Here is a 53,251-nt window from a genome sequence, read left to right on the forward strand (position 1 = left end):
CGGTCCATGGATCGACGTGGATGGCCGATGTGGACGGAATCCCCTCACCCGAAATGGGGGCGACATAGCGGCTGGGTTGTTGAGCCAACGAAAGGCCAGACAGAAACAGGAGGCCCGTTAGCGTGGTCAGTGTTTTCTTCATAAATCACCTCAAATAGTACGTACTGGTAGGTATTGTTGCAATGAAAGGTCGGGATGGCTCGTGCTTTGTGCGCCATCGGTGGACAAACTTATATTCGAGATGCTTCTTGCTGCAGCGCGAGGTACTGGTGGATCGAAGCAATCACCACGCTGCCTTCGCCTACGGCACTGGCCACTCGTTTGATCGAGCCGTGGCGTACATCCCCTGCGCAAAACACGCCGGGAAGACTGGTTTCAAGCGGGAACGGCAGGCGGCTAAGATCGCTTCCAGATCGCGGCGTTACATCCCGGCCCGTCTGGATAAATCCGTCATCGTCCCGATTTAGGTTGGAAGGCAACCACTCGGTCGACGCGTCCGCGCCGATGAGAATGTACACCGCGTCCGCCTTCCGGCGCGGCGAGATCGTGCCACAGTGTGACGTGCAGATCGTTCTGAGCACACCGTGCCCCGCGACGGATTCCAGCTTCGAGTCCGTCTCGATCCGCACATTCGCCTTCGCTCGCAATTGCTCGATGAGATATTGCGACATCGTCGCTTCGAGCGTCGCGCCGCGCACCAACAGCGTCACCGAAGCGGCATAGTTGGCCAGGGCCACTGCCGCTTGACCTGCCGAGTTGCCGCCGCCGACAAGAAACACGCGCTTGCCGGCAAGGTTCACAGGTTCGATCCCAGCCACGCCATACGAGACACCGCGACCCACGAGTGCAGTAATTCCTTCGGCTTCGAGCGTCCGCCAGCGCACACCGGCCGTGATGAGCACGCTCGCTGCGATGAGACTGGTCCCGCCATCTAAGATGACACGATGGCCGCCAGAAGCGTCGGGTTGGAGACGAAGGACCCGACGGGTCAATACGAGCTCGGCCCCGAATTGCTGTGCCTGTCGAACTGCCCTTTCGGCGAGATCTTCTCCGGAGATGCCACTGGGGAAGCCGAGATAATTCTCGATCCGCGAGGAGGAGCCTGCTTGACCGCCCATCGCGTTCTGCTCCACAAGCAAGACCCTCAGACCTTCCGAAGCTCCATAGACCGCAGCTGCCAGGCCCGCAGGTCCGCCTCCCACGATCAGGAGATCGTAGCTGCGATGCTGCGGTGTCGTTGAGATTCCGAAAGCCTCCGCCACCACTCTTTCCGAGAGCGGCTTCGCAATCGCGACGCCATCGATCGTCAGCGATGGCAGTGCACAGGCGACGGAGGCCTCGCCGGTGTCAGGAGCATCGACCCACTCATAGGCGATACGGTTTGATTTGAGAAACTTCAGTATTTGCGTGAGGGACGGGTCGTTGCGCGAGCCCGACACATGCACTCGGGCGCTTGAGATTTCGATCGCGTGTCGAGGGCCATCTGCCAGACGCGTCTGTAAGACCTTGCGAATGAAGTCGCCGCATTGGGTTGAGCTTGCCATCAACTCCATCAGTTGTTGGCGGTCAAAGGCCGCAACGCGGCAGTGTGTCATGGCACACAAAGAAGAGGCGGCGGGAAGATCAAGGAGAGCGTTGACCTCACCGAAGAAGTCGCCGGTAGTCATGTCAGCAATGTGTAGCTCTTTGCCGTTGATCTGCTTTCGGACGGCGAGGCGCCCCTTTAGGATCACCAGGAACTCAAGTCGTTCTCCCTCACGGGCGAGCCAGGCACCGGGCGCCAAGCGAATGTCCGCGGCCTTCGACGCGAGTCGGGCGAGGTCTTCTCGATTCAGAGACGAAAAGAGTTCGAGTTTTGCCAGAAGTCCTGGAGTGATCATGGTGTGCACCAAAAAATGAAAATCTTGCGCTTTGTCGTACTCACGTATCGCTGTAAATAAATACCAACCAGTACGTACTTATATTCTAATCAGACGCGCGAGGTTTGAAAAGGGTGCTAACTTTTCTTTCGGTCGCGGGCTTCCTTTAGGGCCGGTCCGCTCAGACGTGGGATTTGTGAAGCATTTTCTGGACTTTCGCTCAACACGGGCTAGCCAGTCGGTGATGACGTGATCCTGGGCTGCTCATCCGCTAATTGAAGAAGTTCCATGAGGGAGGAAGTCTCCTCCCTGGCTCTGGCCGCGTCCTGAGCTACCCGCCTCAGCGGGACGTTCCTTCCCGCAACGCCCTCCCCAATAGATCTTGCGTGCGGACGGACGCACGCGCATATCGAAGACAGACCTCGCTAAGGGGCTCTGCCCCGATCGCGCGGCTTCAAGAGCGTCCGCCACTCTTCGCGCTTCGCTTAGAAACCTTTTCTCGATTTGTCTTGTCGTTTTTGAGTTGCTGAACCGTGGCAGACTTTAATGATGGAAAAGGCGTAAGCCAGTTCTTACTAGTCTTATGCCAAGCTCCTCGGCGGCTTCCTCAACGTCGGAACTCCTCACGGAACCACCTGGTTCGACGATTGTGGTGACACCGACCTCGCTTGCGTAGTCAACGTTATCGCGGAAGGGCAAGAATCCGTCAGAAGCCATCGTGATGGCTGTGAGTTCGCGCAGCCAGCGCTGGCGCCAGGAAGGATCGCCGAAGGATTCCACGGCATCATTCCCAAATGTTGCTGCAAACTCTCTCAGTTGGAGTGGCGTAATGAATCCTTCGGCGAACCGGATCTCCCAGTTCAGCCGATCCTGTCGCGACATCCCGTTCACCTGCCTCAACTCGTCAACCAATGGATGACGCCGCAGCCACCAAACACGAGCTTTCTGTGCTGCCAAACGAACACAGTCCACCCGATTCTGTTGGCCGGCTCCAATGCCGATGCACGTGCCATCTTTCGCAAGGGAAACGGAATTCGACTGCGTATAACGAAGGGTCACCAAGGCAAGAAGGGCATCCGACGTAGTTGATGCCGAGAGAAGCTGGTCGGCAAAGAGCGCCTGATCGATGGGCGTGGAGTCGCGCTGCTGGTCGAGGCGCATGCCGAGGACCTCGCGGCTTTCCCACTCCGGGGCAACATAGGCTGCATCGGCTTCGAACACTAGAAACCGCCCATTCTTTTTTGCTGCCAGCTTGGCTAGGACCCCTGGATCAAATCCCGGCGCAACAATAGCGTCCGCGACAACCCGGCTGACAAAATCAGCGAGTTCATAATCGACTACGTCGGATACCGCGATGACGTCACCAAACGACGATTTCGGGTCGGCGTCGCGGGCACGTACATAAGCCGAAAGGAGCGTATTCTCGCAGCCTTCCGACACTCCCCATGTTTTTCGCGCGGAGGCATCGAGACGACCCGCAATCGCCACCCCAGCCGGCGATACGTGCTTAAATGACGCCGCAACCGGAACAGCCACTGCCTCACGCGCCTCACGCACCAACTGCCATCCGTTAAGAGCATCCAGATAGTTGATAAAGGAAGGTTCGCCATTAACAACGGCTAGTGGTCGGGGGCCTTCCCCAACACGGGCAACCTGATGAGGATTCATGCCATACCGCATGCGCACTCCTGAACCGATAAAAATCGATCTGGAGCACCCAGGCGTTCGACGCGTTCCATTTTGCTTCCTGGTGGTTGTTCCCACCTTCGCCAGTCGCTTTGTTTATTTTAGCTGACATCGGTTGACTGAGTTTTGAATATAGCTTCGTACCGATATCCCTCTCGCACCGCCATCCGCTAAGTCGCCAAGCGGCCTGTGCAGAAACAGACCGAAGTTCGTGTGTAGGCCGGGGAGGAAGTCTCCTCCCTCACTCTGGACGCTTCGCGTCCGACGCTACCCACCTTGTATGTTGCGAATCAGGGCGTAACGATGAAGTTGCGCTTCGGCGGAAAGGCCGTACCCACCTGAGGCCCGGAGCGATCCTGAGCCTGACGCAGAGAACGGCCACCGTCCCTCTCTTCTTACGCCGTGGAGAATCGGAGGCATAAAGCCTGCATGTTCAAGGTCGGCGACAAGAGCGAGTCCATGACTGCGGACAGGGACGGGAGCCGAGGCGGAATCTTAACGCCGGAGGCTGTTCATGAGCAAGCGATCCATACTCGTCCAGGAAACAATGTACTGTGGCATTGATGTCAGTGCCAAGAGTCTCATCGTGGTGATTCAGCGCGGTCATCAGCGAGTCGAGCAGAAGAACTTCCCTAATAATTCTAATGGGCACAAGGCTCTCATCGTCTGGCTGCGGAAAGCCAAATCGCAGGTTCGAGTGTCGTTGGAAGCAACGGGGATTTACTCTTTGGATCTCGCGTTTGCACTTGATGCGGCGGAAGGGATCGAAGTCGCAGTCTTGAATCCCAAGGTCGCCAATCGATTCGACGGTCGAAAACTGATGCGGCAGACGCCGAGGTGTTAGCTGAATATGCTCGTCGGATGCCGTTCACCCCTTGGGTCGCCCCTAGTCTGGGGTCAATGCGGCTGCGCTCAATCGTCCGCCACGTCGAGAGTCTGTCTGTGCAATGCGCTCAGAATCAGAACCGTCTTCACGCGGCACAAGGCTCCACTTCCACACCCGGCTGCATTGTTCAAGATTTGAAGCGCTCCGTGGCATCCCTGGAGCTTCGTATCCACAGACTTCGGCATGAAGCAATGGCACTCGTCCGACAGGACGATTTGCTCCGCAAGCGATTTGAGCTGTTGGTAAGCATTCCGGGCATTGCACAGGTGAGCGCGATGCAATTGCTCGCGGAACTGGCCACCCTGCCGCCAGACCTTACGGTGCGAGAATGGGTCGCACATAGCGGCCTTGATCCTGCGCATGAAATATCAGGAAGCTCAGTCAGGAAGGCGTCTCGCATCAGCCGTGCGGGGAATCGTCACCTGAGAAGAGCGCTTTATATGCCGGCGCTGGTCGCATCCCGTTGCGATCCCCACGCAAAAGCCTTTTTCGAAAGCCTGCTGGCGCGAAAGAAAGCTCGTCTACAGGCGCTCATTGCTGTTGCGAGGAAGTTGCTGCACTCCATATATGGCATATTTCGGAGCGGCCTGAAGTACGAGGGAACAAAGCTATTTCCAAGGATCACCTTGTCCTGACACGATCTTCTTCAGAAGCGCGCGTCTTCCGGCACTGATCCACATCTGACCGATTCGCGGCTATAAACCGGAGTGGATGAGTGCATTGGCCTGAATGCAACAGTTGACAGTTCAGGCTATCGATGTTCATCGACGCTCGCCGAATTTTCGTTACACGTCGGCACAGGTGCCACTACTCCAGATCATCAGTTCAGGTCGGCTGAGGTGATTCTCGGCAGTTCCAGCAATTGAAGACAGCGCGGCGAATCCATTCGGCGGACCCGGTCCTGCACTTGTCAGACGTGAGCTATACCACCGCTGGGATGCCGAGCTTTTCCGCAAGCAGGCTGGTTTTCCGGCTCACTTCCCGATCGCGTTTGGCGCGAGCCTGGTCCGAATGTAGCGCATTGCCGTGACAACTCAGCGCGCTTACGGTCGCGCCATGATCGGCCAAGATCTTCTGAAACTCGGCGAGAGCCGAGCTGTCTTCGAGCATCGAGAGCTTGCAGTGCGCGTCTCCGGGATAGTTGCCCGTACCGAGTTCGACCGTGTCGATGCCGATTGTTTTCAATTTATCGAGAACAGCTGAAAGCGAAAGCTGCGATAGCAACGGGGTAAAAACTCCGACATGCATAGCTGGTTATCTCTCCTTGAAGCAAAACGGCGGTCATGTATGTCTTCACGCCCGATGAATTTTAAAGACTATTTTCGAGCGCAACTCGCCAGGCGCAGCAGACTTTCAGCAGCAAGGCTGCTGCCACCAAGCAAACGAACTCGGGTTACTTCGCCTGTTCTGGAATCTTCTCGTACTCGGTCCAAACAAATCTCTTCGAATCCGCCGACCAGCCGCTGGTATTGCCCGCGCCCTGCCCACCGTGGAAGGTCCTCACCGTCGTCAATTCGGCGCCTTTTTCACCAACTCCGTTCTTGAGGCGCAGCAGCTTGATCTTCATGCCGTCTCCAATGTACGAATGGTCCGGATGATCCATCGGGTAGGAGATGGTGTAGAGCCACTTGCCATCCCGAGAGATATGCGGAAACCAGTCCTGCGTGTCCGTGCCATTGGTGATCTTCTCGGCCAGTTTGTCGTCCGGCCCTGCGCCATCGGCCGGCATGCGCCAGGCATCCCACTTGCCTGAGCGCTTCGAGCAGAAGTAGACCCACTTGCCATCGGCTGAGTACTCGGGACCATCATCCTCTGCTTTGTTTGTGGTCATCCGCAACTCGTCGCTTCCGTCCGAGTCGATCCGGTAGACGTCGGCATTGTTGTCGACGATCCCCGTGTAAACGAGGTATTTACCATCGGGAGACCACCCATGCAACCAGCCCAGGTGAACTTCATGCGCTGTGCTCCCGTCCATATTCATGACCATGACCGGGTTGTGAATATCCGCTGCACTCCTCATATTCTTCGGCAGCGGCAGCGTGATACCCGTGACGGCGATCTGCTTGCCGTCCCATGAGAGGGCGTGATCGTTGGTGAGGATCGCCTTGGTGGGGTCCCCATAGATCTTCTCGGGTTTCCCCATATTGGCGCCGCTCACGGGAATGCGATATATGCTCCCGCCCATGTCGCAAACAAAGTACTTTCCATCGGCGGTCCAGTTCGGAGCATGCCACTCTCCCTCAACGGTGAAGACGGTCGTCGTGGTCTTCTTCTGTACGTCAAAGATCACAAAATTGGTGCGGTATTTAGCGCCGGACTGAAATGGATTCTGTGCTGAGAGCCCCGCGGAAGCAAAAAGCAGCCCCAGAAACGGGCCAGAAAGCAATATAAAACTCAAGCGTAGAGACCTCACGATGCTTCCTCCGGGAAACGAGCGAATCATAGGTTCCTTATCAATCTCAACCGGCGGTTTTTGTCATTTCGGAAATCGCGCCGAGCCACCCTAACTCAGAAGTGGTTTGAGATAGCGGTAATCGATTTCAGCAGCTTCCATCGCAGAAACTTCCTTGAACGGCCCTTCCTGCTCCACAAAGATGTGCTTCACCCCAGCCTTGAGCCCCGCTTCGACAATCGGCTTGTAATCAATGCTTCCACGGCCGAGTTCGGATGACGGCGGCCTGTCAGCGGAAAAGAGCGCGGTGACCGGCTTGGTAATGTTCTTGAAGTCCTTGGCATGCAGCATGGCAATGCGATTGCCATATCGCCTCAGATATTCAACCGGATCCTTACCGCCGACCTTCATCCATCCACAGTCCAATTCGAATTTCACAACCGATGCGTCGGTCTCCTCGAGCAGGATGTCGTAGCCTGTTTTACCGTCGCCCACATCCCGGAATTCAATATTGTGATTGTGATAGGCGTACTGCATCCCTGCTGCCTTTGTCTTCTGCCCAATTTCATTGGCGTGCGCGGCTACACTTCTGAAATCGTCTGCGGACATGCTGTTCAAGTTCTTGAAGAAGTCCGCAGCCCCCTCATTTTTGGGAGCAAGCATAGAGCTAACAGCGTATTCCGCTCCCAGTGTTTTGGCGTCATCCAGCAGTTTGTCGGTGTCATCCATCCCAAACCCGAGATGAGCGCTGGGTGCCCGTAGTCCGGCATCCCGTAGCAAGTCGCGGAATTGTGCGGCGGAGAGTTTTCCAAATCCCGCTGTCTCTACCTCGGAGTAGCCGATCTCTGCGAGCTTCTTGAGAGTACCGGCGGGGTCTTTGGTGAGGTCGGCATTCACCATGTAGAGCTGAATGCCGACCGGCAACCCGTGGGTTCTCCGCGTCTGCTGCGAGAAAGCGGCGGCTGCAAGCGCTCCTCCGGCCAAGGGAATAAAGCGGCGGCGAGAAATCTTCATATTGCTCCGCATGTGGTGATCTCCTTTATCAATCAGTTGGGTTTTGAGTAACGATTCATTTGCTCCGAAGTTCTGGAGATTCCGCACTGCGAGTTCCTTACGGCAGTTTCAAATGAGATGAGATCGACGACGACAGCTGTTATTTGGAAGGATCGGGAGCGGTGAACGGAGAGCAGCAGGGCTCCGAGGTGTGATGGAAGTTCATAAATTCCACGCGAATCCAATCTGGATCGAAGAGATTTAACTGCCCTTTGCCGTCCAGGCCCACCTGGGTGCCGTCCGACGCTGGCATGCCGGCGAGGCGGCCTGCTTTAGCCAGACGGCCGCTCTCCTTGAGCTTGGTTAGCGTGTCGTCAACAGAGTTTTCACCGATCGAGAAATGATCAAGCACGCCGAGATACATCTTGCTCATGTTCGCCGGAATGCCCGTCCCTGGGTCGGAAATCAGCATATATTCCAGCCAGTCAGTGCTGTCGGGAGACTGCTCGCTTACCCAGTCAACCTTGCCTTTATTTCTCCCGCCCCACCAGTAAGGACGGAAGTCGAGCAACGTGCGGTAGAACTTGTCTTCCGCATCTCGGGAGTGGACAAGAAAGCCGATGTGGATGATGTGATGGCCCATAACGTCCGGCGCCACTAACGGCTTGCTGTGAGGAGGAAGCTGCACGAACTGAACCTTGTTGCCCTCCGGATCCAGGACTTCGAACCAGTGGGAGCCGTCGGATCCTTTTTCCACCTTCTCTGGAGTCTTCCAGTTGTTGGCGGCTAGATAGCGACGAAGCTGCTCGGCATTTTCGGTGTTCCACGCGCTGTGGTCGAGGCGGTTGACGCCAGCTCCGGCCGGCAATGGCAGCACTTCGATAAACTGCGTGTCGCTCAGGGCATAACGCACGCCCAGCGGATTCTCAGGATCGGACAACTTCACTGCGCCTATGACCTCGCGGTAGAAGTGGTCGGTAGCTTCGGGATTCGAAGTGAATACGGTCAAATGCGAGAGCCCTGTAATCTTGGGCCGCTCTACCGCAAGGTACGCGCTCGCTGCGGCGTTCAGGGGCTTCAGCTCCACATGCGAGAAGACTGCCTTCTCCAACTGGCCGTCATGGTGCGAGGCAACTCCCAGGCCCACATAAAACGGCTCCCCAAAGTGCAGCTTGATCGAAGCGCCTGTCGGATGCAGCGGCTCGCCCTTCATACTCACGAATAGCGTGATCGTATCGCCACGCTTCTCCAGCCGCACGATCTTGGGAGCAGCAACGTGGTTACGGGGATCAGCCAAGCTGGCAGCGCGCGACGGTGTCGGATTGGTGTTGGGAGAGTCCGGGTCGAAAGCGATTTCCTGCGTCAAAGCGCCCTTGCCGGGTCGATACTGCAGCGCCGTGTAACCCGAGCCATGCACCGCCACATACGCTGTCGCCGAGTCAACATCCAGTGTCTGCCGGAACATTACGACCGCCTTGCGATGCGGATCCGACTTGCCCGGCGTTGGCGCGGCAAACTCGATATCCGACGTGAGGGAGGCGTCGCCCGATACCTTCTTCCAGATCATATGGAAAGCGTCGGTCTTGTTCCAAAGATTCATCCCAGCAGATTCGATTGTGTACACGCCGCTTTTCGCATCAAACGACGCCGTGCCGGCGGGATTCGCTTTGCCAACGTCCGCTTGGTTCTTAAAGATCCCGCCCGGACCCGCCTGCACTACGAGGAATTGCTCCGAGGCCACATCTCCTAAGCCAGATGGTCCTGCGGGTGCCGGGCCAGACTGCGAAGATGCTGAACTTGTGACAGCGGTAAAGTCGCCTGTGATGCCGAACTCCTTTACTTCGACAGTACCCGCAATCTTGCCCGAGTCACCCAGGGTTGCGGTGTAGATGAGGGTCAGCGGAGACCCGTTGTACTCGGATTGATATTGCCAGGTGACCTTATTTCCGTCGACGGTGCCCGTGACCGGGAGCTCCTTGTCTTGAGGTTTGCAGCTTCCAGTGATCTTGTTTCCGGCGGCGACCAGGTTGCATGGTTGGTCGCTTTCGTTTCCGGCGATGCTTTGATGGATGGTCCACTGGCCCGTCACCGCGCTCACCTGCCCTGAACCGGATTGTCCAGCAGCCGCCTGCCCAGGCTGCGAAGTTGCTGAGCTTGTGACAGCAGTAAAGTCGCCTGTGATGCCGAACTCCTTTACTTCGACAGTACCCGCAATCTTGCTCGAGTCACCCAGGGTTGCGGTGTAGACGAGGGTCAGCGGAGACCCGTTGTACTCGGATTGATATTGCCAGGTGACCTTATTTCCGTCGACGGTGCCCGTGACCGGGAGCTCCTTGTCTTGAGGTTTGCAGCTTCCAGTGATCTTGTTTCCGGCGGCGACCAGGTTGCATGGCTGGTCGCTTTCGTTTCCGGCGATGCTTTGATGGATGGTCCACTGCCCTGTGAGGTTCGGCGCTGCGTATGCAGACGAAGCTAACAGGAAAGCAGATATTGCGAGAAGTCTCTTCATCATGAGTCACCTTTTGAATTTCCGGTATGGAATGGATCAATTGCGATGCAAACTTCGCCGGGATGTCCGTTGAAGTTCGCATCGGAACGGGTTAGAACAGGAGCTTCAGCGCGAACTGAAACTGTCGCGGGTTGATGTTGGGGACGGTCGAGCTAATTGTGCCAAAGCCACCAGCGCTCGTGGGCGTGTCTCCCGGCAGCAATCCAACCGAAGTGCAACCCGAGGTCGTAGCGCTGCAGAAGCTTGGATTGTCTCCCGCTTGAATCGGGTACAGAAAACCATGTTGCTTTCCTTCCGTCCACCCGCTGATAGTCGAATTTGGAGGCAGGAAGTTTGGCGTGTTGGAAATGTTATAGGCCTCGGCCCGAAACTGTAGCGTCATCTTCTCGGGCAGCTCGAAGTTCTTGAAGATCGACAGATCCGCGCGCCGAGTATGCGGTCCGAAAAACTGATAACTCGCCTCATTGCCGGGAGTCCCGGCAGGCTGTGGCGTAAAAGCATTCAGGTTCAGCCAGTTCGAAAGGCTTGCATTAGAGGCCTTGTAGGCCTGGCCGGCGACCATGCTGGGCCGGTCGGTGGTGATGGTGGGCAGATTGATCTGCGCGGAACCGTTCGCATTGGTCCAGGCATTAAGCGCCTCGAATGGCTGTCCCGTCTGCCAAAAGAAGATCACGTTACTGGTCCAGCCCTTGGCGAGCAACGCTAGGGCACCCGTCGTTGTTTTGCCGAATGGGAGCACATAGGTCCAGGTGGTGGCAAAACGATGGCGGATGTCGATGCTTGCATTGCCGTAGTCGTAGTGTGGGTTCGTTGGAAGGAGGCCGATGCCACTTCCCCCGCTGTTGCCATCCGGAGATCCATTGCCCAGATCGTGCGCCCAGGTGTAGTTGACATTGAACTCGAGACCGCTGGTGAGCCGGCGGGCGAAGACCGCCTGCAGGCCGTAGTAGTTGTTGGTCGCACCGCCGCTTTGATACGCAATCGTGCTCACGTTCGGCAGCGAAGTCGCCGTCAAAAGCGGAGGAGGCGCCTGCGGTCCCGTGGTGGCGTTGTTGGCATACGGCCCGTTCGGGTAGGGAAGGTTGATGGTAGAGGAGAAAAGGGCGTGCCGGCCCAGTTCGCCAACGCCCCCCAGGGTGAAGACATTCGCGCCGAATTCCTGCTGCACCATCAGGTTGAACTGCTGCACCGACGATGTATTGTAGTTGCGAGACACAGCGGTGAGCGATCCGGAGAGATTCGTCGTAGACGATGCCGTGGGCACCGGCAGATTCGGCCACCAGCCAAAGCAAGGGACGCAGTTGCTTGAGTATGCGTAGGGAGGATTTTGATTGCCGGTTAGAGCGGTACTTATGGGGTAATAGCTGATTCCATAACCGCCGCGCACCACTGTCCCAGGACGCACAGAAGCTGAAAATCCAACTCGCGGCGCGAAGTTCGCGTGATTGGTGGCAACGCCGACATGCGGGTCCGTTGATCCTTGTATCAAGGTAAGCGTTGAGTAGTCGAAGTTATCTTGCCGGTTGTGCGCCTCGGTGAAGGGCGTGAAGATGTCGTAGCGGAGACCGAGGTTCAGGGTCAGCTTGCTGTTGATACGCCAGTCATCCTGCGCATAGTAACCTTCTTCCCATGCTCTGTATCCGGGATTGATAAGCAGATTTCCACGCTGATAGCCGAGCGGCAAGCCGGTCAACATGTCTTCCGCCGAATTTCCCGTCAGGCCCGCAAACAAGATAAAGCCCAGGGGAAAGGTGGCTTGGGCATAATTAAGCTGTCTGCGGGTAATCTGCGCACCAACTTTGAAGTTGTGCGCCCCATGCGTATAGATCAACGCCCCGTCGTAGATGAACGTATTGTTGGTGTTGATGATGGGCGTGAAGAACGAGTCGCCCAGATTCGCGTACCCGCCCGTGAGAAAGAAGGTTGGCGCAAGTCCCGTAGTATTCGGCGCCGCCGGCGTGTTGGCGTTCTCAAGGCCAATCGCTGATGAAACATTCTCGCCGTAGTTGAGGTTCTTCGAGAAGATATCGATCCGCGTAAGGCCTGCCTTGAGCTCCATTACTAGGTTGGGCGTGAACATGTGATCGTAGACGAACGCAACACCGTGAGCCTTGGTCGTCGAATCGCCTGAGAAACCGCCTAGATTGCCGCCAGGATAGACCGGGGCGCTGATGCCGGGTACGGTAACTGCCGGGAAATAGCCCGGAGCGTTGACGTTCACATTGTTGTAGGAGTAGCGACCGAAGAGCGTGTCGCCGTTCGAAAAGTGCTGGTCGATGCGTCCGTCAAGAGAGAGAGTCATGCTCGGCTGCTTAACAACGCTCGAGTAATTGTTGAAAGTCGCAGTCGAGGAGATATTCGGGCATGGGAACATCGAGAAGTAAGCCTTGCCAACTGGGTTGGCAAAGGCGGAGGGCACTACGGTGCCCCCGTTATCGCTGAAGTCGTAGTTGCCGGTGGTATTGCCAGGGCAGCCTGGGTTCTCCCGGACACTCGGGACAGTGAGCAAACCCGAGGAGAGCCCCTGAATCACGCGGTTGTCCTGAACATCGGCGAAAAAGAACGTCTTGTTTTTCACGATGGGGCCGCCGATGCTGCCACCAAACTGATTCTGGCGGTATTCGGGCTTGGGAGTCGTTCCGACCTTCGCAAACCAATCGCGTGCGTTCAAAATGTCGTTACGGAAATATTCGAAAGCCGATCCGTGGAAAGCGTTTGTGCCCGACTTAGTGATAACGTTGACCACTGCACCGGCGGCAAAGCCCACTTCAGCGCTCGAGTTGTTGGTCTGCACCTGCACTTCGGCGATGGCGTCAATCGAGGGAGAGACACCTATGAGCCCCTGCGCGCGCACGTTGTTGTCCATGCCGTCGATCAAATGGTTGTTGTACAGATCCGACTGACCATTGGCCGAAACCGTCGAGGTTGCGGCGCGGTCATTGGGGCGCTGCCCCGAGGAGATGGCGCTTGGCGAGCCCGCATTCACGCCCGGTTGCATCTGCACAAGATTGATAAAATTGCGGCCATTGAGAGGCAGGTTCTGCACCGATTGCTCGGTTACGGTACTCTGCACGGTCGAGCTGTCGGTCTGCAGAAGCGGTGCCGCAGCGGTAACCTCCACTGTCTCTGCCACGTTGCCGAGCTCCATCTTCTCGTTTTCGCGTAGACGGTCGCCGGCGGCGAGAGCGAAGCCAGGGATAACTAACTTCTTGAAACCCTTGGCCTCGATGGTCACCGTGTATTGGCCCGGATTGAGCAGATTGAACGTGTAATCCCCGGTATCGTTGGTCGTTGCGATAGCAGCAACCTTAGTTCCAGTGTTGGTGAGCGTCACTTTGGCGCCAGGGATCACAGCGCCGGTTGTATCGGTGACAGTACCAATAACGTCCCCGTTGGTGAGTTGAGCCTCGCCAGACCTGGCAGAGAAGCCAGCGCAGAGAGCCACCAGCCCGAAAGCGAAAACCCGCAGGAGCAGCCTACTTCGATTGAACATTCCTTGTTGCATCGTTGCTCTCCTAGTGATTCGTTGTTTCCTTTGAAACTCGGGAATTTGAGCAGAATAGAGAACGCTCCGAACGTTTGCTGGTTTTGTTGTCCCCTGCTACATTCCCGTGCGAACCATTCGCATCTCTGCGTGTGTTTGAGCTAACGTTCCGCCGAAGGTTCGCTTGCTTTGCCGTCGGCGTTGTAGGCGGTAACGCGATACTTGGGACCCATCAGGCCTTGGGGGCTGAGGTCAGGCCAGCCCATGTCGGAGTCGATGGCGCACTTGTCGCAGACGAGCTCCCACTTGCCTGCGGATGCGGCGCGTTCGACGCTGTAGTTGACCGCGCCGGCAGACCCGCGCCAGCGGATGATGCCCAGGCTCTTGGTGGTGATGACAGGCGCGGGCGGGATGGCGTGTGGGGGCACAGGCAGGCCCGCCATTTTGAAGGCGTGGGTGCGGAGCATCTCGGCGCGGGCGCGCATCTCATCGCGGGAGTTGACCAGGGTGTCGATGCCGCCGTAGTAGAGCGACCACCACTGGCCGGTGTCGCTGGCGACGGCTTTAGCATGCCGAATGTCGTTTGTGGGCATGACCATGGGCTGCCAGCCGTACTCGGGGGCGTGCGCGTAGAGAGCCCAGAATCCGTCGCCGGAGATATTGGGATCGGACTCCATCGCGGTCAGGGCAGGCCGGAAGTCGTCCTGGGTGGGCCAGTCGCTCACGTCCCAGCCGTATTCGCAGGCGGAGTAGGCTTTGCCATGCGATGTGATGAGTGCGGCGTCCTTGGAAAAGCTATCTGCAGTGTTCTTGATTCCGAACGCCATGCCGAAGAGCGGGTTGAAATGTGGATAGTACTCCGCGGTGACGAGGTCGGGAGTCTTGTCGTTGAGGACATCGGGATTCTTGAGGAACAGGCCGCTGTTGTCGGAGTAGACATGCTTCTTGTCGATGGACTTGACGAAAGCGCCGATGGTTTCGACCCACTTGATGAGAGCGGGGCCCTGTTTGGACCCGGACATCATGGCGACGATGCCGCACATGTTGCAGTTTTCCCAGGCCATGATCGTGGGATCGTCTTTGAGCGCGATGCCGGTGAGGGTGCTCTTGTGGTTGAGTAGCGCGGCGATGTGCTTCTCGAACATCGCGATCAGTTTGGGGTCACTGAAGAAGTCGTTTATGTTCTTGCTGCCGCCCCATTCGGTGTACTGGCCGATGCCGCCGTTGTCGCAGTAGGTGCAGTCACCTATAAGAGTGACTACGTAGCGCAGCCCGCGATCGTGCGCCGCCTTGACTGCGTAATCGATTGGCTTGAATGCCTCGGGATTGAACTCGCCCGGCTTGGGCTCGATGCAGAGATCGCAGCCCACGCTGTCGCCGAGGGTTTGCGCGCGGATGACGCGGGCGCCCATCATTTTGGCGGTGTCGAGGGCGTCGTCAACCTCAAAGTGAGTAGGATAGCGGGGGCCCATGTTCTCAGAGGGGCCGTAGGCCTCAATACCGAGCCACTCAATGTTGGGGCCACTGTAACGGAAGGGTTCGCCGCCGAGGGTCAGGCGGGTTCCGTCGTGCTGGACAAATTCATCGTTGGGCCCGGTTTGCGCCGAACTCCGAGCACACAATGACATCACAGCCAAAGCCAAAAGGGTCACAGAAGTGAACGTGCCCCTAAGTAAGTGAGTTTTCCCCGACATCATCGTCCTCCAACCACATCTGTCATCCACGCCCTGAACTGCAAGAATCTTGCATACGCTTCTAGCTATTCGCTTTCAGGGACGAAAAGGACGGGGTTGATCAGCGATCCGGATAATAATGATAGTAACTTTCATTTGTCAATGACTATCTTTTAAATGTAAATTCCATTTGACAGTCAACACCTCGATGCAAGAGCATGTAGGTTAAGATACTGCGGCGCAAGGAGATGTCTGGCATGGGTTTACGAGAGGCAAAGGCGAAGAAAACTCGAAAAAGGATTCTTAGCGAGGCATTGCAACTATTCGGACGCAATGGCTACGAGCAGACCACCATGGAAGCGATCGCGGAAGCCGCCGAAGTCAGTCCTTCCACCCTATACCGCTACTTTCTTACTAAGGATCTGATCCTTCTTGACCCGTTGGTCGGTTACGACCTCATCGCATCCTTTTCCCTCCATGCGGTGAACCTCCCGGTGGAGGAGGCACTCGCCAAAGCAATCTTGGAATGGGCCAAATGGCAAGATAGGAATGCGGAGGAAATACTGCGGGTTCGCTCGCTCATCGATCAAAACATAATGCCACGTGCAAGAGTGTGGGATCTTATTTCCCAATCGGAGCGGGATTTGAACGCACGTTTGGCGGAGAAACTCCATCTGCCTGAGGATGATCTACAGGTTGTGCTCTCGGTGCGCCTGCTCTTTCTCACTATCACCTACACGGTAGCGGACCTATGGAAAGCAAGTGCTGGCAGATCCTCAGCCGTTGCAATTGCAGAGCAGGTGCTGAGAATGTTCGCGGAGCACAAAGTCCTCATACCACGAAAAGCACCTCGCCAATGAGTGCTCCTTCATAATCATTTGCGAAGTCACTGCCAGGTGACGTTATTTCCATTGCAATTGACCTGGCGATCCTTGTCAGGGATTGAATCAATCCCGTTTTGGTCTCCGCCGGGGTGTCCAGATACGAATCGGCTTTGCCGGTGAGCCAGGAATCAGGCGTTCATGTACGCGCCTTCGTTGCGCATCCTGGCTCAGCGTCGATGGGGATCCGGCTCTGTTCGGAAGCTGTAGAGAGGTGGGCTAGGATCGCCGCAAAAGAGAAATCTGGGGCTCGACTCGACTCCCGAGAACAAGGTGATGTGTGTACCATGACCAAGCGCATCACTGCGATCCGTGAATACGCTCAGGACAACAATCCATTGCGGGTGTTGGTAGTGGGTTCGCAATACGACACCGAATGTCGCAATATCCGGACTTTCTTATCTCTAAACCGGATTCTCTATGAATGGGTGGACAACGCACGCGATCCAGATCGGGTGCCGCTGTGTTTGATTTCTGACCCTTCGGGTCCGTTCGCTCTGGTAGACGGCTCCGTGATAGAGCCGGCATCAAGAAGTCGACACGAACGTCGATGTCATCTCCGTCGTCACGAGCGGGAACCATGCGCCGGAGTTGGAAGTCCTTAGTGTCCTCTGTCTGCTCGTATTGATGACCCATTAGCGCCTTAATCAGGTCCGCGTATTCACCGTTCTGAAGCGCTTCCGCGTCGAGGTTTAGATCAACGTCGAGGGTGCCGACATGCTCCATCTCTGAATCCTCTAATAGGAGCCAGGGAACCGAGCCTCCGACGACGGCAAACTTGCCCCGAAAGCTGCCGAGGATCTGGCCGATTTCCACGAGAACCATTTTGACTGCGGCGGTGGTTCGGTCCTGATAATCATCTGCGGATTGCGGCTCTTGAGGGACTAGATCTGCCATGCGAGTTTAGCCTTTCGAAGATGGTCGGCGGCCTCAAGCCCTCGGTCGCCGGCCTGAGATAAATCGAGATACGTTTGGAGCGGGCTTGTGCATCGTATCGCCCCGTCGACTTCGAACGAATCGGTGAAAACTCCCTCATCTTTCGGAATCCAGACAATGACGTTCTCCCCCATCACGGGTTTGCTCAACCCAAGGGATTCTTGTAGAGCCGAGATCGACTCGCGATCAGCGTAGAAGAAGTGAGTCGATGACCTCCCGTATGGTGCTATCCACTGTGCGGAAGAAAAGGACGCCAGTGCAACGTGGTCGAAAGAGTGAGTCATGAAGTAATCCCGAACGGATCTATCCCAGGCTTTTCCGTGGAGGACGGTGTAGAACTTCAGCTCTTCGACGGCTCCAATCCGATAGCTCTCTCGCCATGCATCCAGGAGCAAGTCTGGCGACTTGAGCTGAATTCCGGCGCTCCCATCCTCGATCCATTCCCGGTCTTGAAGCGCATTGCGAACGTTGCTGACATGACCAATACTGACTCCCGATTGCTCGGACAGTTCAGAGAGCTTCCAAATTTGCTTTGGATCCCGAAGGAGAACACGCAAAACTTGCGCGGAACGCGGTTTGAAGAGAGAACGAAATTCGCGCTTTTCGCTGTCAGGCTTACTGGCGGTTGATCTTTCGATGTAGACCGGCCCAAAGGCGATGTGGGCGTTGCCCTCAAAATCTAGATAGCCGACGCCTTCAGCTCGGCAGAGATCCTGGGTCGCACTCGTCAAGAAAGGAGCAATCAGGATCGGAATTGCCTCCTTTTTGAAACGGGCAATGTAGGCCTTTAGTTGGTGGATTGCGTCTCTCGCAAATCGAGGTTGGCCGCTGCGTTTGACCTCACACACCAGGAGGTAATCCTGTTTGCCGGAGTGAACGCGGACGAGTATATCAATCCCTCTATCGTTATCGCCAAGAGCTTCAACGTCTACCGATTTCACGGTTAGACTTGGGACTCTATCCAGGAGCTCTTTCAGGAATGAGGCCGCCTGCTGTTCGTCCTCTTTCACCGAAATGCCAGCTTTCAACATTTGTTGAAAGTATCATATTAATTGAAATAACGCTATCCCCGATGTGGCTAGGGAAACGCTTCAACTATCCCGCGATCAGACAGAGGAACTGTGGAGTGATTGTGAGCTGGCCCGCCACGACCCAGCTCACGGCCCTAAAAATTTGGTGTCAATTTGGTGTCAAAGACCGCTAATTGGGCCGGTTTTGCCGGTTATACCGGCTAATAACTGCTTTACCGTCAATAACTTACGATTTTGACATTTCCATGGCATGGAAGAGGTCATCGGTTCGATCCAGATCAGGTCCACCAATAACTCCATAAAATTCAGCAAGTTGTAAATTACGAGCAAAGCCTCCTTCATTTTGAGAGCTGAAATTTGCTACCAATTTGCTACCAAATGCTCTTTCCAAACAACTCTTCAACGAACTAGAACGCTGTGACCTCTTCCAAAGTGTGGAAAGGGTCATCGGATTTGCGCCGCGATAAGCTGAACACGAAAAATCGTTTTTTTGAGGGGTTAGCTTGAGTGGATAGGTTGCTCAATCACCGAGGGGAAGCAGAAAGGCCGACTGAAAGCTCTCAGGCTTCATTCGGAGTTCATTGTCGGTCTAGGTCGCCGCCACTCGCATACGCTAGAAACAGGTCCAGAAGAGTCTCTCGCATCACTAATTAGAAACGCGCCGAAGGAAGTGGTCGGATTGGTGAAAACCAGCTCTCTAAGGAGAAGCCGATATATCAGTATTAATCGATTTCCTCGATGAGTGCATTGGCGATTTAGCGCTCATTGAGAAGGCCGTAAAGGGTCGATTGACCGCAACCACTTGTCCGACAAGCCGGTTTTTCGTCCATTTGCCCAAAACACAGATCGATCTGAATAGATCGATGAGCGCATTGCCCTGAAGTCCTCAATTGAGACTCTGACTACTGCGATCAATGACTAAATGAATTTACCGTAGCTATTTCGGTCCGTGGCTCAGATGTGCGGCTCATGCCGCGCTCGGTTGCGTCACTATGCCATTCCTCGCTTCAATCGCCTTAATGCTGTTTACGAATGCCTTCTCCAGAACGCTCCTGCCAATGGTTTCGAGGACGAAACCGAGCAGGTGTCCTTTAAGGTTTTTACCCTCGCGTGTGACCACAACGTCAATGTCGGTGGTACCGTCGGAATGACGAATAAATGTGTAGTTATGGCCAGAGGCGCCGCCCCATATGTTGGAGTCTGTGGTGGTAAGGACGACATTGTTCGGTTCGGACCAGTCGTATTGCAGCCGCTCCCACACGCCTCCGGAGCCTTCGGTGACGTCAGCTTGGGCATGGCCAAGCTGATGCACCTTGAGATATTCGTCGGCGCTGTTTCCGAACAGCGCTGATCGGCCGGGCCCAAAATCGGTAAGACCAGCGATGTACTGCTCGGGCGTAAGAGATGTGGCCTGGTGAAGGTGGATGGTAGCCATATTTCCTCCCTGTGCCCATCTAGGACGGGCGTCATACATTTTGATATGATGCCCATCATGAATGGGAGATTCAGAAAAGATGCGTTACCCAGCCAAAGAAACCGCCGCCAAGCATGAACTCATTGTGAAAGAGGCCTCGCGCCTTTTCCGCGAACGGGGATTCGAAAACGTCAGTGTTGGCGAGGTAATGAAGGCCGCAGGCCTTACACACGGCGCGTTCTACGCGCACTTCACCTCCAAGCAAGAGCTTCAGGAGGCTGCAGTTGCGTACGGCCAGGAAGTCTCGAGAGACCGCGCTCAAAGCGACGGCGCAACAAAAAAGGGTAGACGTGCATACGCTGAACGTTACCTGGCTGTCCGACACCGTGATAATCCCGGTTATGGCTGCACTATGGCTGCACTGGGGCCTGAAGTAGCTCGCTCCACACCTGAACTCAAGGCAACGTTCGAGAGGGGACTCGAGGAGATTCTCGCCGCAAGCGGCGGAGATCGTGAAGAAGCCATCTTTCAGACAGCCGCGTTATTAGGCGGAGTCGTGCTGGCACGCGCGGTAAAAGATCCGCGACTTTCGGATGAGATTCTAGAGAGCATTCGGCAGAAGCTCTGGCACTGATCAATATGGCGATAAACGACAGCTCGGTCGCTACATTCTTCAACAAGTACCACTACAACTTTTGGCGCCCCGAAACCGCGATCCGTGCAGGCGACACGGACGGCAATCCGAGAACCGACCCCGATCCGGACTTCGTCCCATTCATCGTGACCCCATGTTTCCCCAGCTATCCCTCAAACCACGGCAGCGCAAGCAGTGGGGGGGCCGAGGTCCTGAGACGTCTTTACGGCGAAGGTGGACATTCGATCACGTTGTCAAACCCCGCAGTGTCCACCATCGTCTTGCAATACACCTCGTTTAGGCAGATTTCCGACGACGTCTCCGACGCTCGCGTTTACGGCGGAATACATTTTCGATTCGACCAGGACGTGGGAGCACGCTTGGGGCGGGCTGTCGGCAAAGCAGTCTACAAGAATAACTTGCGTGCTGTGCACGATGATGGCTGGGATGATCACTGGGATGATAATTAATTGATCAGCTTGAGAACGACACTCCATTCGTGTCATGCGGCCGGGGATTGTGCGGTCAGGTTTTGCCCAAAGCGAGACCGCAAAAGTCTCTCCAGAAGTTGTGCCCTTCTGTGCCTGGACGACGCATCCGAACGATTTGGGAAACAGCTCCGGCGGACGTTTCAACGCAGAAAACGCAGTGGCATGAATGGATGACTGTGGCCGAAAAACGTCACGTCTGAGCGAGCACGAAGTATCTCGGTAGGGATCGGCCACTCCTTATCGAGTTTGCACTTGCCGGCCAATTGGATGCCGTCGAAGGCTAAGAAGTGATGGCTAGGCCCGCATCGCGAACAGTGTATCGTGATCATGTACCGCATCAACGATGTTCCTATAACGCAGCGAATCAATGATCTTCTTCCCTTCGCAATTGAAGACCTATGGTGATTCCGGCCAGTTCTCATCTCGCGCTTTTTGCGGCGAGAACCAGCGGCGAAGAGAGGAAGTCTCGTCGCCGCCGGTCGAATATGTTGGATTGAAATTTAGAACAGCGCTTTGAGTGCAAACTGGTACTGCCGAGGAATGTAGTTTGGATCTGTTGCCGAGATCTGTCCGAAGGCCGAGTTTCCAAACGCATCGCCTGAGTTGCCGTTTGGCATGTAGAAGTTTGGCGTGTTTGAGATGTTGTAGGACTCAGCGCGGAACTGGACTCCCAGACGTTCTGTGACGGGAAAGGTTTTGAAGATGGACAGGTCTACGTGGCGGAAGTTTGGCCCGAACAGCGAGTTGCGTTGAGCAGTGCCAACTGTACCGAGTGGTTGAGGGGCAAATGCTGCCGTGTTGAAGAAGTGCGAATTGGTCTTGTGACCGAGCCGAGCGTCCATGATCTGGTTGGGACGATCCTGCCCTGAGCTGTTTTGCGGGGTCGCACGATTGTTGAAACCGTGTGCTATGCCGTCGCTCTCGATAGGATTGTCGGCGCCTGCGCCGGTTTCGACGATGGTGAAAGGCTTGCCACTCTGCCAGACCACAATCGTGTTGGCTTGCCATCCAGAGAGAAGGGCTTTCTTGACTCCTGTGAAGTCTTTCCCGTACTGAAGTTCGTAGTTCAAGCTGAGAGCGAAGCGATTTTGAATGTTGGTCTCCGAAGTGCCGTACTCGATCTGACGAATGCGGGTTGGATCTGCATCGCTCCAACCCTGGTTGCTCCCTTGCTGAGAGAAGCCGGTGATGTCGCTCAGAGCCTTGCTCCAGGTGTAGTTCGCATCGAATGCCAGTCCTTTGGTAAAGCGACGCTGGAAGGATGTCTGCAGACCGTTGTAGTTCGATATACCCTCGCTCTGGATATAGCTAACGGTACCGACATTGGGAAGCTGGGCGTTGAGCTGATGTACTCCTCCCACAGGATTGGACGGGCTACCTATCGGAGCTAAGGGGTTGAACGGCGAGGGTTGGTTGATGTTGTTGATTGATTCCGGCAGGTGCTGGCCGACGTTACCGACATAACCGATTGTGAAGACGTTGGCGCCGAACTGCTGCTGGACCTGCACATTAAACTGCTGGATCATCGCCGACTTGAACTTCGGAGCTTCGGCTACGAACGCCAGACCAGTAATGCCGGCCAGGTCGGCTATGTTGGGTGGAACAGGGGTTGGCAGTCCCTCGTTGATCACTCCGGGTGCACCTATCGTCGCGCAGTCTGGATTTTGGCCCGCAAGAGCACCCTGATTCGTTTCAATCTGAACCGCAATGGTGGACTGGCAGTTGGGGCTGAAGATTGAGGTGAACGGGGGGTTCTTCAGGTCGGCGTTGGAGGTGTAGTTGCCGGGGAAGTAGCTTATTCCATAGCCACCGCGCACGACGGTTCCCGGGGTCAACTCTGCTGAGAAACCGAGGCGCGGGGCGACGTTTGAGTAGGTGGTGGAAATGTTTACCTGTGAGTTGACGCCGTTAAGATTGGCTATCTTCAATGCGTTTCCTATGTTTGCAGGGGATAAGGTGACAGCCTCTGGGAAATCGAAGTTCGAAATACGGTTATGTGCTTCGGTGAAAGGAGTGAAGACGTCGTAACGAATGCCTGCGAGCACCGTCAACTTCGGGCTAACCTTCCAACTATCCTGCACGAAGCCACTGGGCTCCCAGCTACGGTAGTCGGGAGGAAAGAGGTTGAAGTTGCGGGTCTCTGATGCGTAGGCTCCGACCAAGGTCGATGCGAGCTGGTTGTTCTGGGTCTGTAACTGGGTAGAGGCGCTATCGCTGGGCAGATTGAATTGATAGGCACCGACTGCGGAAGCACTTTGAACGTTACGAGCCTGCCTGCGAATAAGGGCGAGACCTGCTTTGATGCTGTGGTTGCCCTTGGTCCAGCTCACTACACCGGAGTAGAGGAAGGTGTTGTCGATGTCCTGAAGAGGAACATAGGCGCCGTCGCCTATGTCGCCGAAGGGGCCAACTGAAACCGGCGTCAGGGAGTTGGCGAAAGGACTGAAGGAGGTCATGCTTGCGGCAAATCCAACAGTCTGATCAGCATTCAGTCCGTAGTTGAGCGGAAGGGAGAGATTGTTGATCCGAGTGAACGCCGCCCTAAGGTCGAGCAGGAGGGCTGACGTGAAGATGTGAGTGTACCCCAGGACATACTGTTGGGCCACATCGGTTGCCGGACCGTCAAAGTTGAATCTGCCGCCGCTGATCTCGAGGCCATTCACGATTCCAAAGTTCGGCGGTGTAAAGGTGTTGACGGTGTTATAGCTAAAGCGTGCAAATACCATGTTGCTGTCGTTGAACTTGTAATCGACTCGAGCGTCGTAGGTGTTGTAGTTTTGTGTTTTGTTTGGGCTGATCGTGAAATTTGGCGAACCGGCCGCGGCAGCAGGGTTCGTCGGCGCAGGGAAGAGTTTCAAATAAGCTAGGGTGAGCGGATTAATGCCATTGACGAGATTCGGGCTGGTGAGATATCCACCCGAAGGAGTCAGTGTGCCGTTGCTGGTCGACAGCAGCGCTTGGGGCGATCCACCGTTGAGGCTGTTAATGTCGTCGTACTCAGCGAGAGTTGGTACGGTGCCGGTATCTGTGACACCGCTAACCTGCCGGAATCCTTCATAGTCAAAATAGAAGAACATTTTGTCTTTGAAGACCGGTCCGCCGATGCTGCCGCCATACTGGTTCTGGCGCAGTTCGGGTTGGTTTCCGGTGGTCTGAAGCACGTTGCGGGCGTCGAAGATATTGTTACGGAAGAACTCATATACGCTACCGTGGAAAGTGTTCGTTCCAGAGCGCGTGACGACATTGACGACACCGCCGGCAGTGCGTCCCACTTCTGCTGCATAGTTGTTGGTCTGGACCGTGATCTCCTGGATGCCTTCGACGTTCGGCTTGACTCCGATAGTTCCGATAATACGTTCGTTATCGTCGACTCCATCCACCACCCAGTTGTTGAGCGTATCGTCCTGACCGTTGACGGATAAACCGGCGGCGTTGGAGCGGCGATCATCTGGACGCATACCGCTGCTAAGTCCGTTACCGGCGCCCTCGTTGGCGCCCGGAACGAGATCAACGAGCTGAACGAAGTTGCGGCCGTTCAAGGGAAGGTCCTGCACTGCCCTTGCCGACACAGTTGAGCTGACGGTAGCGTTATCCGCCTGGAGAAGAGGCGTGCTTGCAGTGACTTCGATGGTGGTTGACTCTGAACCAAGCTGCAGGTGGATGTCGTTACGCGCGCGGTCACCTGCCTCCACCGCGATATCTTTGGTGGTTGACGCCTTGAAGCCTCCGGCTTTGACGGTAACGGAGTAGTGTCCGACAGGAAGGAGCGTGAAATTGTATTCGCCAGAGCTGTTGGACTGTGTGGTGCGCTTTTCGTTGGTTCCCAAGTTGTTCAGGGTCACAGTGGCGTTTGGGACGACTGCTCCGGTGACATCTTGTACTGTGCCGAGGATGTCGGCGGTGTTCAGTTGGCCGAGGGCCGTTGCGGTAAAGAGGATCGAGAGCGCCAAGAGAAAGGCTGGTCGCCTCCATCTCTGGAACATTGCGCGTCCGCACTGGCCTATGCGGTCAATCGTATTGATCAAGTTACGTTTCATGGTTTGCTTCTCCCGGATGCTTCTGTTTTGAGGTCGTTTAGTACATACATGCGGGATCAACCTTAGAATCACATCACTTGAAATCACAGAGCCAGTTCGAAATACTTTGCTATATCCAGTGCCGCAGGCATCACGACTTCTCGCGGCCTGCAATCAGTGGCCAGCTCGGAATGGATAGACCCGCATCATCGAAATGAGCCAGTGAGCGAGCTGGAGCTAAGTCGATGTGTCATTGTTACGGGAGATTTCGGACAATCAGAAGATCGGAGAGCACTTCCATGCGAAGAAACTGGTGTGTGCTGGGATCTCAAAGTCAGCCGCACGTCTACAAAAGAAACGCATGCGCGAGACGTTCGGCCGCAAGAACTATGTCGCTTTCGCTGATCGCTGCGAACCCAAAGACAAATTGCACATGTCCGGCACGCTGGATCGCTGAACTTCCATGCCAATAAAGGCGCTCTACCCGCACTCCCGCTGCGAGCACGCGATCGAAGGCGTCGTCCTCGGAAAGGCTGGTCTGGAAGTCGGCCAGGAGATGCATTCCAGCTTCATCGCCATAGATTGTTATTCTGCGTCCAAAGTGTCTTCGCAGTGATTCGATGAGCAGAGCGCGTTTGCGGCCATAGATAATTCGCATCTTACGAACGTATGGTTCGAGATGCCCCTCATTTAAAAAGTCTGCGAGGACGCTCTGATCAATGGACGAGCTTTGAAGGTCGCAGAACAGTTTGGCTCTGGCAAAGACATCTTGAAAAGCGCGTGGAACCACGAGATACCCCAGTCTCAAAGTAGGAAATAGCAACTTCGAAAACGTTCCAACATAAAGTACGGGGGCATTCGGCACCATACCTTGTACAGAGGGGATGGGTCTTTCGTTATATCGGTATTCACTATCGTAATCATCCTCCAGAATCAATGAGCCAACATCCTTGGCCCAACCTAAAAGATCCATCCGGCGTGGGACCGAGAGTGAGACGCCACGAGGATACTGGTGCGAAGGCGTTATATAGACGAGCTTTGGATATTTATCGCGATGCTTTTTGAGTTGAGCAATTTGCATCCCATTCCTATCGACCGGGATCGGCAACAAGTTTGCGCCCTGTGAAGCAAAGACCTGACTGGCAAAACGATAGCCCGGACTCTCAATCGCGACGAAATCGGATTCGTCCAGTAAAACCCGAGCAGCGAGGTAAATTGCCTGTTGTGATCCGTTGACGATCACGATCTGACTTGGATCGCATACGACCGCGCGCGACTTTTGCAGATACTGAGCAACGGCAACGCGCAGCTCAGTGTTTCCGTTAGATTCCAGTGTGTACTGTAGGAGATCTGGGCATTCTCCCTGCATGCGACGGGTACAGAGGTGCGTCCAGAGCTTCTTCGGAAATGCCCGTACATCGGGGCCAGGCCGATCGAGACGAATTATCTCGGGAGAGACGGGAGGCAGAAGTGGTGTATTGACCGATGCCCCATAGCGGGACAGCCGCATCGGCACATCACGCTGACCTTGGGTGTGATGGTCGATTGTCGCACCGGATGCATAAAGGTCCAACTCAGGCAATCGGGTGCAAACGAATGTTCCCGAACTTCGCCGGGTTTCTAGATATCCCTCCGAAATCAATCGGTCGTAGCATTCAGTCACCGTAATACGCGAGACTCCGAGTGAAGTAGCAAACGCACGCGAAGCCGGAAGTCGGGTGCCCGCCTCGAACCTTCCCGAGACGATGCCTTCGCGCAAACCATTGTAGATTTGGCGATAAAGAGCTACAGACGAGTTACGGTCCAGAGCGAGAGCGACTTCCATAGTTTAGAAGGCCACCAGGAATACTAAGGCTCCCAATCAAGAGAGCGAGAACAACTCTCGAGCGAGGAATTCCAACTTTATCTATACTAACGATCTTATAAGCTCAGGTAGTTGGTTTATCCAGGTTCAAAGGCGAATGGATCGCAGTCAGGGAGATTAGAGACTATCCCCCCTCGATCTCGTTCGATGAGCTCGAGCGAATCGGGATTTAAATACCCACCTTGCGTTCTCTTTCAATGTACGGTGGTCGATAACGCAGCTTATGTATAGTGAGATTGTAGCCGCTCTTTAAAAATGTCACGGTCCGGCCATTAGAAGTGACACTAAAGGGATGAGGAAGGCGCGGAGCGCTGGTCCACCAGGCTCGAGGACGTGCCTCCAACCGCCAGTGGAACTCCGGCTTACGCGAGTAGGCGGTCGAGCACGTCCGATCGAAGTACGCCGACTTCGGGCCGACACTCACGACCGAGATTCTACTGGAGAAGCACCCAGAATTAAGCACCTGGTACGCCGGCGATCCCCCGGCGGCGAGATCGGCGATGCCGCCATCTCCAACAATCAACAACAGACCGCTTGGGTCAGCGGCGTCCACGTCCAGGCCTACTGGTCCAATCAGTACGGAGCCACCGTCATCCCCATCGACCGCGACTACCAGGCCCGCATCAATGGCGCCATCAAGCCCGACAAGCGCACCGTCGAAAACGGAACCTTCCGCTCCGATCCCGAAGACAGCCGCCTCTGCGACATCCTCCCCCAGTGCTGCCTCGCCCAGAAGGACTACAAGTACACCATCGTCCACCGCGACGAGATCGTCCGCCTCCGTATCGAAACTCAGCGCTATCGCACCCCCGTCCTCGCCTGGACCGTCGAAGGCCAACCCGTCACATCCAACACCACCCTCTCCGTCGACGTCCTTGCCGGCACCTTCACCAAACAGCACCCCCACTTCGTCAACAAAACCATCTCCGTCCAGTGCGAGCTCCAGAACAACGAGATCGTTCTCCACACCGTCGGCACCGCTGCCAACTTCGACCTCACCGTCGGCTGCTCCGTCACCGACGGCTCCTTCGTCGGGAACATCCGCAGCAACGTAATCGCCAAACCGTCCCTGGATATCGGCTTCGTCGGCGCCGAGCTCACCGTCGACCCCGACTACGAGCACCAACGCTCCGAATGCTCCAAAGCCGCCGCAAAAATGTTCAAAAACATCTCCCAGACCTCAGCCAAGGTCAAGATCGGCGACCCTGTCGAGTTCTCACCCACCGTACTCGCCGAACTCCCAGCCTACGCCCGCGTCGACCAATACCAGCGCGCCCGCTGGGCCATCGCTCTCTCCCGAGCCGCCTCTCTCCTGCGCGACGTCCCCGCTCTCCAGGCAGCGATTGCTGCAAATGCAAAACGGGGCGAGAGGAGCGAAATAGCCACTTCCCAGCTTGAAGAGCCGCAGTGGAGTCTTTCGATCCTGCCCGCTCCGTCGACTTATCAGGACTGAGCCGAGCAGTGTGTTCGATTTAGGTTTACAGTTTCGCGTATGTCTTGCTCTCGGCGAACTCTCGTACGGACTGGCCTGTTAGGCGTTCCCTTCCTGCAGGTGAGATCATCACTCCTCCTCCTACGCTCGCCATGACGGTTGCTATCCGCAGTGCGAATCCGGAACAGTGGTTCTGGTTTCTGGACATACCTTTTGCATGAAGGCCACCGGTAAAGATACGGGCGGCTCCTCTGCGTGGCTTATAGCAGAAAACGGACCAGTCTCATCGAGGCGGTCAGGACGATCATTTCGCTCTTCCAGGGTTGTCCAAAAACGAGGGCGGTAGAGCCGGCGTCTTTGCAGATTATTGCCCATCATGGGTCTGCCCTCGAGCTGCCTGAGAACACATTGCAGTCCTGCCAACGTGCTCTGACCCTTGGAGCGACCGCTCTTGAGATCGACATCTGCATGACTGCGGATGAACAGTTGATTCTCTGGCACGATTGGGATCCAAATGACCTCATCTCTGTAACCCGCCAGATTGAGATCGCTCAGTCTGATAATGCTTTCAAGCCTCAGGTGCCAGAGGTAGATGACGGGTGGCGAAGGCCTACCATCGAGCTCACCCTCGCTGATTTTCGCGATCACTTCTCGTACCAGGATGAGCGCGACGCCGCAGTCGCAATCAAGTGGAAGATCGATCATGGGGACATTGACCTCACAGTTCCCACACTGCCCGAGTTCTTCGCAGCAGCGACTCATTGGGAGAAACTCCGCACCGTGTATATAGACGTCAGATGCCCGCAACTTCCGCTCTGCGGTATGCAGGTCCCATGGCTGACCAGATTCGTGCGTTGAGCGGTGAAATGAGGCAGCGACAATTCAATGTAGTGGTGATGGTTCCCGATAGCCTCGTCTTGCAAGTCATGAAAGCGCGCGCCGATGTGAAGGGCTATTCGCTGGTCTTTACATGGGACGTGGAGTTTCCCCCGGGAGTGATACTCAATCCTCTCAGCTACAGCGCTGTCGACCATGCAACAAGCTCGCTGTTTCACAATGCCGCGGCGAGTGTTGGTAGACCAGTCGCCGCACTCTTCCCATGGCGGATCTATCGGAGAACCATAGAGTACGACATCCGTCGCAGAAACCAGGTCAATTCAGATCCCGCGGGACAGAATGCAGGCGTGCGCATCGATTCCTTGATCGCGTGGACCATCAACGACAAGGACGAAATGGCTTGCCTGGTCCAGATGGGTGTTTCAGGAATCATTACTGACAAAATCGGCGACCTCCTTGCCGTCGCGGCCGCTAACGGGCGCTGATAATGCGCCTTGTGTATAGCCGAGGTGAAGGCTTCAAGTCCACAACTACCCCTCTTCGCTAAAAAGAGGTACCCGCTCTGCGAGCTTGCTCTTCGCGGCAAAGTCGATCATCGCTTGCTCGTGGCCGTCGGGGCGCTGCTCGCGCCAAAGCACCAGGAGCAGCCGCGGCATCTCCGAGAGAACCACCTTTGTCCGACCGACTTTGGCGTGGCAATCTGCGCATAGAAAGATCATCAGATTCATTTCCGAGCGCCCAGGAACGCGATGATGCACTACGATGGATCGCTTGCGACGACCCGAGGCTCCGCATACCCGACAGCAATAGCCGTCACGCTGCAAAACAGCCTCGCGAAGCCCGCCGAAGTACTCCTCATCCTGCCGCTTAAGCGTGTAGCACGTCGAACAGAGGCCATGCGCGAGAATTCTTTCATTCCCGCATCTGCAGTACATTGCTCTCTGGACCCTTTCTTCACTTTCCTACCCTAAAACGACGACGCGTGTTGCCGCCGGCCTCTCGTGACTGCTCCTTTGGATACCTCTCCAGTTTAGCGAGCTAGAAGTGCACCGAGAACAACCCGCTGCGAGAAGCGTGAGCGACTATCGTGTTTCCGAGCAAGTCTATTGCATGACCCTCCAGGGGTACGTCGTAGACCACCCTTTCAACTCATTGGTAGCCCACTTAGTGGATTTGTCGATGTGACACGAGGTGCAGGGGTTAGGAATTCCTGACTGCTCCGTCTCTGCAGGGGTAACGAAGCGGAAGGTGTGCGCACTAACAAAGTTATCTTTTATTGTCTGCTCGATTTTGGGCATATGGCAGGCAACGCACTGACTCCCGGCGCTTCCTTCAGCATGGTGAGTGTGCTCGCTCACCGTCCCTTTGAGCCCGGCAGGATTTTCCTTCGTGTGGCAGGACAGGCAGACCGCATTGCCGACCGTAATGAGGTTCGCGGTGTTCTGATTACCGTGTACTTGATGGCAGTCGAAACAGCGGATCTCCCGGTGATACATCTTGCTCTGGATGAAGTCGTTGCCTTGCATCCGGTTTTTGTGCGCGGTCAGGTCGGCAAATTGATAGAAGTTGGTGTGTTCCAGGCTTCAGTTCTTCGAGCTTCCAGTAATCGGCTAGCCTTTGGCATGGCAAAAAGCCAACGGGCCAGTCGTAATACTTGCCCGCGATTGGGTTGTTGAGAGTCTGTCCCTGGCTGTGGCATTGAATACATGTGTCATTGCCGCGCACGAAGTCCAGAGCCGCTGGCTGACGATGTTTGTCTTAGTGGGGTGCTCGACATGGAGACTGCCTGGGCCATGGCACTTCTCACAACCAACATTGCATTCAGTCACGTGTTTTGTCTGGATATCGTAGTTGACGGAATGACATCCGTCGCAGGTGGGTCCAGTGGGCCGATCAAAGTTGCTGGGGCCATAGAACGGGACCCACCAATCTGTTCCCCCTCGACATGGTAAGGCAGCACCGGCCTTTCTTCACATCCCACTGCGCGGGTAGAGGGTAGTAATCGTCGCCTCGCTTTGTGAAGTACCGCTGCTTCCAGCGGCTCCCGTACACGAAGGCCACCTGATCAAGACTGAAGGTGCGCAGCGGATCGGCGTGGATGAAGTCCCCGACGACCTCCTCTGGATGTTCCTTTGGATCGCGAACGACATTGGCCATGCGAGTCTGCTTCCAGCCGTGTACGCTGCGACGTGGCAACCTGTGCAACTCTCCGATCCGACGAAGTGAGCCTTCGGCTCTTGGGCGGAGCATGGAATGGCGAACAAGACCATGGCAAGCAAGCCCAAGACTATTCGCCCGACTGTGCATCGCAGACCCCGAAAGCCAGGCGATGTCTCTCTGTGCTACCGCTCCATAAGCCTCTCCCCAGCAATGCCTATTTCTGATCAACCGGTCGCATGATTCTCAAAAGCGGATGCCCATCGACATTCTCCAAAGGAAAGTAGACAAGGTGCGTCTGCGGATCGACGGCAACCGTGTGCGCATGGGACATTTCGAACGAACCGATCAGCTCGAGTTTTCGGTTGCCGCTTTGGAAGATGGTGACGGTGCCGGATTCCGCGGAGACATACAACCGTTTGAGACCTGGCTCGTAGGCGAGCACATCAGGATCATCACCCACCTGATAGGTCGAGAGGATCTTCATCGTGTTGAGATCTAACATGGCTAGCGAATGATTTCCCTCACCGGCGACGAAGGCGAAGCGGCCACTAACATCGAGTGCGATTCCATGAGGGTTCTCAACTCCGGGCAGAGGATATTGACCTATGATCTTGTTGGTCGCCGGATCGATAGCGACGAGTAGGTTCACACCATGGACTGCCACTAAAATGTGTCCCGACCCCGGATCGTAGACGGTGTTTCCAGCCCCGCCACCGAGAGGAATTTTGGTGATAAGTGTGTTGCTGGTTGCGTCGATGACTGCATCTACACCTCCGTGCTCATCGGAAACAAACACCTTCTGTTCCTTGGGGACGTACGCCAGGCCATCCGGATAGTTGATCGGTCCAGCGGTTCCCACTATCTTGAGCGTCTGAGTATCGACAGTGGCGACTTGATGGTTTCCCGTCACAGAGGCATATAGCCGATGAATCTCAGGGGCGGCGAACACGCCGTGCACCCGTTTGAAACCATCGAGATTGGCGATCACTTGCCTCGTTGAAGTATCGAAAACAACAAGCTGGTCGGCATTCATGTGCGCGATATACAGCCGATTGCTCGATGGATCGAGGCACTGATAGGTTTGCAGACTGTGCATATGCCGGAGGAAGTAGAAGAAATAACATTACGTCCGCGCGCCTGATAATCCCTTTTAATCCACTGCGATTCATATTCATGTGTGGGACCTCCTCTAGTCGAGTTGGTTTGCGTTATTTGGTCGCGGGCTTCACGGAGTTGGTCTGGTCGAGCGCAGCACGCAGCCCTTGTGCTAGCTTCGTTGCGTTGTCGTTAGCCCAGAAGTGCATGAAATAGAGATGTGGCTGGTCGTTGAGCATGTGATTGTGCATGGCCTCGACTTCAATTCCGTGCGACCTCAAGGCGCGGAGCACCAGGTTTACCTCACTGGCAAGCAGCACAAAATCGTCGGTGACCGCCGCTTTGTCTCCGCCAGTAGGCTGGAAGTTGATGGCAGTAGCCGTACCCATCGCGGGAGGAATCTCCATTCCTCCATCGGTGATCTTCTCTACGCGCGGGACAGAGAATTGCAGGATGCCGCCGTTTACTTTTCCGCTGTAACCGAGAGCTTGCTCGATCTGGGCAGTGTTCAGATCGATGGTTTGCTGCATAGTCGCCGGCGCTGTGGGTGCAGGCGCGGGAGTTTTCGTCAGGGCGATGGCAGCGGCAAGCGAACCCGCCAAGACATCTACACGCTGTCAGTATTGTTGGAAGGAGGTCTTCCCCGAGTGCCGGAGCAGATTCGATCGTTGTCGACAATCAATTTAGGTGGAAGCATCAATGCGATTCATGCAGAGCACATCCTCAGATATTCCATTGAACCTCATTGGCACGAGGAATTTGCCGTTGGACTGATTGATTCCAGTGATGTGCAGTTTAATCACGACGGCAAAACGGAGCATATCGCTACCGATAACGTCGTGATAGACAACCCTGGCGAAGTACATAGCGCGGACGATTTTGGCGCCTCCAGTTTGAGCTTCCGCATGGTGTGCATATCCCGGAAAGCAGCTTTCGTGAAATGGTCTCGCAACGAACGAAGCTGCCCGGTAGCCTCTGCTTCTCTCAAACAGTGTTGAGTGATTCATCTGTGTCTCGCGACTTGTCGAAGGCACTCCATCCTCTGGATTCGGACGCCAGCCTTCTTGCAAAACAGGGAACGCTGCTCAACATCATGGCGGCGTTGATTCCCGTTTCAGTTCCTGGTCAGGCTTCATCGACGGATCAGTCGCACCGAGCACCCTTGACTTCCGCCTCGTAAGGTCGACGAACTTCTGTCGGAACTGGCTGCACAAACGGAGCATTGGATAACGGCTGAGAATGCTCCCCCATGAAAACGGAGGTACCTGAACTATGGAAACGTCATTTGTACTGATCGTTCTCTTACTTGCCGCGCTCGCAACCGGCGGATTGATGGTCAACTGGATAGGGCTAGGACGCGCGATGTTGCGGACTCCGTTTCTGCTTATGTTGAATTCCACCAATATACGAATCACACTTTCGATCTCTACATGCCGATCGTGGTTGTCGGTGCTCTGGCAGGAGGGATAGCTCTAGGGGTGAGGTATGGTATCAATTCCACTTCAGAACAACTTGCTGCAGCAGGTGCGGTCGGCTATGCGTTGGTATTAGTCATCACCCTACCCACAAATCTGCGCATAAACCATCAAATCGAGTCCTGGTCGATTCAGAATCCACCGCGGGAATGGGCCCAAACGCGCGCGCGATGGATTCGGTTCCACGTTATTCGAACTTTATTCTCCGTTCCCGCGTTTGCCATTTATGTTCTTGCCGTGATGTCAAATACCGGGCATCAATAATAGTGATGATCGATACTAATGCGGAGTCTCGTCGGCTATTGTCCCCTTTTGGCCCGATCACCCCGTTACGGTGAATGGCGTCTCAAGCAAGCTGGTTGGCAACGTTCTAAAAGAGCGATGCCGGCCGTTGGTAGCCACAAGAGATGCAAGCAGGGGTAGGCCATGGACTTGCCCCTGCATCGTTCATCAGTCGCTCCGCTTTTTCGAAGAGCGGGAGCTTGTCACTTGATGGCTCCTTGAAGGCGTGGATCGATTCACCGAACCGGGCGAGCGGAGGTAATTGAGACATGGACAGAAACAGAAGACGCTGGACGACAAGTGATATTCCACCTTAGACAGGACGACGTGCGCTCGTAACGGGTGCGAACTCTGGGATCGGCTTTCACACCGCTCTCGAGCTTGCTCGCAAAGGAGCAGAGATAATCATGCCAGCGCGTACCCAAGCTAAAGCTGAAGAGGCTATGAGGCGGATTCGAAAAGAGGTACCCGCTGTTAAACTTATTCCAGATATTCTGGACTTGGCCGATCTGGGCTCTGTTCGTACCTTTGCCGAGCGATTTATAAAGGCTTTGCGAGTGCTTCACTCGACCTTCTGATCAATAACGCCGGAGTGTACGCGTTGGGCACGCGTCAAGTGACGTCTGATGGATTCGAGCGGCAATTTGCTACAAACTATATTGGCCCGTTTGCACTGACCGCTCTCTTATTTCCCTCCATCAAACGAGCACTGGGTTCACGAGTTGTTACCGTCGCCAGCATCTACTCAAAATCCGGAAAGATAGATTTCGACAACCTTCAATCCGAACGATCTTATAGACCTGTGTACGGTGCTTACGCTATGTCTAAGCTTGCCGATCTGATTTTGGCTTGGAACTGCAAAAGTTGTTAACCATGGTTGATTCGCCGATTGCCAGTATCTGCGCTCATCCTGGCTATTCGATCACGAACATCAAGAACAGTACGCCGCTTACATAAGATTTCTCGATGCTCTCCACAGCCCTTTCTTGCGCAGAGTGCCGCTCAGGGAGGACTGCCCACACTCTTCGCAGCCGCCGAGCCAACTGCTCAGGCAGGAGGATTCTATGGGCCGGACGGTTTTCTGGAAACAAAAGAATATCCCGCTCCAGCCAAGGTTCCTGCTCGGGCGCGAGACAGTACGGTCGCACGACAGCTTTGGAAGGAATCGGAACGTCTCACCGGCATCAGCTTCCCTGTACTCTCGGACGCGGGTTCGCCGTAACCGGCACGTGCTGACCACAATCGGTGCACTCTGAGGTAGGGCAGTACGTCAGGCCGCTAGTCGGAGCCAGGACGCGAAGGAGTGAAATTGGTACAGCTGTGATCGACATGCGGTATCAGAATCCCCGCTACATGGTTGAGAATGCGGGCGCGGCAGATCTTATCTCCGGCGGCCGACTGCAGTTGGGAATCAGCCGCGGCTCCCCCCAGCAGGTCATCGACGCTTGGCGCCATTTTGGCTATTCCCCGATCGACGGCGAGATCGACGAGGACATGGGACGTCACCGTGCCAAGGAATTCCTCGAGTGCTGCGTGGCGAGGGCTTCGCTCAGCCGAATCCCCGTCAGATGTTTTCCAATCCTCCTGGACTGCTGCACCTTGAACCACACTCCGAAGGGTGGCGCGATCGTATTTGGTGGGGAGCCTAGTGCCGGGAGAACGCCGAGGATGGCTTTCGCTGCAAATTCGCTTCGCTTTCTCCGAGATTCAGAACCTCAATTCCATCGCGGCCCGGAAGCATGACATCCAGAATGATCAGGTCGAATGTGCACGAACTGGCATGAAAAAAGCTCTCTTCACCGACCTGCGCCCAGGTAATTTCGTACCCTTCCGCCTGCAGCCCTTTGCTTAGCGCGTTGCCCACTTTGATCTCGTCTTCCACTAGCAGAATCCGCACGGTGCGACCTCTCTTCTTTATAAAATCAATCAGCTCTGTCTACCCTGAGGTGTTCCTTAAGACTTTCTGACTTCAAATTAAGGATTATGACTGCTAATACCGAAGAGACCGTTGGCATATCGCCAGAAATGGCACGAGCTTGTCCTCTGATCTTGAGGAATTGGTGAATTGTCTTAACAGAAAGTCAGACAATCTTCAGAATAACTTCAGTTGCACTTCCCAAGGAGCCGCAGGATCATATATGAGAAAGCTGTTTGTAAGCCGAGCGACGACGCTGGTCCTGTTGGTTCTGACAGCCACGGGGAGCCTTTACGGGCAGACCAGGCAGCCTCTGTCGCTTGTGGACACCATTTCCATGCCCAATGTAAAGGGGCGACTCGACCACCTGTACGTGGACGTTGGGAGTCAGCGGCTCTTTGTCGCGGGACTCGAGAATGGATCAGTCGAAGTGGTCGATCTGAAGGCAGCCAAGTGGTTGCGCACCATACCAGGCTTCCAGAAACCACAGGGAATCCTGTTTGTCCCTCCTCTGGATAAGATTTACGTGGCCAGCGGAGATGACGGAATGGTCCGGGTCTTCAGCGGAAAGTCATTCCGCTTGCTGGATTCCATTAAGTTGGACCGCGGAGCGAACCGTGTTACGTACGATTGGCGCAAGAAACTCCTTTATGTTGGGTATGGAGGGAAAGATGCGGGACAAGACTACGGTGAGATTGCAATTATTGGTGCAGCCTCAGACAAAGTTGTAGCCACAGTTCAAGTGGATGCACATCCGGCCGAATTGCTCCTGGGCGACTCAGGAGAGAAATTGTTTGCGTTCATTCCCCTGCGCAACGAAATTCAGGTAATCGACACCCTGAACCGCAAGGTCATCGCTACGTGGCCTGTGAGCAGCAAGAGCCCTGGAGATGCGGCGTTGGACGAGTCTTCGCAGAGACTGCTGATTGGTACGCATACCCCACCGAGCATGATCGTGATGAACGCACGCACTGGCGGGGAAGTCGCAAGCCTGCCCACTGTGGAAGGTATGGACGGCGTCTACTACGACACAACACGAAAGAGAGGCTATGTCTCCGGAGGAAGAGGATTTGACGTTGGCAGCGTCTTTGTCTACCAACAAACGGGCCCCGACCAATACAAGAACATCGGAGAAGTACCCACAAAGGCGGGGGCTGGAACATCTTTTTGGTCGCCCGAACTGAATCGCTACTATGTTGCAGCGCCTGCACACAACGGGGAGCAGGCGTCTATCTTGGTCTTTCAACCACAACCATAACTTATCGATTGGCTTCCTCATGCCCCAGGATGAGGGCAGATAAAGATGATTACTCAGGAGAGATTCATGACAAATGCGTTATGTCTGAAGGCGTTCACGTTGGCCGCGATAGGTGCGCTCTCGATTTTGAGCGTGAGGGACCTCCACTCACAGGCGTCATCCCGTACGATTCTCCCCTTGCAGCTTGAGGAGCAGATTCCCGTACCCGGAGTCGCCGGCCGCCTTGATCATTTCACTGCGGACGCCAAGCGCAAACGGTTGTTCGTATCGGCACTAGGAAACAACACGGTAGAAGTCATCGACGTGTTCTCCGGCAGAGTTATTCACAGCATTAAGGGGCTCGCGCAACCGCAAGGGCCACTCTACGTTGCCGATGTCGATAAGCTCTATGTTGCAAATGCAGAGGACGGGAAGGTAAGAGTCTACGACGGTGCGAGCTATACACTCTGTAAGACGATCGACTTTGGCGCTGATCCGGATAATATGCGCTACGATGCGGCCTCTAAGAAAGTATTTGTCGGCTTTGGGGAAGAGGATGGTGGGATCGCCATGATTGACCCCAGCACGGATGAGCGTGTAGGCCAGGTGTACAAGACTGGCGGCCATCCCGAGTCGTTTCAGGTGGAGGCTTCAGGGGCGCACATCTATGCAAACGTTCCGGACGCTGGAAATGTAGTAGAGTCAATCGACCGCAAGACTGGTGTAGTCACCAAGTGGCCGCTGAAGGGGCTCCGAGGAAACTACGCCATGGCGCTGAATGAAGAAGATCACCGGTTGTTCACAATTACTCGAAAGACGCCAATGCTCGTGGTGTTCAACACGGAGACAGGTGCGGAGGTCACACGCATGCAGGCAGCAGGCGAGAGCGACGATGTCTTCTTCGATGCCTCCCGCAAACGCATTTACGAGATTGGTGGAGAGGGCTTTATCAGCGTGTTCGAGCAGAGTGACCCCGATCATTACCAACTGCTCGCCAGTGTTCCTACCGGGATAGGCATTCGGACTGGCTACTTCTTCGCCAAGCGCGATCGCTTCTATGTTGGAGTGCCGGCCAAGGGCAATGAGCCAGCACAGGTCTGGACATATGAAGCGGAGGACTAAGGCGGGAGAGTAGTTGGCAAAAAGGACAGCGTAGCTCATGGCCACACATCTGAATGCCAGGCTATTTCACTTAACGTCCCTCATGGAATGGTGCGCTGTGCACAATAGGAGAAACGATGGTACGTGTGGTCATGGCCTCTCTAGTTGCCGCGATGACTCTCACATTTGTGGGAGCAGCCGCCCAACAAATCCCAGCCAATGAGGAATCTGCGCCCCTTGTCCTGGTACGCACAATCCCTATGCCAGCAGCGGAAGGTCGCGTCGACCATATGGCTGTGGATACAAATAGCGGGCGTGTGTTCGCCACCGTATACGGGAACGACACAGTGGAGGTGCTCGACGTTCACCGAGGTAAGCAGATCAACGTCATCCAGGAAGGGTTGAATGAGCCTCAAGGAGTGGCCTACCTTCCCGAGTTGAATCGAATCGTCGTGTCAAACAGCGGCGACGGCACCTGCAAGATCTTTGAGGGTGATATGTACAAAGTGATCGCATCCGTCAAGTTTCCTGCGGATGCCGACCAGCTTCGCTATGATAAGTCGTCGAAACGGGTCTACGTGGGTTATGGCGAAGGCTAGGCGTCATAGACGCAACGAACAACACGCGTCTTCCGGGCGGTTTCGAACTTGGCGCGCATCCTGAATCCTTTCAGTTGGAGCAGTCGGGTCCTCGCATCTTCGTAAACCTGGCTTCCGAGAGCGAAGTCGCAGTAGCGGACCGGAATACGCAAAAGGTTGCTATCGGGCAGGCGATCCACGATGCCGACTTCGACGATGAGAAATTCGGGCGATCGGAAGGCATCATCATCAACCTGATTCTGAAGGGATGGGCCAAGCAAGGCATCCCCGACGACGAACTGCTGCGCAGAGGAATGGACCTGATTGAAGGGCTCTATCACTCGATTGTGTAGAAAAAAGGAGAAAAAATATGACAGGACGAAAACTTTGGCTGGCTGCTGCGTGTCTGCTCGCTTTGAGTTGTACGTTTGCACAGACCCAGGAGGATTCCACCACAACATGGAAGCTGGTGGAAGCAGCATTGGGTCGGCCGGGTCGCCTTCAAGAAGATGGGGAGCGAGGCGATGGTGATGGGCGACCTCGTCCTGACGGAAGAGGAGATAGAACCGGTCATGTTGAAGCTCCAGCAGGAAGGGATTGAGCAGACCTCAATCCATAACCACTTGTTGGGGGAATCACCGCGGGTGATTTACATGCATATCGAAGGGCATGGCGATCCGGTTGCATTCCGCACCCATATGGATGCAGATCGTCGATTGGAAGAAACCTGGAGCGCGAGCGGCGCTCTCTAAGGCGTTCTGCAACCACAAGATTCTGTCTCCATCTTGCGTTAGCTTTGGATTACCTCGCGGCGTCCGCGCTGAGCAATATCGTTCTATATGCGCCACCGATTCGTTCCTATTATTGAATCTATGCGCTGGGGATTGAAACTGCTCCTCGCACTGAGGCTGGAAAGAAATCAATACCCGGAGGAAACCCTTTGTCATCGGAAACGTTGTTGTTGGAAACTCGTTTGATTCAGTCAAAGAACGAAACGACCTTCAGTCTCCTGGGGCCGCCGGTCCAGTTCTTGCTGGACCCTGCGAGGCCACCGGCGCCGTCCTGGGCGGCCGCCCGCAAAGCGACACCACCCATACGCAAAATCAAGGTCAATAGAGTGAGGGGGCGCTCTCGACTGCGTGGGTCTTTAGCAAGAGCTGCCTGCGGCTGGGTTTCCGAAGGCGTAACACCATTCCTCCCGGATCACCAACTTGCCAAACCTAATTGAAGGGTCACGCGCGATACTCTGGCATCTGTTCTGCTACCTCCTCTGGAGAGAGGATGTGGACACCATACTTCTCAAAGATCTCCATGGTTTTTGTGAGGTCCATGCTCGCGTACGTAAGAACATCGTCGGAAGGGATCTCTATCTTTTGAGCGGGTTCGTTCATTTTATTCACAGCGTTAAAAAAGCCACCCGGAGTAATGACGGTTATGCTGTAGACCTCGTCAGATTGAATCAGGAACGCATGCGGCTTGCCTTTAGGGAGAGACGCGGATTCACCGGCTCCAACTTCGAACACCTGACCTTCAGTGTAAAAGCCAATACTTCCAGAGAGGATATGGAAACAACTACGTGATCACTGCGGCAGAACTGGCGCTCATACCTCTCTTCACTAGCCTGGACGAATCTGCGCGCCAAAGACTCGCACAAAAGCGGCAGATATCCGCACGGAAGGCGGAGATTGGGTCATACGCGAAGGCGAAGATCCGCGGTTTTTCGCCGTTCTGGAGGGCTTGCTCCGGTGGTGAAGGATATTGTGGACAACGCCGGGAGCTTGAACGGCCGCTGTAAGCCGCTGCGAGGACAAGCCTCCGAGCGGGCCTTGAATGATTGGGTATTGCAGTCCCAAACGAGAGGTCAGTCGATTTCCCCTCCACGATTTTGATCCCACTTGATTTGCCATCATGAACTCCTGTGATCGAAGTAAGGCGAGAGCTATGCGGCTGACCCTGAGCATCGCTGGGTAACACCCGGGTTGCAACTACACGTTGTCGATGCCGTCGGGTCAGACTGTCTGAAGCCCAAGCCTACTTGGCGAGGAAATCTGTAACCAACTTGATGGTGGCCTGTGGATTCTCCTCCATGATCCAGTGCCCGGAGTTGGGCACGATGCCTCCCGTGACGTTGCTGGCGGCGAACTGCATATGATCGGCCATGTTCTTGCCGAAAAACTTCTCGGCACCGATGGCAAACACCGGCATGGTGATCTTGCCGCCCTTGGCGAGCAACGCCTTGTTGTCGGCGGCGTCCTGGCGGAGTGCCCCAAACTGCTCGAAGGCATCGTGCATCGCCTGCGGCCGTGCGTACAGGGCAGCAAAGTGCTGCCGCGTATCTTCATCGATCCTCTTGGGGTCTCCGGACAACTCGTTCCAGAAACGATCGAGGTAGATGCGCTCCCGGCCCTGCACCAGACGCTCCTCGTCAGGACCCCGGAAATCGAAGTGCCACAGCATCGGGCTGCGAACGATGTTGTCCCAATCGCCTATTCCGGGCAGCGGTGCATCGATCGCCACCCAGCGCGTGACCCGGACCGGATATTGAGCAGCCAACGCATAGCCGATCATATTGCCGATGTCATGTGTGACCAGGTCTGCCTTCTGGACCTTGAGTGCATCCATGACGCCGGCAATGTCGACCGCCTGGTTCTTCTTGGTGTAGCCGGTATCCGGGTGATCGGACATACCCATGCCGCGCAGGTCGGGGACGATCACGGTATGGTCCTTGGCCAGAACAATTGCCAGGGGAGCCCACATATCACCCGTAAAGCCGAAGCCATGCAACAGCACCACGGCCGGACCTTTGCCGCCGACTCGGACGTAGAGCCTGGTGCCGTTCGTCGGAACCATTTGCGTGTGAAAGCTGGCTGGAAACGGCGTGATTTCCGCCACGAGGGGCGCCGACAGCAAGATCCCGAAAAGGATGGTGGCGACATACCTGAACATATGAACTCCCCGCTTTCTTAGTTATTGACTTCGAACGTTACCTCAAGCATGACCGGCGCACCAAGAGGCAAGCTGGTTACGCCCAGGACGGACCGCACGGATGTCTTGGCCTCGCAGCGGATAGGGCATTCAGGGTCGCGGTTCGCAGAGCATCACGGCCAGCATCTGAATCGAGTTCCTTGCCCAGACGCCCGACTATTTATTGTGCGTTTGTAAGGCAGCTGTCGTCCCCACACTTTCGGGTTCGCCCCAATGGGAGTGCCTGCGTGTCAGCAAGAGATAAATGACAGCCAGCGGCATCACCATAAGAGCATCGACAAAGAACACGCCATATCCCAACACGAAAATGTGACTGAGAATTATGGCGGTCATCCACACAATGACCAATCTCGCCCCCAATCTGGCTGTCTTCGGAATCAGGAACAGAACTGCTACCGTGGTTTCGAACACCCCTGATCCTAGCCGAAATACCGGCTGAGGTATCAACCCGTGGAACGCTTGCGACATCTGCGTGAAAAGGGCGACCGACTGAGGGATCCCTGCAAACTTGGCAAAGATGGCGGCATAAAGAAGGTTCACCGCCACCAACAGGCGAATTGCCACTAATGAGTGTTTTTTGTTCATAAGATCTTTCTCCTTGTGCACCTCGAACCGTTGACCCCAATTTTTTGCAGGTCTCCCGCTTGGCACTTTTGGTTCCTGTGGTGCTTGATAGTGGTCGTAGACGTTGGCGTGGTGCAGACATTTCACTGCTATTGCTGAGGCGGCAGAATGGAGCTCCCGGCTTTCGCTGCAGCTTGCTCGATGAAGTCTGCGACTGCTTTCGGCTGAGAAAGCATTGGCACGTGACTGGAGGGAACAGTGATCGCTGTGGCCTTCATTGCCGCCGCTTCGGCCTTCTCAAGCTCCGGAGAGACAGCGCGATCGTTACCGGCAATCACGGACCAGGATGGCTTGGTCCTCCACGCGGCGGTCGTGATCGTGGCCCCAAATACAGCTGCTGCAGTTGGACTCTGTGTCGCCGTCAACAGCTGCTTCTCCTTGTCTGGCAGATCCTGGGCGAAGTCTTCAGCGATTCCCTTTGGGGTCACAGTCAGAAAACCTTCAGCATCCGCCCGGACCTCGCTGCCTAGCGGAGCCGGCGGAAACGGTTTGGTGACCGTAGCAACGGACTCACCGTCCGACGGCGCGAGCGCAGCCACATAGACCAACCCGACTACCTTTGGATCGTTTCCTGCCTCCGTGATAACTACTCCCCCATAGGAATGGCCCACCAGCAGGACAGGGCCATCCTGCAATGCGATGGCGCGCTTGGTAGCGGCGACGTCGTCAGCCAGCGAGGTCAATGGATTCTGCACGGCGACCACATGCAATCCCTTGGCTTGAAGCAGTGGAATCACTTTGGACCAGCTTGATCCATCGGCCCACGCACCGTGGACAATGACAATATTTTTAACTCCTTGAGGGGAGTTCGTCTGAGCGATCGCTCCCGTGCGAATCACCGCAGTCAGTAGAAATCCTGCAATTGCAATCAAAGCAGTTCGGTATGTTTGCGAGAGTTTCATATTCTTCTCCTTCGTTGAATCGTTGAAGTCATGGTTTATCACGCTCTTGCCGCAATCACAGCACGCGAGAGCCGACGCCGTCCTTGTAAAACGGTCTCCTTACAGGAGGTTGATCGTAACGTCGATGTTGCCACGTGTGGCATTGGAATATGCGCATGTCTTGCTGTGCGTGGCGTCCACTATGGCCTGGGCGACTTCGCGCTCCAAGCCCGGCAGACTGACGTTAAGCCGTGCTCGGAGGAAGTAAACGTCGCCAGAATTGCACAGGTCTATTTCGGCATCGACGGCTATCTCAGCCGGAAGTTTGGCCTTCATATTGTTGGCCACAACCCCCATCGCGCTAATGAAACAGGCCGACCACCCAGCGGCAAACAACTGCTCGGGATTGGTACCAGTTCCTGGGATTATGGGAGCCGAGAACTTAACATCTAAGCGGCCATCATCACTGCGTGAGACGCCGCCCCGCCGACCACCCGAAGTATGGGTCTTCGCGGTGTACTGTACCTTCATGACTTCCTGGGTTGAACCAGCTACTCCGTTGTTTTTTTGATAAGTGGTCATCCTTGTTTTTCTCCGTGCGCCGGTCAAAACCGGCAAGGTGTAGTGAATGAACGTTTCATTCGTTGAAGGTTCTCCGAAAGGAGGGAGCACCGCTCCCTCCTTCTCAGTTATTGACTTCGAACGTCACCTCAAGCATGACCGGCGCGCCCAGAGGCAAGCTGGTTACTCCCAAAACGGACCGCACGGACATCTTGTCTTCTCCAAATACATCCCGGAGAAGCTCCGATGCTGCGTCCGCAACGATAGGCTGGTTGTGAAAGTCTCCTGCTGTTGCCAGGTAGACCTTCACGCTGACAACCCTCGTCACGCGGTCTAGTAACCCCAGGTGCGCCTTCGCGACGGAAAGAGCATTCAGGGTCGCAGTTCGTAATGCATCCCGGCCTGCAGATTCATCGAGCTCTCTACCGAGTCGCCCAACGGATTGAAGTTTGCCATCCTTGACTGGCAGCATTCCGCTGAGGAAAAGCAGACTGCCGGACCGGACGGCCTCAACGTATGCGCCAAGCGGGTGAGGAGCATTGGGGAGCACAATCCCGAGGTCCAGCAGCCGGCGCTCCGCGCTGACCGGCTGCGGACTGTTCGGGCTTACCATTTGCCGTTGTGCGCACCGCCGTCCACGTGTAGCACCTCCCCAGTGATCTGGCGCGATTCGGTGAGATAGACTACCGCGTTTGCGATCTCCTCCGAAGTTGAGATCGTGCCCATCGGCGACAAGGTCTTGAGGAAATCCTTCGGGTTGTCTTTGTGGAGAGGAGTATCAACAACTCCTGGCGCGACCGCGTTGAAGCGGATGTGTTCCTTCGAATACTCCGAGGCCAGGCTGCGAGTGATGGCCTCGAGACCGCCCTTCGTGATCATCGGCAGGGCCACCGGCAAACCACCGATGGGATTTTTCACCAGCGATGACGTGATGGCCACGACGCTTCCACCCGACTTCTGGGCGAGCATCTGCTTGACCGCGAGCTGGGTGATGTAGATATAGCCTTCGAGATTCGTCGAGACGAGGGCACGGAAATCGTCAGCGCTGTAATCCGTGAAGGGTTTTGCCGAGAAGATGCCCGCGTTGTTAACAACGACATCAACCGAGCCGAACTTCTGAACGGTGGCCTCGATCACTTTTCGAGCCGTGACAGCCTGGCCGATATCTCCGTCCACCAACACAAGCTTGTCGGAAGCCTTCAACTCAGCCGACTTGGTCGCATTGCGAGAGGTGCCCACTACGTTATAACCACGTTCCAGGAACGCCTTGACTACTGCAGCGCCGATTCCCTGGGAGGCGCCCGTCACGATTACCGTCTTTTGAGTGTTTGCCATTTATTGCTCCTATCGAACCAATACTGCCAGCACCGCAGATGGCAACATGAGGATGATCCTTCAACGTTGGCGATGTCGCACGTTGATGCGTCCATCTGCGTTCAAGCTGGAATATAGATGTGAGAGGAGACCGCTACGAGGCCCGATTTGTTTTGATACCCGCTATCGCTCTAGTCGATAGCTTCCAATTGTCGATCGAGGATCGCAACGTCCGAGATCTGGCGACTCATGTTCAAGAAGGTGTCGAGTGCGCTCGTCGGGTAACGATCATGTCGTCTAACAAATACAGTCTCTACCTGCGCCTGATCCACTGGGAGCTCATGCACAGTCACGGACTGATCTGTCCAAAGTCTATTCACCAGCATCTTCGGCAAGAGCGTTATACCTACGCCTGCAGTGATGCAGGTAATGATTGCATCAAGAGATGCAAATTCCATCACCACGTAACGAATACCTAGCCCATCTAGGATAGAGCTGAGTCTTTGACGGTAAGAACACCCCTCTCGAAACACAATGGCTTTGAGATTTTCAACTTTAGCGAGGTCATCGAGGTTCCGTACGGATAAAGAACTTACGAGAACAAGCTCTTCGAAGAAGAGTGACTCTTCGCTCAGTTCTTGATGATGAATAGGCCCTGCCACAAAGGCACCATCTAACTCGTGTTCCACCACCTGATTCATCAGAGATGTCGTGGTACCCGTAATGATGGCTAACTCGACCTTCGGATGTTCCTGCGCGTATTGGGCTATAAGTGTTGGCAGCCGCAGTCCAGCTGTGGTACCCAGCATTCCGATACGCAGTTTCCCCTTTGGAGTTCCATCCTCTTTGACCGCCGTGATGGCTTGCTGGAACAGTGCACGTATCTGCTCCACGTAGGAAAGGAGGCGTAGACCAGCTTCACTCGGCACCACACCACGGCTGTGCCTGACGAATAGCTGAACGCCGAGCTCTTCCTCCAGGAGGCGAATGCGCGCGGTGACATTTGATTGCACCATGTTCAGTTCAGCCGCCGCCCGGTTCATGCTGCCGATCCTTGCCACGGCGTCCACAATCCTCAAGTCATCTGCGTCCATGTGCGTTTTGCCTCCACATGCCAGTATAGAGACGAATCTCTTTCCAATTAGTCGGTTTTCTCAGCAAGGTGCGCCACCTTTCGATCCAACACCGTACCTTTACCTCGCTGTCGAAGCCTGCGTTCAGCGGTAGGAATCAACGTTATTTCCTATGAGGTCTCGACATTATGTACCTAGATTCCGTCGTAGGAGGAATACCCATAGGGAGTCCAGTAATCTCTTGGCTCTTTCACGGAATAGGTAATCCGCGTAATGGCCTTCACATTCTTCAAACCAAGTTTTACGGGTACCAGGAGACGGAGTGGTGCTCCATGTTCCACCGTGAGGGGCTGACCGCTGAGGTGTGTGACCAGTAGCGTCTGCGGATGGCGTGCCGTTGCCAAGTCGATTGAGACAAAGTAGGGATCAGGATTTCCCGAGTTGTCGAGATTGACCGACGACTCCACCCGAGCCCATTTCGCCTGCGACATCGGTGGGTAGGCACGAAGCAGGTCATCGAATCTCAGACCAGCCCACCACGCGATCGCACTCCAGCCTTCAACGCAAACAAACCGGATAATTTGCTCATGCATGGGGAAGCGATTCATGAGCTTCCGAATATCGAGACAGACGCTCAAGCCGGAATCGAGCCCTTCCAGAGTTAGATTCCATCCCGATATATAGCCAGGGTCAGGAGTGGCTCCGTTGTAGTTGTTCTTGATCGGGGTAATATGAGATTTCGTGTATGTAGGCACCATACGATTCAGCGAGTAGAGTGCTTCAGCCACGTCATCGTCGATACGAAGAGCTTTGTTGAGCATCCACTCCTTCCTCGGCGAACTCATATCTCGGCGCACACCCAGGCGGCTGAGTGTATTTTGTGGCAAAAGAAATTCAGCGCCTGCCGCCGCTGCCACCGCGCCGATTCCAAACCCCAGGACGTCGCGCCGGGTTCGATAGCGCAGTACCCGGGGAGCCATCACAATTACAGGGAGAGGCTGCTCTTCAAAGAAGCTTTGCTGTTTCTTCACGAATAAGGGTTCCACTGCAATGGGTGGAACCACTTCGTCAATTCGCGGCGCAGGCTCTACTGATAATGAGGGCGATTCATCTGCATCTCCGGATTGCTGGATCGTTTCAACGGCCTCGGACCTCTCAATGACTATTGAGGCGGAAAGATTCGCATTCTGAGGGCCAGTCTTCGCTAACTCTTCCATCTCCTGTTTCGCAGTAACAGAGGAAGCGACTTTATCTGTTTGCAGTGCGTGACCCACTGATGATGAAGGCGATCCATCCGCATTCGCGGGTTGTTCGACCGATTCCACGCCCTGGCGAGTTTCAGCGCCTACTGGGGCAGTGGGGTTAGTATCCTCAGAGCCAGCCGCCAGTGACTGCGTGGTTTCCAAATTCGATCCAGTACTCGTCGAGGGAATATCTTCCGATCCGACTGAATTGCCTTTCTCCTCATTGATCACTTTCGATGACCTCCGACCGGTCTACTTTGGCTGACCAACCTACGATCATTGCGCGAAGCGTATCCCACCCGTCGGCGAGAACCAGAATCACATGCGGCACAACAAAGAAAATGAAGAGCCACATAAGCCAGAAATGCCATACACGCGCTGTGTCAAAGCCTCCGAATAGCGCAGCCAGCCAATGGAGTTGCATCGGTTTATGAATCGCCCAGCCTGTGGCAATCGAAAGAAATCCGGCGACCGGAACAGAAAAGTATGCTGCACGCTGGAGCGCGTTGTACTTTGTGTTGAAACGGGGATGCAACCATTCGCGGTGTGCGAGTTTAGCGAAGGGAACGCCGAGGTAGTATCGAAAGATCCTGAACGCGTCAACCACGTCGGTCCTGCGAGGCAGCAAGGAGCGCCATCCCCCTCCCATGACTAGCCCTGCAGCGTACACCATGCCGTTTAGCATGAATAGATAAGCACACAACCAATGAATGCGCAGGGCAGGCGCTAACATGCCTGGCCCCAGGCTCATGTGGTTGTAAATCCAGTCGGGCGGACTGGCGGAATGGTGTTGACCAGGGAGATGCGCGCAGATCCAGATCCCGATATCCGCTGCCACATCGAAGTTTCCGGTAGCCGGATCTGGCTTGTGTTGATAGACCGGCGAAGACCAGTAAATGGAGATGCCGCTCAGAATAAGGCCAAGAAGGAGCGGGATGTTCAGCCAGTGGCTGCAGCGCACCAAAAGTTGGTGCCGTTTAGCCACGAGCACGCCTGGCTGTTCCAGTAACGTGCTCGTGGAACTCGGTCCATGAGCAGGGGATGCCGAAGGGTTCACTTTCTGAAACCTCAACTGCATTGTTTAGTGGGACGCTGCTGCCGGAACGAACTGAAAGATCTTGTCAGTTACGAGCGTTCCGTCCGGGAGCTTCTTAGTCGTCGCGTAGACGGCATCGCCAGGGGTAAAAGTAACCTGTTGGGGGACGACTTCTGTGACGGGGACACCAGGCGGTACGGAGATCGTCTGGGAGCCGTCCTGGTAGTTAACCACCAGCGTGGTACCGTTGCTATTCTGGACCGTTCCGTTCGTCATGCGGGAGTGCGATCCAGCAGGGCGAGAGACCGAGCCGTTGGTCATTCTGCTGTGAGAGCTTGCACCCGGGGGGTCTGTCAGGACGCTACCTTCCGCAGCTCCCCTCAACTCCATGGGAAATATGAAGATCTGCTTCGCGACTTGCTTACCGTCCTGCTCCGCCGACGCAACTCCGATATAAGGCGCCGCTGCTACATGGCTCAAATCGGAGGATACCTGTTTATAAGTTGTGAGGTGCCCTTTGACAACGACGTGGACTACGCCTGAACTCGTCGCAACATCGAGGGTCTTACCATCGAATGCCTGGAGCTTCCCGATGATACCGTCAATCGGAGGGGCGGCCTTCGCCTGGGCTTGGACTGTGAGTGGCGTTGCCAGCGTAGCGAGCAAAGTGGCATAGACGAGACGCCGTAGCGAATGTTGATTCATTTCAGATCTCCTTGTTGTTCCGGCATCAAGCATCAATTGATCCTTGCCGGTGGTTTTACGTTGTTGAGTTTCGCGGCTTTCTCCGCGCGAATTCGGGAAAGCGAAATCACGCGGAGGCCGAGAACGATTCGTGCAGATCTTCTAGGTAGCTGGCCCGAATACCGCAATCGAACGGACTTGCGATTCGATTGTCTCCCACCTAGTTCTTCAAAGGTGTGGTTGCAAGGATCTCCACTTTTTCGATCTTCGGAGGAGTCGCGAACAATTCGTTAGCCCGCGCCCCCAACGCCTTCGCAATCTCGCCAGTCAGATGAGCATTGCGGCCCGCTTCATTTGCAAAGGTGTCGAAGATGCCGAACCTCCCCGGCCCAAGCTTGATCGCATACCATTTCAGGGTCCCATTTTCATTGAGCGCGAGGGGCTGAGCCGAGTTTAGAAAAACTTCGGCTTCAGCTTCCTTGCCTGGGCGTGCTTCGAGCGTGACTAGCAATCCGATTGCTTCCATTGAGTTACCCTCCTGTGTTGAGTTATTCCCGGCCGATTGAACCTGTCCCCGGGATCCCAAGTTGTTGCGGCATCCTGAGCGCGAGCTGCCGGGTTGAATCCAAAAGCAGCTGCCAGCAGAGCGACCATCGCAACAGGAAACATGCGGCGATGGCTCGTGCCAAGCGGATGTTGTTTTATGACTTTGACACGCATCGAGCCGACGTGTCCGTGTGCATTGGAGGGGAGCATGACGCTGCCCAGCTTTCCTTTGCTAACCGTGACGTATGAATCTTGAGCGACGCCAAGCCGTACTTGTTCCTGCTTGTGAGCGAATGGTAGAGATCGCTTGGCCTCTCTAAATACATCGCGGAGAAGCCAAGTCGGACCCTGTTCTTAAATCACTTCAAGCTTTACGTCGAGATTGTTCCGGGTAGCGTTGGAGTATGGGCAAACCTGATGGGCTTTCTCGACAAGGGCATGTCCGTCGGCAGGGAGCAATCCGGGCAGAGAGATAGAGAGTCCGACTACAAGGCCGAAACCACCCTCAGATCTCGGGCCAATGCCAACAGAAGCCGTCACAGAAGTATCCTGAGGAACCTTCGGTCCCCCTTGCGAGGAAACAGCCTTCATTGCACCAAGGAAGCAGGCAGCGTATCCAGCTGCGAACAATTGTTCAGGATTGTTCCCTGGGCCACCGGGGCCACCTAACTCTTTAGGAATCGCTAGCTTTACATCAAGACTCCCGTCTTTGGTCGTAGCGCGACCGTCACGGCCGCCGATCGCAGTAGCCTGCGTCGTATAAAGAACATTTACTGACATATTTCTCTCTTTCTTCACGAACTTGAAATTGATCGGATGAGCACAGCTAATTGCTTGCAGAGCTGTAAGAACCTACTTGCGCGGACGGCTAGGAGAGCTTGACACCCATTACGTCTAACTGCTAAATCGCCGGAGGCTCTGCATGGCAAGCTTCCGCCTCAGAGCCGAAACGCAAACCACATGGGAGTCGTCGTCTCCCGGTTCGCAAGCTCGAGTCCCTGCATCAAGAACGCAGCGAGCTCCTCTTCTTTGCCCGATTTCGCTTCCAGGCGGACAAAAAGGCCAACTTTATCATTTCATTGCTCCTATAGCCATAAATGGCTATGTCTCAATCTAGGCGCTGGTGGGCGATTTAGCCATTGGCAAAACTGCCATATTTAGTATCATATGAGCCATGCGTGTTTATGTGCTTGCACTCGATGGTGTCTTCGATCTGGGCTTGTCGGCGATCCTGGATGCACTACAAACTGCGAACGAATTGATTGAGATGACTGGACTCGCTGTTCCACAGTTCGAAGTCAAGATCGTAGGTATGCGAAAGACAGTCCTAACCGCACACGGCCTGAAGGTTCCGATTCAGCCAGTCGGAAGCCAAACCCCTGACTGCGTTATTGTCCCGGCAATCGCATGCAAGAGAGCCGATACTCTGAAAGCAGCTCTGGCCAGGCCTGACGTCCGCGATGCTGCGAAGGCGTTTCGAAAGTGGGCAAGCGACGGGGTAAGGTTGAGTGCTGCCTGTGCGGGAACCTTTGTGCTGGCTGAGTCTGGCCTGCTCAACCAGCAGCGCGCAACCACCACTTGGTGGCTGGCGCCGATGTTTCGAGAACGATACCCTCAGGTACTATTGGACGAATCGGACATGGTGGTCAAGTCAGGGAACGTTGTGACCGCCGGAGCTGCTCTAGGCCACCTCGATCTTGCCCTATGGCTGATACGCGGTGTTAGCCCCGAGCTCGCCTCGCTCACCGCAAGATATCTCATCATCGATTCCAGACCCTCCCAGACTGCTTATGCTCTTACTGATCACCTAATCCACTCTGACCCGGTTGTACAGCTCTTCGAACGCTGGGCGCGTGCGAGGCTCAGGCGCGGATTTTCCCTCGACAGTGCTGCGAAAGCCGTAGGCGCAAGCAAAAGGACGCTTACCCGGCGGCTACAGTGCGTGCTAGGGAAATCTCCGATGTCGTATTTCCAAAGTCTGCGCGTTGAACGCGCGGTGCATCTCTTGAAGACCAGCAAGGCAAGTGTCGAAGAGGTCGCCGCACAAGTTGGGTATAAGGACGGTGGAACGTTGCGACTCCTTCTGCGACGTCGGCTCAATCTCGGAGTGAAGGAGATAAGGAGAACTTTCTAAACGTAGCGACGTACATCGACGAGATCCTTCCTTTATGGGAGTCATGTTCATTCCCTTCGGCAATGGTGTTTGGGGGCACGGTTCCCGCTATCTTCCGGTCCATGAAAAGACCAAACCAGATTGTTTGTCGCAATTCTTCATATCAGCGTGCGGGCCGTATCCTCAAAAACTTGAGGGCATGGGGTATTTCCGCCTGGCGCGCGACTCCGCGGATAGCGCCCGCTTGGCCGGGGCTTCTTGACGGGTAGTGCAAAACGTGCGGAGGAATGCACAGCGAAGGACCACCGCCGGTTCGATCCCCGTTTCCAAGGCGAGAATTTCGCCGCCAACATGAATGCGGTTGAGATCGTGCGGACCATCGCCGACGCCATCGGCGCAAAGCCAAGCCAGGTGGCCCTCGCTTGGCTGTTGGGCAAAGGCGATTTCATCGTGCCGATTCCGGGCACGAAACGCCGTGTCTACCTTGAGGAGAATGCCGGCGCCGTGGATATCAAACTCAGCGACGACAACGTGGCTCGCCTGGAGGCAGCATTACGCCCTGAAGCCGTCTCCGGACCGCGCTACAACGAAAAGGTCATGGCGTGGGTTGATCGCTGATCTGAACGAGCCAAACCGTTTGAGGTAGTCGCTCTGACTCAACGAGGTTTCGATCCACAGGTGCCCTGGGCTCAGGAGTTAGAAGAGGCCCGGGAAGTCCTTGAAGGGCGATGGAAGATCCTTATACTTTTCCATCTTTTCACTGCGCCCGTGCTCCGCTTCTCGGAACTGCGTCGAGCCGGAAGGTCTATCCGGAGGTGCCGCACAAATCGCCGATTCACTCAGCGAACGATCCATGAGGAGTATTGAAAGATACCTCCTGTTTGGAATTCTGGGTGGAGCACGGCTTACATGGAAGCTATCTCCCCCTGGTGGCTCTGCCTTTACCTCATCGTGTACTCGTTGTACCTGTTGCAAGCGAATTTCGTGGTGATGAGAAAGGCTTTCGTTTTAAACAGGGGCAGATGAGAAGATGCTGGTGCAGAAGCGGAGGCAGATCTCCTTATGAGTTACATCCAAGGCGAGGGACGGAGTCAGGGAACACTGTTTCCTGTGGTCTTGGACGACTTCGTACCCGCAGATCACGTGTGCCGTGTGATCGACGCGTTCGTCGAGAAACTCGAGATGTCAGACCTCGGCTTCGAGCGCGCTAAGGCCGCCGATACGGGACGGCCTCGCTACGATCCGCGCGACTTCTTGAAACTGTATCTGTACGGATATCTGAATCAGATCCGCTCGTCGCGGCGCTTGGAAGCTGAGTGCCGTCGGAAC

54 protein-coding genes, 2 pseudogenes and 1 riboswitch (1 of these 57 cut by a window edge) are annotated in these 53,251 nt (G+C 55.3%); of the genes and pseudogenes, 22 read left to right on the forward strand and 34 right to left on the reverse strand.

The features are described from left to right. The 3 genes from HDF09_RS19365 to HDF09_RS19375 form a co-directional block, all read right to left on the reverse strand. A protein-coding gene (locus tag HDF09_RS19365; RefSeq protein ID WP_183769109.1) for a hypothetical protein crosses the window boundary here: on the reverse strand, window positions 1–142 show its start. It extends 902 nt beyond the left edge of the window; only the first 142 of its 1,044 coding nucleotides appear in the window; its start codon is at window positions 140–142; its stop codon lies beyond the left edge, outside the window. Between the two features lie 88 nt (window positions 143–230). Then, a complete protein-coding gene (locus HDF09_RS19370; protein ID WP_183769110.1) occupies window positions 231–1,880 on the reverse strand; it encodes an FAD-dependent oxidoreductase in 1,650 nt (549 codons plus the stop codon). A 522-nt stretch (window positions 1,881–2,402) separates the two neighbouring features. Next, on the reverse strand, window positions 2,403–3,539 hold the full coding sequence (locus HDF09_RS19375; RefSeq protein WP_221270216.1) for a hypothetical protein: 1,137 nt from the start codon (window positions 3,537–3,539) through the stop codon (window positions 2,403–2,405). 28 nt (window positions 3,540–3,567) lie between these two features. Then, window positions 3,568–3,646: riboswitch (ZMP/ZTP riboswitch) on the reverse strand. 446 nt (window positions 3,647–4,092) lie between these two features. Here HDF09_RS19375 and HDF09_RS19380 point away from each other — a divergent pair. Together HDF09_RS19380 and HDF09_RS19390 are read left to right on the forward strand one after the other, a co-directional pair. Beyond that, window positions 4,093–4,463, forward strand: a pseudogene (locus HDF09_RS19380) (IS110 family transposase); the annotation flags it as partial. Between the two features lie 159 nt (window positions 4,464–4,622). Next, window positions 4,623–5,066, forward strand: a complete 444-nt coding sequence (locus tag HDF09_RS19390; RefSeq protein WP_183769113.1) for a transposase — start codon at window positions 4,623–4,625, stop codon at window positions 5,064–5,066. 286 nt (window positions 5,067–5,352) lie between these two features. On the opposite strand, the gene HDF09_RS19395 is transcribed toward HDF09_RS19390, so the two are convergent. The 6 genes from HDF09_RS19395 to HDF09_RS19420 form a co-directional block, all read right to left on the reverse strand. Then, window positions 5,353–5,679, reverse strand: coding sequence for a sugar phosphate isomerase/epimerase family protein (locus tag HDF09_RS19395; RefSeq protein ID WP_183769114.1), 327 nt, complete (start codon window positions 5,677–5,679; stop codon window positions 5,353–5,355). 145 nt (window positions 5,680–5,824) lie between these two features. After that, the gene (locus HDF09_RS19400; protein ID WP_221270217.1) at window positions 5,825–6,721 is read right to left on the reverse strand and encodes a TolB family protein; all 897 of its coding nucleotides are present in this window, start codon (window positions 6,719–6,721) and stop codon (window positions 5,825–5,827) included. Between the two features lie 213 nt (window positions 6,722–6,934). Further along, entirely contained in the window at window positions 6,935–7,849 is a 915-nt protein-coding gene (locus tag HDF09_RS19405) for a sugar phosphate isomerase/epimerase family protein (RefSeq protein WP_260181813.1), read from the reverse strand. A 127-nt stretch (window positions 7,850–7,976) separates the two neighbouring features. Continuing rightward, entirely contained in the window at window positions 7,977–10,328 is a 2,352-nt protein-coding gene (locus tag HDF09_RS20535; protein WP_221270218.1) for a VOC family protein, read from the reverse strand. A gap of 88 nt (window positions 10,329–10,416) precedes the next feature. Beyond that, complete coding sequence (locus tag HDF09_RS19415) at window positions 10,417–13,830, reverse strand: TonB-dependent receptor (protein ID WP_183769116.1); 3,414 nt, start codon at window positions 13,828–13,830, stop codon at window positions 10,417–10,419. Window positions 13,831–13,970: 140 nt separating this feature from the next. Beyond that, window positions 13,971–15,437: a glycoside hydrolase 5 family protein gene (locus HDF09_RS19420; RefSeq protein WP_183769117.1), complete on the reverse strand. Its 1,467-nt coding sequence runs from the start codon at window positions 15,435–15,437 to the stop codon at window positions 13,971–13,973. Window positions 15,438–15,739: 302 nt separating this feature from the next. Here HDF09_RS19420 and HDF09_RS19425 point away from each other — a divergent pair, with 302 nt between their 5' ends. Next, window positions 15,740–16,342 (forward strand): TetR/AcrR family transcriptional regulator, encoded by a 603-nt coding sequence (locus HDF09_RS19425; protein WP_183769118.1) that lies wholly within the window; start codon window positions 15,740–15,742, stop codon window positions 16,340–16,342. A gap of 321 nt (window positions 16,343–16,663) precedes the next feature. Here the strand turns inward: HDF09_RS19425 and HDF09_RS19430 are convergent, their stop codons facing one another. From HDF09_RS19430 to HDF09_RS19445, 4 genes are all read right to left on the reverse strand, one after another. Continuing rightward, on the reverse strand, window positions 16,664–17,260 hold the full coding sequence (locus HDF09_RS19430) for a hypothetical protein (RefSeq protein ID WP_183769119.1): 597 nt from the start codon (window positions 17,258–17,260) through the stop codon (window positions 16,664–16,666). Next, window positions 17,248–18,330: a hypothetical protein gene (locus HDF09_RS19435; protein WP_221270220.1), complete on the reverse strand. Its 1,083-nt coding sequence runs from the start codon at window positions 18,328–18,330 to the stop codon at window positions 17,248–17,250. The genes HDF09_RS19430 and HDF09_RS19435 overlap by 13 nt, the downstream gene beginning before the upstream one ends. Before the next feature lie 226 nt (window positions 18,331–18,556). Beyond that, window positions 18,557–18,721 (reverse strand): hypothetical protein, encoded by a 165-nt coding sequence (locus tag HDF09_RS19440; RefSeq protein ID WP_183769120.1) that lies wholly within the window; start codon window positions 18,719–18,721, stop codon window positions 18,557–18,559. A 576-nt stretch (window positions 18,722–19,297) separates the two neighbouring features. Further along, window positions 19,298–19,765, reverse strand: a complete 468-nt coding sequence (locus HDF09_RS19445) for a hypothetical protein (RefSeq protein WP_183769121.1) — start codon at window positions 19,763–19,765, stop codon at window positions 19,298–19,300. Between the two features lie 79 nt (window positions 19,766–19,844). On the opposite strand from HDF09_RS19445, the gene HDF09_RS19450 reads away from it, so the two are divergent. Both HDF09_RS19450 and HDF09_RS19455 read left to right on the forward strand, forming a co-directional pair. Next, a complete protein-coding gene (locus tag HDF09_RS19450; RefSeq protein WP_183769122.1) occupies window positions 19,845–20,378 on the forward strand; it encodes a TetR/AcrR family transcriptional regulator in 534 nt (177 codons plus the stop codon). Window positions 20,379–20,383: 5 nt separating this feature from the next. Then, the gene (locus HDF09_RS19455; RefSeq protein ID WP_183769123.1) at window positions 20,384–20,848 is read left to right on the forward strand and encodes a vanadium-dependent haloperoxidase; all 465 of its coding nucleotides are present in this window, start codon (window positions 20,384–20,386) and stop codon (window positions 20,846–20,848) included. 521 nt (window positions 20,849–21,369) lie between these two features. On the opposite strand, the gene HDF09_RS19460 is transcribed toward HDF09_RS19455, so the two are convergent. Further along, entirely contained in the window at window positions 21,370–24,906 is a 3,537-nt protein-coding gene (locus HDF09_RS19460) for a TonB-dependent receptor (RefSeq protein ID WP_183769124.1), read from the reverse strand. A 325-nt stretch (window positions 24,907–25,231) separates the two neighbouring features. After that, the gene (gene pdxR, locus HDF09_RS19465; RefSeq protein ID WP_183769125.1) at window positions 25,232–26,710 is read right to left on the reverse strand and encodes a MocR-like pyridoxine biosynthesis transcription factor PdxR; all 1,479 of its coding nucleotides are present in this window, start codon (window positions 26,708–26,710) and stop codon (window positions 25,232–25,234) included. Between the two features lie 388 nt (window positions 26,711–27,098). Between pdxR and HDF09_RS19470 the strand changes: the two genes are divergently transcribed. The 3 genes from HDF09_RS19470 (at window position 27,099) to HDF09_RS19480 (ending at window position 29,503) form a co-directional block, all read left to right on the forward strand. Next, a complete protein-coding gene (locus tag HDF09_RS19470; protein ID WP_183769126.1) occupies window positions 27,099–28,202 on the forward strand; it encodes a hypothetical protein in 1,104 nt (367 codons plus the stop codon). Window positions 28,203–28,436: 234 nt separating this feature from the next. Then, window positions 28,437–29,039 carry a glycerophosphodiester phosphodiesterase family protein gene (locus HDF09_RS21410; RefSeq protein ID WP_406705107.1) on the forward strand — a complete coding sequence of 201 codons (603 nt, stop codon included), beginning with the start codon at window positions 28,437–28,439 and terminating at the stop codon, window positions 29,037–29,039. After that, window positions 29,015–29,503 (forward strand): hypothetical protein, encoded by a 489-nt coding sequence (locus HDF09_RS19480; RefSeq protein ID WP_183769128.1) that lies wholly within the window; start codon window positions 29,015–29,017, stop codon window positions 29,501–29,503. The genes HDF09_RS21410 and HDF09_RS19480 overlap by 25 nt, the downstream gene beginning before the upstream one ends. 45 nt (window positions 29,504–29,548) lie before the next feature. On the opposite strand, the gene HDF09_RS20965 is transcribed toward HDF09_RS19480, so the two are convergent. The 5 genes from HDF09_RS20965 to HDF09_RS19500 form a co-directional block, all read right to left on the reverse strand. Beyond that, window positions 29,549–29,737: a hypothetical protein gene (locus HDF09_RS20965; protein ID WP_260181815.1), complete on the reverse strand. Its 189-nt coding sequence runs from the start codon at window positions 29,735–29,737 to the stop codon at window positions 29,549–29,551. Window positions 29,738–30,121: 384 nt separating this feature from the next. After that, entirely contained in the window at window positions 30,122–30,544 is a 423-nt protein-coding gene (locus tag HDF09_RS20970; RefSeq protein ID WP_311720060.1) for a cytochrome c3 family protein, read from the reverse strand. A gap of 367 nt (window positions 30,545–30,911) precedes the next feature. Further along, on the reverse strand, window positions 30,912–31,175 hold the full coding sequence (locus tag HDF09_RS20975; RefSeq protein WP_260181816.1) for a hypothetical protein: 264 nt from the start codon (window positions 31,173–31,175) through the stop codon (window positions 30,912–30,914). A 217-nt stretch (window positions 31,176–31,392) separates the two neighbouring features. Then, window positions 31,393–32,211, reverse strand: a complete 819-nt coding sequence (locus tag HDF09_RS19495; protein ID WP_183769130.1) for a YncE family protein — start codon at window positions 32,209–32,211, stop codon at window positions 31,393–31,395. Window positions 32,212–32,386: 175 nt separating this feature from the next. Then, a complete protein-coding gene (locus tag HDF09_RS19500; RefSeq protein ID WP_260181817.1) occupies window positions 32,387–32,875 on the reverse strand; it encodes a DUF1259 domain-containing protein in 489 nt (162 codons plus the stop codon). A 45-nt stretch (window positions 32,876–32,920) separates the two neighbouring features. Here HDF09_RS19500 and HDF09_RS19505 point away from each other — a divergent pair, with 45 nt between their 5' ends. From HDF09_RS19505 to HDF09_RS19520, 5 genes are all read left to right on the forward strand, one after another. Beyond that, window positions 32,921–33,271 (forward strand): AraC family ligand binding domain-containing protein, encoded by a 351-nt coding sequence (locus HDF09_RS19505; RefSeq protein WP_183769131.1) that lies wholly within the window; start codon window positions 32,921–32,923, stop codon window positions 33,269–33,271. A 432-nt stretch (window positions 33,272–33,703) separates the two neighbouring features. Continuing rightward, complete coding sequence (locus tag HDF09_RS19510; RefSeq protein WP_183769132.1) at window positions 33,704–34,012, forward strand: anthrone oxygenase family protein; 309 nt, start codon at window positions 33,704–33,706, stop codon at window positions 34,010–34,012. Window positions 34,013–34,386: 374 nt separating this feature from the next. Continuing rightward, the gene (locus HDF09_RS20980; RefSeq protein ID WP_311720078.1) at window positions 34,387–34,608 is read left to right on the forward strand and encodes a Rossmann-fold NAD(P)-binding domain-containing protein; all 222 of its coding nucleotides are present in this window, start codon (window positions 34,387–34,389) and stop codon (window positions 34,606–34,608) included. 38 nt (window positions 34,609–34,646) lie between these two features. Continuing rightward, on the forward strand, window positions 34,647–34,901 hold the full coding sequence (locus HDF09_RS20985) for an SDR family NAD(P)-dependent oxidoreductase (protein WP_311720080.1): 255 nt from the start codon (window positions 34,647–34,649) through the stop codon (window positions 34,899–34,901). 458 nt (window positions 34,902–35,359) lie between these two features. After that, window positions 35,360–35,773 (forward strand): hypothetical protein, encoded by a 414-nt coding sequence (locus tag HDF09_RS19520; RefSeq protein WP_260181831.1) that lies wholly within the window; start codon window positions 35,360–35,362, stop codon window positions 35,771–35,773. Here HDF09_RS19520 and HDF09_RS19525 read toward each other — a convergent pair. Next, window positions 35,676–35,927: a response regulator gene (locus HDF09_RS19525; protein ID WP_183769133.1), complete on the reverse strand. Its 252-nt coding sequence runs from the start codon at window positions 35,925–35,927 to the stop codon at window positions 35,676–35,678. The two genes, HDF09_RS19520 and HDF09_RS19525, sit on opposite strands and share 98 nt — an antisense overlap. A 241-nt stretch (window positions 35,928–36,168) precedes the next feature. Between HDF09_RS19525 and HDF09_RS19530 the strand changes: the two genes are divergently transcribed. The 5 genes from HDF09_RS19530 to HDF09_RS19550 all read left to right on the forward strand — a co-directional run bounded on the left by HDF09_RS19530 (window position 36,169) and on the right by HDF09_RS19550 (window position 39,613). Further along, window positions 36,169–37,203, forward strand: coding sequence for a YncE family protein (locus HDF09_RS19530; protein WP_183769134.1), 1,035 nt, complete (start codon window positions 36,169–36,171; stop codon window positions 37,201–37,203). A gap of 45 nt (window positions 37,204–37,248) precedes the next feature. After that, window positions 37,249–38,304, forward strand: a complete 1,056-nt coding sequence (locus tag HDF09_RS19535; protein WP_183769135.1) for a YncE family protein — start codon at window positions 37,249–37,251, stop codon at window positions 38,302–38,304. A 239-nt stretch (window positions 38,305–38,543) separates the two neighbouring features. Beyond that, the gene (locus HDF09_RS19540) at window positions 38,544–38,882 is read left to right on the forward strand and encodes a YncE family protein (protein WP_183769136.1); all 339 of its coding nucleotides are present in this window, start codon (window positions 38,544–38,546) and stop codon (window positions 38,880–38,882) included. A 74-nt stretch (window positions 38,883–38,956) separates the two neighbouring features. After that, window positions 38,957–39,214, forward strand: coding sequence for a hypothetical protein (locus HDF09_RS19545; RefSeq protein ID WP_183769137.1), 258 nt, complete (start codon window positions 38,957–38,959; stop codon window positions 39,212–39,214). Window positions 39,215–39,289: 75 nt separating this feature from the next. Next, window positions 39,290–39,613, forward strand: a complete 324-nt coding sequence (locus tag HDF09_RS19550; RefSeq protein ID WP_260181819.1) for a DUF1259 domain-containing protein — start codon at window positions 39,290–39,292, stop codon at window positions 39,611–39,613. Window positions 39,614–40,093: 480 nt separating this feature from the next. On the opposite strand, the gene HDF09_RS19555 is transcribed toward HDF09_RS19550, so the two are convergent. The 13 genes from HDF09_RS19555 to HDF09_RS19615 all read right to left on the reverse strand — a co-directional run bounded on the left by HDF09_RS19555 (window position 40,094) and on the right by HDF09_RS19615 (window position 50,589). After that, window positions 40,094–40,423 (reverse strand): cupin domain-containing protein, encoded by a 330-nt coding sequence (locus HDF09_RS19555; protein ID WP_183769171.1) that lies wholly within the window; start codon window positions 40,421–40,423, stop codon window positions 40,094–40,096. 469 nt (window positions 40,424–40,892) lie between these two features. Then, window positions 40,893–41,807: an alpha/beta fold hydrolase gene (locus HDF09_RS19560; protein ID WP_183769138.1), complete on the reverse strand. Its 915-nt coding sequence runs from the start codon at window positions 41,805–41,807 to the stop codon at window positions 40,893–40,895. Between the two features lie 195 nt (window positions 41,808–42,002). Then, window positions 42,003–42,431, reverse strand: a complete 429-nt coding sequence (locus tag HDF09_RS19565) for a hypothetical protein (RefSeq protein WP_183769139.1) — start codon at window positions 42,429–42,431, stop codon at window positions 42,003–42,005. 128 nt (window positions 42,432–42,559) lie between these two features. Then, the gene (locus tag HDF09_RS19570) at window positions 42,560–43,372 is read right to left on the reverse strand and encodes an alpha/beta hydrolase (protein WP_183769140.1); all 813 of its coding nucleotides are present in this window, start codon (window positions 43,370–43,372) and stop codon (window positions 42,560–42,562) included. A gap of 99 nt (window positions 43,373–43,471) precedes the next feature. Next, window positions 43,472–44,023 (reverse strand): organic hydroperoxide resistance protein, encoded by a 552-nt coding sequence (locus tag HDF09_RS19575; protein ID WP_311720070.1) that lies wholly within the window; start codon window positions 44,021–44,023, stop codon window positions 43,472–43,474. 13 nt (window positions 44,024–44,036) lie between these two features. After that, a complete protein-coding gene (locus tag HDF09_RS19580) occupies window positions 44,037–44,525 on the reverse strand; it encodes a RidA family protein (RefSeq protein WP_183769141.1) in 489 nt (162 codons plus the stop codon). After that, window positions 44,519–45,247: an SDR family NAD(P)-dependent oxidoreductase gene (locus tag HDF09_RS19585; protein WP_183769142.1), complete on the reverse strand. Its 729-nt coding sequence runs from the start codon at window positions 45,245–45,247 to the stop codon at window positions 44,519–44,521. The genes HDF09_RS19580 and HDF09_RS19585 overlap by 7 nt, the downstream gene beginning before the upstream one ends. Window positions 45,248–45,417: 170 nt before the next feature. Next, complete coding sequence (locus HDF09_RS19590) at window positions 45,418–46,320, reverse strand: LysR family transcriptional regulator (protein ID WP_183769143.1); 903 nt, start codon at window positions 46,318–46,320, stop codon at window positions 45,418–45,420. 173 nt (window positions 46,321–46,493) lie between these two features. Then, window positions 46,494–47,774: a molybdopterin-dependent oxidoreductase gene (locus HDF09_RS21195; RefSeq protein ID WP_183769144.1), complete on the reverse strand. Its 1,281-nt coding sequence runs from the start codon at window positions 47,772–47,774 to the stop codon at window positions 46,494–46,496. After that, a complete protein-coding gene (locus HDF09_RS19600) occupies window positions 47,764–48,534 on the reverse strand; it encodes a cytochrome b/b6 domain-containing protein (RefSeq protein ID WP_183769145.1) in 771 nt (256 codons plus the stop codon). The genes HDF09_RS21195 and HDF09_RS19600 overlap by 11 nt, the downstream gene beginning before the upstream one ends. Before the next feature lie 90 nt (window positions 48,535–48,624). Next, a complete protein-coding gene (locus tag HDF09_RS19605; protein ID WP_183769146.1) occupies window positions 48,625–49,284 on the reverse strand; it encodes a hypothetical protein in 660 nt (219 codons plus the stop codon). A 199-nt stretch (window positions 49,285–49,483) separates the two neighbouring features. Continuing rightward, the gene (locus tag HDF09_RS19610; RefSeq protein WP_183769147.1) at window positions 49,484–49,789 is read right to left on the reverse strand and encodes a putative quinol monooxygenase; all 306 of its coding nucleotides are present in this window, start codon (window positions 49,787–49,789) and stop codon (window positions 49,484–49,486) included. Between the two features lie 374 nt (window positions 49,790–50,163). Next, window positions 50,164–50,589 (reverse strand): organic hydroperoxide resistance protein, encoded by a 426-nt coding sequence (locus tag HDF09_RS19615; protein ID WP_183769148.1) that lies wholly within the window; start codon window positions 50,587–50,589, stop codon window positions 50,164–50,166. 394 nt (window positions 50,590–50,983) lie between these two features. Here HDF09_RS19615 and HDF09_RS19620 point away from each other — a divergent pair, with 394 nt between their 5' ends. From HDF09_RS19620 to HDF09_RS19635, 4 genes and pseudogenes are all read left to right on the forward strand, one after another. Next, window positions 50,984–51,943, forward strand: a complete 960-nt coding sequence (locus tag HDF09_RS19620) for a GlxA family transcriptional regulator (protein WP_183769149.1) — start codon at window positions 50,984–50,986, stop codon at window positions 51,941–51,943. 231 nt (window positions 51,944–52,174) lie between these two features. After that, window positions 52,175–52,540: pseudogene (locus HDF09_RS19625) on the forward strand (aldo/keto reductase); the annotation flags it as partial. 60 nt (window positions 52,541–52,600) lie between these two features. Next, entirely contained in the window at window positions 52,601–52,789 is a 189-nt protein-coding gene (locus HDF09_RS19630) for a winged helix-turn-helix transcriptional regulator (RefSeq protein WP_311720074.1), read from the forward strand. Window positions 52,790–52,984: 195 nt separating this feature from the next. After that, window positions 52,985–53,251, forward strand: a 267-nt coding sequence (locus tag HDF09_RS19635) for a transposase (RefSeq protein WP_183769151.1), incomplete at its 3' end; no start/stop codon positions are given.

It is taken from the genome of Edaphobacter lichenicola, assembly GCF_014201315.1.
In the GTDB taxonomy this organism is placed as follows: Bacteria; Acidobacteriota; Terriglobia; order Terriglobales; family Acidobacteriaceae; genus Edaphobacter; species Edaphobacter lichenicola_B.

Excerpts from the sequence above, each read along its gene's own strand:
- HDF09_RS19460 (WP_183769124.1), bottom strand. The coding sequence starts at position 24,906 with ATGAAACGTAACTTGATCAATACGATTGACCGCATAGGCCAGTGCGGA.
- HDF09_RS19610 (WP_183769147.1), bottom strand. The coding sequence starts at position 49,789 with ATGGAAGCAATCGGATTGCTAGTCACGCTCGAAGCACGCCCAGGCAAG.
- HDF09_RS19370 (WP_183769110.1), bottom strand. The coding sequence starts at position 1,880 with ATGATCACTCCAGGACTTCTGGCAAAACTCGAACTCTTTTCGTCTCTG.
- HDF09_RS19415 (WP_183769116.1), bottom strand. The coding sequence starts at position 13,830 with ATGCAACAAGGAATGTTCAATCGAAGTAGGCTGCTCCTGCGGGTTTTC.
- HDF09_RS19420 (WP_183769117.1), bottom strand. The coding sequence starts at position 15,437 with ATGTCATTGTGTGCTCGGAGTTCGGCGCAAACCGGGCCCAACGATGAA.
- HDF09_RS19570 (WP_183769140.1), bottom strand. The coding sequence starts at position 43,372 with ATGAAACTCTCGCAAACATACCGAACTGCTTTGATTGCAATTGCAGGA.
- HDF09_RS19510 (WP_183769132.1), top strand. The coding sequence starts at position 33,704 with ATGCCGATCGTGGTTGTCGGTGCTCTGGCAGGAGGGATAGCTCTAGGG.
- HDF09_RS19560 (WP_183769138.1), bottom strand. The coding sequence starts at position 41,807 with ATGTTCAGGTATGTCGCCACCATCCTTTTCGGGATCTTGCTGTCGGCG.
- HDF09_RS19390 (WP_183769113.1), top strand. The coding sequence starts at position 4,623 with ATGGCACTCGTCCGACAGGACGATTTGCTCCGCAAGCGATTTGAGCTG.
- pdxR (WP_183769125.1), bottom strand. The coding sequence starts at position 26,710 with ATGGAAGTCGCTCTCGCTCTGGACCGTAACTCGTCTGTAGCTCTTTAT.
- HDF09_RS19520 (WP_260181831.1), top strand. The coding sequence starts at position 35,360 with ATGCGGTATCAGAATCCCCGCTACATGGTTGAGAATGCGGGCGCGGCA.
- HDF09_RS20965 (WP_260181815.1), bottom strand. The coding sequence starts at position 29,737 with ATGATCTTTCTATGCGCAGATTGCCACGCCAAAGTCGGTCGGACAAAG.
- HDF09_RS19445 (WP_183769121.1), bottom strand. The coding sequence starts at position 19,765 with ATGGCTACCATCCACCTTCACCAGGCCACATCTCTTACGCCCGAGCAG.
- HDF09_RS19480 (WP_183769128.1), top strand. The coding sequence starts at position 29,015 with ATGGCTGACCAGATTCGTGCGTTGAGCGGTGAAATGAGGCAGCGACAA.
- HDF09_RS19425 (WP_183769118.1), top strand. The coding sequence starts at position 15,740 with ATGGGTTTACGAGAGGCAAAGGCGAAGAAAACTCGAAAAAGGATTCTT.
- HDF09_RS20535 (WP_221270218.1), bottom strand. The coding sequence starts at position 10,328 with ATGATGAAGAGACTTCTCGCAATATCTGCTTTCCTGTTAGCTTCGTCT.
- HDF09_RS19375 (WP_221270216.1), bottom strand. The coding sequence starts at position 3,539 with ATGCGGTATGGCATGAATCCTCATCAGGTTGCCCGTGTTGGGGAAGGC.
- HDF09_RS19590 (WP_183769143.1), bottom strand. The coding sequence starts at position 46,320 with ATGGACGCAGATGACTTGAGGATTGTGGACGCCGTGGCAAGGATCGGC.
- HDF09_RS19585 (WP_183769142.1), bottom strand. The coding sequence starts at position 45,247 with ATGGCAAACACTCAAAAGACGGTAATCGTGACGGGCGCCTCCCAGGGA.
- HDF09_RS19565 (WP_183769139.1), bottom strand. The coding sequence starts at position 42,431 with ATGAACAAAAAACACTCATTAGTGGCAATTCGCCTGTTGGTGGCGGTG.
- HDF09_RS19450 (WP_183769122.1), top strand. The coding sequence starts at position 19,845 with ATGCGTTACCCAGCCAAAGAAACCGCCGCCAAGCATGAACTCATTGTG.
- HDF09_RS19535 (WP_183769135.1), top strand. The coding sequence starts at position 37,249 with ATGATTACTCAGGAGAGATTCATGACAAATGCGTTATGTCTGAAGGCG.
- HDF09_RS19620 (WP_183769149.1), top strand. The coding sequence starts at position 50,984 with ATGCGTGTTTATGTGCTTGCACTCGATGGTGTCTTCGATCTGGGCTTG.
- HDF09_RS19605 (WP_183769146.1), bottom strand. The coding sequence starts at position 49,284 with ATGAATCAACATTCGCTACGGCGTCTCGTCTATGCCACTTTGCTCGCT.
- HDF09_RS20970 (WP_311720060.1), bottom strand. The coding sequence starts at position 30,544 with ATGCAAGGCAACGACTTCATCCAGAGCAAGATGTATCACCGGGAGATC.
- HDF09_RS20975 (WP_260181816.1), bottom strand. The coding sequence starts at position 31,175 with ATGGCCAATGTCGTTCGCGATCCAAAGGAACATCCAGAGGAGGTCGTC.
- HDF09_RS19405 (WP_260181813.1), bottom strand. The coding sequence starts at position 7,849 with ATGCGGAGCAATATGAAGATTTCTCGCCGCCGCTTTATTCCCTTGGCC.
- HDF09_RS19580 (WP_183769141.1), bottom strand. The coding sequence starts at position 44,525 with ATGGTAAGCCCGAACAGTCCGCAGCCGGTCAGCGCGGAGCGCCGGCTG.
- HDF09_RS19615 (WP_183769148.1), bottom strand. The coding sequence starts at position 50,589 with ATGTCAGTAAATGTTCTTTATACGACGCAGGCTACTGCGATCGGCGGC.
- HDF09_RS19430 (WP_183769119.1), bottom strand. The coding sequence starts at position 17,260 with ATGGCAGATCTAGTCCCTCAAGAGCCGCAATCCGCAGATGATTATCAG.
- HDF09_RS19395 (WP_183769114.1), bottom strand. The coding sequence starts at position 5,679 with ATGCATGTCGGAGTTTTTACCCCGTTGCTATCGCAGCTTTCGCTTTCA.
- HDF09_RS19495 (WP_183769130.1), bottom strand. The coding sequence starts at position 32,211 with ATGAATGCCGACCAGCTTGTTGTTTTCGATACTTCAACGAGGCAAGTG.
- HDF09_RS19435 (WP_221270220.1), bottom strand. The coding sequence starts at position 18,330 with ATGTTGAAAGCTGGCATTTCGGTGAAAGAGGACGAACAGCAGGCGGCC.
- HDF09_RS19455 (WP_183769123.1), top strand. The coding sequence starts at position 20,384 with ATGGCGATAAACGACAGCTCGGTCGCTACATTCTTCAACAAGTACCAC.
- HDF09_RS19540 (WP_183769136.1), top strand. The coding sequence starts at position 38,544 with ATGCCAGCAGCGGAAGGTCGCGTCGACCATATGGCTGTGGATACAAAT.
- HDF09_RS19530 (WP_183769134.1), top strand. The coding sequence starts at position 36,169 with ATGAGAAAGCTGTTTGTAAGCCGAGCGACGACGCTGGTCCTGTTGGTT.